We start from the raw sequence: 57,671 nt of genomic DNA on the forward strand, positions 1-57,671 counted from the left end.
CCGTCAGGTTGCTGTTCAGCGCCACGGCGTTGTTCAGCATCACCGACTGGGTGGCGCCCAGGCTGGATGCGCCGGACACGGTCAGCGCGCCGCCACCCAGTGACGCATTGTTGCCGACCAGCAGGGTACCGCCGCCGAGCGTGGTGCCGCCGCCGTAGGTGCTGGCGTTGGACAGCACCAGGGTGCCGGCGCCATCTTTGTTGAGCACGGAACTGGCGTTGCCCTGCAGCGCCCCACTCAGGGTCAGGTTGCCGGTGCCACCAAAATTCACGGTGCCGGTGAGGTTGATGATATTGCTCAGGGTCGCGGTGGCGCCGGAGTCGATCCGGGTGCCGGTTGCGGCGTTGACGGCGCCGGTGCCCAGGGCCTGGCTGCTGCCGATGACGAGCGAACCGGCGTTGAGGGCGGTGCCACCGCTGTAGGTATTGGTGCCGTCCAGGCGCAGGACACCCGTGCCGGTCTTGGTCAGGGGGGAGGTGCCGTCGCCCGAGATCACCCCGCTGAGGGTGATGTTATTGCTGCCGCTCACCGTCAGACCGTTGATGCCAGAGAGGGCGTTCACTTCCAGGTTGATGTCATTGGCCAGGATCAGCGTGGAGGCCGCGAAGGACGAGAGCGTCGCGCCGTTGGCGTTGACGATGCCGGTACCAAACACCCCGCTGTTGTTCACCCACAGCGCCCCTCCGCTCAGTCTGGTACTGGTGGTGGCGCCGGTCAGCAACGCGCCGCTCACGGTCCAGCTACCGCTTTGCACCAACAGGTTGCTGAAGTTGAGGAAGTTCGCCGCAAAGATGGTGCCGCTGCCCCCGCTTCCAGAGCCACCACCGATAGCGTTCTGCAGCGCCAGGGTGTTGGAGCCGCCGGCACCGCCATCGACGATTCCGGGGGCGAGGAACACCAGGTTCGGGTTAGAAGCGACGGTCACGCTACTGGCGCCGGACACACCCGATGCCTGCACTCCCGAGCCGGTGATCGCGTTGAAACGGTTGTTACCGCCCCCGGCCCCCATGGACAGGCTGCCCCCCAATGAGCCGCTGTTAGTGAAGGTGTTGCCCTCGGCCGAGGCCTGGAAAGCAATCCGGCCATAAGCCGTGTTGGTGTTGAACATCTCGACCTGGGCACCGCCGTAGACCGCCACGGTCGGCATGTTGGCCACTTCCAGCGTCCCCCCGACGATCACGTTGGTGAAAATGGTGCCGTGGTTGACGATGGTCACCCTGCCGCCAGCACCAGCCTCCACATCCAGGGCCATGCCCTTGAGGTCGACGATGGAGGCGCCAGGGTTGGCACCGGTGCCGGAAATCGAGCCGGTGGGGTTATTGGAGATGGTGATGTTCTGCGTGCTGCTGTTGCCGACTTTCAGACCGGTGGTCGGCAGGCTCTGTTGCCCGCTGTAGGACGGGTAGATCTGGCCGCTGTTGACGATGATGTTATTGCTGCCGGTGAGCTGGAGCACCGGGTCGCCGCTACCGTCGGAACTGACAATGGCGCTGCCGATGACGTTGACCGTCAGGTTGCTGGCAGAACTGGCGAAGTTCTGCTGGTCCGTCCCGGCACAGGTCAACGTGACGCCATCGGTGGGCACGCCCGGCGTGCAGGCGGCGAGCACGTCCGCACTGCTGAGGCTGGCCAGCAGCCCCAGAGCCGCCAGGCTGATGGATAACGACAAGGGACTACGGCGCACACGAATGGCTGGGGCTGATCGACTGTCCACACAAAACTCCTGATGTGGATCAGGCGATTCATCCTCGAGAACGCAGGCGTCGACGAAATAGGCGCGACTTACTGCGGCTATTCAATCGAATGGCCTGACCTTGGCAATGTAAAAATCCGGATGGGGGTGTTTTACAGCAAAAAGCCATCATTTAGGTAGGAAAAATCTTACCTAAATAACTTTGCGCACTTACCAGCACATTCGCCGCAGATAGCCATGCATTACCCCGTAATGCCCTTGGTTGCGGGCTCATTCACGCCGCGCTCGAACCCATGTCATAAGGCTGCAACGGCGGCAGGCCATAGGCGGCGCGAGCATCGTCGCAGCTCGGGTTGTGCTCGCCGTTTTCCCACGACGCCTCGAACTCCCGGCAGGTGCTGGAACGCTGCGCGTACATGCCGCAGCTCACCCCCTTGCCCACCTCCCCCGTCAGGGAAATGCAGCGCACCGGCCTGGCGTCGGTGCCGATCATCGCCACCCGGCTGGGGCTGATCTGCACCACCACATCATCTGGCACGCAACCACCCGCCGAGGCGCACTCACCCCAGAAAAAAGACACACGAAAATGCGCGCAGCAGGCGCCACAACTCATACAAGGACTGGTCTTGGACATGATAGGAGGGGGGGAAGAATTGTCGTTATTGGGGAGGATCCCGGCGACCATTCTATGCAACGGCAAGCGCTTGAGAAGGGGGGCAAAAAAAGAAAAACCGGCAGCCGACCGGCGGAAATGAAAACGCCCCGCCAACGCCTTGCGGCATCAGCGGGGCGTCGCTCGATCAACTAGCCGCGCACGGGTTTGCCGGCCTTCGGCGGCTCGATGCCATCAGCACGGAACATCTGGCGGATACCGCGAACCGCCTGGCGGATGCGGTCCTGGTTCTCGATCAGGGCGAACCGCACATGGTCGTCACCGTAATCACCAAAGCCGATGCCCGGCGATACGCAGACCTTGGCCTCGGCCAGCAGCTTCTTGGAGAACTCCAGCGAACCCAGGTGGGCGTATTGCTCCGGGATCTTCGCCCAGACGTACATCGACGCCTTGGGGTTCTCGACCATCCAGCCCATCTCGTGCAAGCCCTTGACCAGTACGTTGCGGCGCTGGCGGTATTGCTCGGCGATGTCGAGCACCGGCTGCTGGTCACCTTCCAGTGCCGCGATGGCCGCGACCTGCAGCGGCGTGAAGGTGCCGTAGTCGTGGTAGCTCTTGATCCGCGCCAGGGCGCTGACCAGTTCCGGGTTACCGACCATGAAGCCGATCCGCCAGCCAGCCATGTTGTAGCTCTTGGACAGGGTGAAGAACTCCACCGCGATGTCCTTGGCGCCCGGCACCTGCATGATCGACGGGGCTTTCCAGCCGTCGTAGACGATGTCGGCGTAGGCCAGGTCGTGGATCACCAGCACGTCGTACTGTTTGGCCAGGGCCACGACGCGCTCGAAGAAGTCCAGCTCGACGCACTGCGCGGTCGGGTTCGACGGGAAGCCGAGGATCATCATCTTCGGCTTTGGGATCGACTCGCGAATGGCACGTTCCAGCTCATTGAAGAAGTCCACGCCCGGCACCAGCGGCACCGAACGCACCTGGGCGCCGGCGATTACTGCGCCATAGATGTGGATCGGATAGCTGGGGTTGGGCACCAGGACGGTGTCGCCATGATCCAGGGTTGCCAGCATCAGGTGTGCCAGGCCTTCCTTGGAACCGATGGTGACGATGGCTTCGCTTTCCGGGTCGATCTCGACCTCGTAACGGTCCTTGTACCAGCGCGAAATGGCGCGGCGCAGGCGCGGAATGCCGCGAGAGGTGGAGTAGCCGTGGGTGTCTTCGCGCTGGGCGACCTGCACCAGTTTCTCGACGATGTGCGGCGGCGTAGCCCCGTCGGGGTTGCCCATGCTCAGGTCGATGATGTCCTCGCCACGACGGCGCGCAGCCATCTTGAGTTCGGCGGTGATGTTGAAGACGTAGGGGGGGAGACGATCAATGCGCGCAAAGCGGCGCGGCGAACCTTGGTCGGCCATGACTTCCTCGAAGACGTAAGCGCCCGGAACCGTCCGAGCGACGTTGGCCACTGCGGTGGCCGATCTGGAAGATAGTGGCTGACGGGGAAGGCTGTAAAGATTTATTTCTGTGGCCAGGCTCCAAGGCCACAAACAAAAACGCCCCGAACCTTTCGGTCCGGGGCGTTCTCGTCAAACCTCTCGCACTCAGTGCGCGTAGGTCAGCAACAGCTCGGCGGGCACCTTGGTGTCCAGCGACATCATCACGCTCAGGGCGGTGATGGTGAAGATGGAGAACACGAACAACTTGCGTGCCCACAGACGATCATCCTTGGCCTTGTAACCGGTCCAGGCCATGTACAACCAGTACATGCCCATGGCCGCGGCCACCGCCAGATAGCTCATGCCGGCGTAGCCACCAAAGGTCAGCATCAGGGTCGCCGCAAGGAAGGCCACGATGTACCAGAGGATGTGCTTCTTGGCCACCAGGATGCCGCGCTTGACCGGCAGAACCGGAATCGAAGCAGCCAGGTAGTCGTTGAAGCGGAAGATCGCGATCGCGTAGGAGTGCGGCATCTGCCACAGGCTGAACATCACCAGCAGGGTCAATGCAGCCAGGTCGAAGGTACCGCTCACGGCGCAATAGCCGATCACCGGAGGCATGGCACCGGACAGGCTGCCAACCAGGGTGCCGTGCACCGATTTACGCTTCAGGTACAGGCTGTAGAAACCCACGTAGATGATGAAGCCAATCAGGCCGAACAGCGCCGCCAGCGCATTGGCCTGCACATACAGCAGGCCGAGGCCGGCCACCCCGAGCAGGGTGGCGTAGACCAATGCAACTTTCGACGAAATCAGCCCCTGAACCATCGCACGGTTCTTGGTGCGCTCCATCTTGATATCGATGTCGCGGTCGATCCAGTTGTTGAAAACACAACCGGATGCGACGACCAGCGAAGTGCCAATCACCGTGGCGAGGAACAGCATGAAGTCGACATGCCCTTGTGCAGCGAGGAAGAATCCGCCCGCTACCGACAACACGTTACCGAAAATGATTCCCGGTTTGGTGATCTGGATAAAGTGCTTGAGGGACATGCCGCCTTACCTCACTTCGCCATCATGCTTGAGTGGATGCTGAACATGATCCACAGCGACAGGCCGACCAACAGCGCGATGACCAGCGCCGTGAACAGGAACGACGTGACGCTGGAGCGTGCTGCTTGCGAGCCATCCAGGTGCAGGAAGTAGTACAGGTGCACCACGATCTGGATCACTGCGAACGCAACGATGATCAGCAGGGTCATGTCTTTCGGCAGGGTTGGGTACATCACCAGGCCGAATGGAATGACCGTCAGGATCACCGACAGGATGAAGCCGATGGCGTAGGACTTGACGCTGCCGTGGTTGGCTTCGTCGTGGCCGTGGCTGCTGTTGTGTGCGTTAGCCATTTACAGAACTCCCATCAGGTACACGACGGTGAACACGCAGATCCAGACCACGTCCAGGAAGTGCCAGAACAGGCTCAGGCAGCTCATGCGGGTCTTGCTGGTGTTGGTGATGCCGTGCTTGTTGATCTGGTACATCAGGATTGCCATCCAGATCAGACCGGCGGTCACGTGCAGACCGTGGGTACCGACCAGGGCGAAGAAGCCCGACAGGAAGCCGCTGCGCGATGGGCCGAAGCCTTCGCTGATCAGCAGATGGAACTCGTTGATTTCCATGCCGATGAAGCCGGCGCCCAGCAGCCAGGTAACGGCCAGCCAGCCCAGTACGCCGCTCTTGTTGCCTTTGTACATCTGCAGCATCGCGAAGCCGAAGGTGATACTGGAGAACAGCAGCAGCGCCGTCTCACCCAGTACGTAGTTCAGTTCGAAGATGTCATGACCCGACGGGCCGCCGGCAAAGTTGCCGGACAGCACCGCGTAGGTAGCGAAGATCGACGCAAACAGGATGCAGTCGGTCATCAGGTACAGCCAGAAACCGAATACGGTCATCTGGCCTGAGTCATGGTGGTGATCGTCGTGCCCATGGTCGTGACCATGAGCACCTGCGTTGATTACTTGACTGGACATTGATTAAACCCGCTCGAACGATTCAACACGTGCGCCAGCAGGCGCGCCGGTGGCCAGACCCAGGGTCTTCATGCGCTCACCTTCGATGCGCGCCACTTCCTCGGCAGGAACCATGTAGCCCTGGTCGTCACGCGCTGCGTGGCGAACGAAGACTGCGACGGTGGCGAACAGGCTCACACCCACCAGCCACCAGATGTGCCAGATGAAGGCGAAACCGAAGATGGTCAGGAACAGGCCCATGAACACACCGGTAGAGGTGTTGTTCGGCATGTGGATCGCTTCGTACTTGGCCGGGACCTTGTACGCAACACCGGCTTCCTTGGCTTCGTGCCAGGCGTCCAGGCCCACTTTCTCAGGCATGGTGGCGAAGTTGTAGAACGGTGGTGGCGACGAAGTCGACCATTCCAGGGTACGGCCGCCCCATGGGTCGCCGGTCACGTCCAGGTTTTCGTTGCGATCGCGGATCGACACGTACAGCTGGATCAGCTGGCAAGCGATACCGAACAGGATCAGCACGGCGCCGACCACGGCAACGTACAGGTACGGTTCCCAGGCAGGGTTGTCCGAGCTGTTCAGACGACGGGTCATACCCATGAAGCCCAGTGCGTACAGCGGCATGAAGGCCACGTAGAAACCGGAGATCCAGAACCAGAAGGCAGCTTTGCCCCACTTCTCGTTCAGGGTGAAACCGAAGGCTTTCGGGAACCAGAAGGCGAAGCCGGCGATGTAGCCGAACACCGCACCACCGATGATCACGTTGTGGAAGTGAGCGATCACGAACAGGCTGTTGTGCAGCACGAAGTCAGCGCCCGGTACCGCCAGCAGAACGCCGGTCATGCCACCGATGGAGAAGGTGACCATGAAGCCGAGGGTCCACAGAACCGGCGCGGTGAAGCGCAGACGGCCCTGGTAGATCGTGAACAGCCAGTTGAACAGTTTTACCCCGGTCGGGATCGAAATCAGCATCGTTGCCAGACCGAAGAAGGTGTTGACGCTCGCGCCAGAACCCATGGTGAAGAAGTGGTGCAGCCATACCGCAAAGCCGAGTACCGCGATCGCGCCCGATGCATAGATCATCGAGTGGTGACCAAACAGGCGTTTGCCGGTGAAGGTCGAGGTGACTTCCGAGAACACACCGAAGGCCGGCAGGATCAGGATGTAAACCTCAGGGTGACCCCAGGCCCAGAACAGGTTGACGTACATCATCGGATTCCCACCAAGCTCGTTGGTGAAAATGTGGAAGTCCAGATAACGGTCAACCGTCAGCAGAGCCAGTGCAGCAGTCAGGATCGGGAACGAAGCGACGATCAGAACGTTGGCCCAGGTGCAGGTCCAGGTGAAGATCGGCATGTCCATCAGCTTCATGCCAGGCGCGCGCATTTTCAGCACGGTTGCCAGGAAGTTCACGCCGGTAAGCGTTGTACCCAGACCCGATAGCTGTAGCGCCCAGATGTAGTAGTCAACCCCGACACCAGGGCTGTACTGGATTCCCGCAAGCGGCGGATAGGCTACCCAACCGGTCTTGGCGAACTCGCCGACGCCCAGGGAGATGTTGACCAGCGCAACGCCGGACACCAGCAGCCAGAAGCTCAGGGAGTTGAGGAACGGGAAGGCAACGTCACGTGCACCGATCTGCAGAGGAACCGCGAGGTTCATCAGGCCGGTGAAGAATGGCATCGCCATGAAGATGATCATGATCACACCGTGAGCGGTGAAGATCTGGTCATAGTGCTCTGGAGGCAGGTAGCCCTCAGCGCCGCCGGTAGCCGCAGCAAGCTGGGTACGCATCATGATGGCGTCGGCGAAGCCGCGGATCAGCATGAGCATCGCGACGATGATGTACATCACGCCGATCTTCTTGTGGTCGACCGAGGTCAGCCACTCGGTCCACAAGTAGGTCCACTTCTTGTAGTAGGTGATTAGCGCGAACAACGCGATACCGCCGAGCGCAATCATGGCGAGCGTCACCATGACTATCGGCTCGTGGTACGGGACCGCGTCCAGACTTAATTTACCGAACATCTCTTACTCCTCTGCCCCAGCAGCTGAATGCATACTCACGTCCATACCCTCGGTAGCGGCCGCTGCCTGCTTGTGCTCGGCCTTCTCGTGTACTACCGGCTTGCCGCGGTTCATGCCTTCGTACTTGTCGACGATGGTCTGGAACTGCTCGGCCGGTGCCACGCTGTACAGCGCTACCGGGTTGTTTTCGCTAGCTTTGGCCAAGGACTCGTATTCAGCCTTGTCCAGCTGTTTTGGCGATTGCTTGACTTCGTTCACCCATGCCTCGAAATCGGCCTGGGAGGTGGCGACTGCCTTGAATTTCATACCGGTGAAGCCGGCACCGCTGTAGTTCGCCGAGATACCGTCGAACACACCGTTTTCGTTGGCGATCAAGTGCAGCTTGGTGGTCATGCCGGCCATCGCGTAGATCTGGCCGCCCAGGCCCGGGATGAAGAACGAGTTCATCACCGAATCAGAGGTCACGCGGAAGTTGACCGGGGTGTTGGCCGGGAAGACGATCTTGTTGACCGTGGCAATGCCTTGTTCCGGGTAGATGAACAGCCATTTCCAGTCCAGGGCGACCACATCGATCTGCACCGGCTTCACGTCGGAAACCAGCGGACGATACGGGTCCAGCTCATGGGTGGTCTTGTAGGTCACGACGCCCAGGGCGACGATGATCAGTACCGGGATGGTCCAGATAGCGACTTCGATCTTGGTCGAGTGCGACCAGTCCGGAGTGTATTTGGCAGCCTTGTTCGAGGCGCGATACTTCCAGGCGAAGGCCAGGGTCATGAAAATGACCGGGACCACCACCAGCAGCATCAGGCCGAAGGCGATGAGGATAAGGTTCTTTTGCTCAATGCCAACCTGACCCTTCGGGTCGAGCAGGGTCCAGTTGCACCCACTGAGTAAAAGCATGCCTAAAAAGGGCAGAATGCCAAACAGTCTGGGGTAACGCTTTTTACTCATCTCACGACCTCTAGATCAGCTTGCTTCAATGCAATTTGTGTTTTGGTCGCCAACACTTCGTCCTGCCTAGTGTCAGCATTTACGGGCGAATAGGGACATACCTTGAGAAGCGGCGCTGCTCGGCATGAACCTGGGTGGTGCGTGGTTATTATTCTGACTTCGTGGGCAACAGGCCTGTATCTCAGACCAAGTCCATTTGGTGCGGAAAATCACGGAGAGGAGTCAGCCCTGCATCACCGCGGGCGGCGCTCGTCGAAGTCAGCGAAAAAGCCCTGGGAGCCTTTGTTAATGCGACTTGCAAGCAGTGCCGAACGGAAATTGGGGGCGATTGTAGATAGGTAACCAACCATTGACTATGACTTATTGAGCAACAGTCTTTTACAAGAAGTGTAATAATCCGGCCCGATAAATCAGTTTCGCGACAGTTTGTCGCACCCTGCTCAATAGTCCTGAAACGCCCGTACCACAAGGGTTTGACATTGACGCAGATCAACCAGGGTGCGCAGCCTGAGGGAAACTTCCTTCAACAAGAGGCTTGCGTCAAAACATGACTTTTGTCTAACGCTGACGACGGTTGCGGATGATGCCCAACGGCACCAGAACCACGGTCAGGATGAACGCCATAAGCGCCCACTGCGCAAGGGAAAGTCCCAATACAGGTGGGTATGGCGTAGAGCAGAAGCCGTCCACCTGGAACACCAGCGGCAATACCGAGGCCAGCGGCAGTCCGTCGACGATCGGTTGCAGGGTATCGATGCCGCAACTGACCGCCGGGTTGGCGAGGATATAGACATGGTTGCCGGCGGCGGCGACACCGCCCAGCGCACTGAGCACCACCAGCCCCTCGAAGACGGTCAGGCTGCGCTTGCCGGGCATGGCCGCGCCGATGAAGGCGAACAGGGCGATCAGCAACAGCGCGTAGCGCTGCAGGATGCACAACGGGCAAGGCGCCTCGCCAAGAACGATCTGCATGTACAAGGCACCGCCGATCAGCGCCAGACAGATCACACCCAACAGCACCAGGAAGCGCCTCTCGCGATTGAGACGCTGCGTTTGCTCGTTCATTGCCATTCCCTTCACTAGGTGGTTCGACTCGGCCTCGCTGAAAGCCGCGGGGCGCACAAGATGACGGCGCGCCGGCCGAAAGTCTACATGCAGACCGCGGATCAAAGGTGAAGTCCGTGTGAAAAGGCAGGCGCAGGAAGGAGTGAAGAGGAGGCTGATTAAAGGAGGATTAATGAAAAAGCACCGCGACGACTCAGCATTGCGCCGAGCCGTCGCGATTGGGCTTATTCCAGCGCCGCAGCCGGCCCGAAGAACTCATACCGGCTCTGCCCTTCCGGCACGCCCGCAGCCTTCAACTGGCGCTTCACCGCTGCCATGAACGGCTTGGGCCCGAGGAAGTAGGCATCCACATCCCGCTCCAGCGGCAACCAGCCGGCCAGTTGCTCCTGGCTCAGGTAACCCAGGGCATCCCCCGGCAGGCTCACGCCGTCATCCTCGTCATAGCAATAGAAACGCTTGAGCTGCGGATGCCGCGCCGCCAGCGCATCAACGTGTTCACGGAAGGCATGCACCGCGCCGTTGCGGGCGCAATGGATGAAATGCACCAGCCGACCGCTGTCCAGCGCCGCGTCCAGCATCGCCAGGGTCGGGGTGATGCCGACGCCGCCGCTTATCAGCACCAGCGGCTTGTCGCTGGCAGCCAGGACGAAATCGCCCGCCGGCGGGAACAGGTTGATGCTGTCACCCACTTTCAGTTGGTCATGCAGGTAATTGGACACCTTGCCGCCCGCCTCGCGCTTGACGCTGATGCGGTACAGACGGCCGTCACCGAGGCTCGACAGGGAATAGTTGCGGCGCTGCTCCGCACCGTCGATGAACAGTTGCAGGCCGATGTATTGCCCCGGCTCGGCCACCAGCACCGGCTTGCCGTCGACCGGCGCGAAGTAGAAGGAGACGATCTCGGCGCTCTCCTCGACCCGCTCGACCAGCGTGAACGCCCGCGCACCGCGCCAGCCACCTTCGGCCGCTTCCTTCTGCTGATACATGCCTTCTTCGGCGCCGATCAGGATGTCCGCCAGTTGCTGGTACGCCGCGCCCCAGGCCGCCAGCACTTCGGGGGTGGCGATCTCGCTGCCCAGCACTTCCTCGATGGCGCGCAACAGGCAGCGACCGACGATCGGGTAGTGCTCAGGCAGGATCTGCAAGGCCACATGCTTGTTGATGATCTGGCCGACCAGCCCGCCCAACTGCTCCAGTTGGTCGATATGTCGCGCGTACATCAGCACGCCGTTGGCCAGCGCCCGTGGCTGGTCGCCGCTGGACTGGTGGGCCTGGTTGAACAGCGGACGTACTTCGGGGTACTCGCTGAGCATCATTTTGTAGAAGTGAGTGGTCAGAGCTTCGCCACCGCTTTCCAGCAGCGGGACTGTGGCTTTGACGATTGCACGGTCTTGGGCATTAAGCATGAAACGACTCCTGAGCCTTAGGCTTCTGGTTTAAACACTGCCCTTGTCATTTCAGAATTCGTGCCAACCTTAAAACCCAGCAAAATCAGGCACCTGAAAGCCAAAGAGTCAAAATGACACAAAGCCTGCTAGAGTCATTAAGACCAACAGGAGTCATTATGACCGCAAAATCCCTGCTCACCGCCCTGCTCCCCCTGGTCAGCGACCTGTCCCGCGAACTGCCGGAAGGCGAGCGCTATCGCCGCCTGCTGGAAGCCATGCGCGCGCTGCTGCCCTGCGATGCCGCCGCGCTGCTGCGCCTGGACGGCGAGTGGCTGGTGCCGCTGGCGGTGGACGGATTGAGCGCTGACACCCTCGGGCGCCGCTTCCGGGTCAGCGAGCACCCGCGTTTCGCCGCCCTGCTCAGCCGCAGCGGGCCGACCCGCTTCGCCAGCGACAGCGAACTGCCCGACCCTTACGACGGGCTGGTCGAAGGCCTTCACCAGCAGCTTGAAGTCCACGATTGCATGGGCTGCCCGCTGTTCGTCGATGAACAGCCGTGGGGCCTGATCACCCTTGACGCGCTGTCGCCGGAAAGCTTCCAGCAGGTCGAGCTGGATTCCCTGCAAGCCTTCGCCAGCCTCGCCGCGGCCACCGTCAACGTGGCCCAGCGCATCGAACGCCTGGCCCTGCGCGCCGAGGACGAACACCAGCGCGCCGAGGTCTACCGCCAGGCCAGCGGCCAGCAGGACAAGGAACTGATCGGCCAGAGCAAGGCGCACAAGCGCCTGCTGGAAGAAATCCGCCTGGTAGGCGGCAGCGACCTGACCGTGCTGGTCACCGGGGAAACCGGGGTCGGCAAGGAACTGGTGGCCCAGGCCATTCACCAGGCCTCGCCGCGTGCCGACAAACCGCTGATCAGCCTCAACTGCGCCGCTTTGCCCGACACCCTGGTGGAAAGCGAACTGTTCGGCCATGTCCGTGGCGCCTTCACCGGCGCGGTCGGCGAGCGCCGTGGCAAGTTCGAATTGGCCAACGGCGGCACGCTGTTTCTCGATGAAGTCGGCGAGCTGCCGCTGCTGGTCCAGGCCAAACTGCTGCGGGTGCTGCAGAGCGGCCAGTTACAGCGCCTGGGCTCGGACCAGGAGCACCGCGTGGACGTACGCCTGATCGCCGCAACCAACCGCGACCTCGCCGAGGAAGTGCGCGCCGGCCGCTACCGCGCCGACTTCTACCACCGCCTGAGCGTTTACCCGCTGCCCGTGCCGGCGCTGCGCGAGCGCGGTCGCGATGTGCTGCTGCTCAGCGGTTACTTCCTTGAGCAGAATCGCTCGCGCATGGGCCTCAACAGCCTGCGCCTGAGCCCCGAAGCCCAGGCCGCGCTGCTGGCCTACGACTGGCCGGGCAATGTCCGTGAACTGGAACACCTGATCGGCCGCTCGGCGCTCAAGGCCCTTGGCCAACACCGCGACCGCCCGCGTATTCTCAGCCTCGACGCCGCCGACCTCGACCTGCCAGGTGTCACCAACGCGCCGGCCGAGCCCGCACCGTTTCACGCCTCCCCTGACGCCGCCGTCAGCGGCGATCTGCGCCAGGCGCTGGACCTGTACCAGCGCCACCTGATAGAAGCGTGCCTGGAACGGCATCAACACAACTGGGCCAGCGCCGCACGCGAACTGGGCCTGGACCGTGCCAACCTCGCCCGCCTCGCCCGTCGCCTCGGTCTACGCGGATAGCGAGATGCGTTAAAGCCATGGCCGCTCGGGTCGATAACCCGGCACAAGCCTCTGAATCCCATTTTTCACGAAGGTCACTATGTTCTCGCAAAAAGCTCGCGCGGACTCGCTGTCGCTGCTGCTGTTCACCCTGCGCAGCGGCAAGCTGATGGCGATCAACCTGCTCAAGGTCAGCGAGATCATTCCCTGTCCGCCGCTGACCCGCCTGCCCGAAGCGCATCCCCACGTCAAAGGCGTGGCGACCCTGCGCGGCAACCCGCTGCCGGTGATCGACCTGTCCCGCGCCATCGGCGAGCGACCGCTGGCCGACCCCAACGGTGGCTGCCTGATCGTCACGGACATCAGCCGTTCCAAGCAGGGCCTGCATGTCCAGGCGGTGAGCCGCATCGTGCACTGCCTGAGCACCGACATCCGGCCGCCGCCCTATGCGTCCGGGGAAAAATCGTTCATTACCGGCGTGACACGCATCGACGACGCGCTGGTGCAGGTGCTGGATATCGAGAAGGTCATCCACGGCATCACCCCGAGCCGCCACGACAACGCCCCGGCGCAGTTGAACAGCGAAGACGCGGCGGTGCTGGCGGCGACCAACATACTGGTGGTCGATGACAGCCAGGTTGCGCTGCAACAGTCGATCTACACCCTGCGCAGCCTCGGCCTGGAATGCCATACCGCGCGTAGCGCCAAGGATGCGATCGCGATGCTGCTGGAACTGCAAGGCACCGACCAGGAGATCAACGTGGTGGTGTCGGACATCGAGATGTCCGAGATGGACGGCTTCGCCTTCACCCGCACCCTGCGCGAGACGCCGGACTTCCAGCACCTCTATGTGCTGCTGCACACCTCGCTCGACAGCGCGATGAACAGCGAAAAGGCCAAGGCGGCCGGGGCCAACGCGGTCCTGACCAAGTTCTCGTCGCCGGAACTGACCGACTGCCTGATCGTGGCGGCGCGGACAGTGGCGTTCGCTGAGCGCTAACCAAAGGTAACTGATTGACCCTGGGGGAGCTGGCTTGCCAGCTCCCACAGGGTACGCACCACGCTTGTCGCGCTATGGCAGTCATGCATAATCCAGCCTTCATGCCCCAGCGGAGCCTTTTCCCGATGAAAGCGCAGACCCTCACCCTTCTCAGCGCCCTCCTGCTGGCCGGCACCGCGCAAGCCTCCAGCGACCAGGCCTGGGCCGAACACGACAAGCAACTGCTGCGCGCCTGCACCCAGGCCAGCCAGCTCAAGGACGTCCGCGCCCTCGGCAAGAGCGCCGAATTCGACGACCGCACCGGCTACTCCGCCCTGCTCCTGCAAGGCCGCTTCCCGCAAAAACACATGAACAACCGCAAGGGCACCGAGCTGTGCCTCTATGACCGGCGCCACAAGACCGCCACCGTTACCGAATGGACCCCTGGCAAACCGTGAGCAACGCTGAAGCGAACACCCTGCATTTCAACTGCACCGGCTGCGGTAAGTGCTGCACCGGCCATCACGTCCCGCTGACCCTGAGCGAAGCCCGTCAGTGGGTCGATGACGGCGGCCAGGTCATCGTGCTGGTCGAGGCCTTCCTCGACAACGGCCTGGGCCTGCCGGTCGAGCAGCAGGAGCACGCCCGCCGTCGTTCCTGCGCGGTGCCCTGCGGCGCGACCGACGCTTTCGTCGCCATCACCTTCGCCGCCTTCAACCCCGGGCCATGCCGCAACCTCGACGCCGACCTGCGCTGCCTGATCTACGAGCGCCGGCCGCTGGTCTGCCGTATCTATCCCATGGAGATCAATCCGCATATCCCGTTGCGCCCCGAAGCCAAGGACTGTCCGCCAGAAGCCTGGGAAAGCGGCGACGCGCTGATCCACCGCGAGCGCGTCGTCGACCCGCAACTGCTGGAACTGATCGAGCGTTCGCGCCAGGCCGACCGCCAGGACATCCGCAGCAAGGCCCTGGTCTGCCAACGCCTGGGCATCGACACCAGTGCGCTGAAAGGCAACGGCTTCACGGCTTATCTTCCGGACACGACGGCACTGCGCCAGGCCATGATCGAGACGGCCAGCGATGCGGACGCGGCTCTCGCCGCCTGGACATTACATGTGGAGGATGGCGACCTTGCCGGAAAGCTGAGCTCGGCAGGGGCCAGGGTCACCGGCGTGAGCGCCGGGCACTACAGTTTCATCGGGTTCTGATCCGGCGTCTTATTGACGCCGGCACCAGAACTCTTCGGCCAGGCGACGCAGGTCTTCGGCAAGACCGGCCACGTCACTGGCGGTGGAATGTCCACGCTGGCCGGCAGTGACACTCTGCTCGCTGGCCTGGCGGATGCTGATGATGTTGCGGTTGATGTCTTCGCTGACCAGGCTCTGCTGCTCCACCGCCGACGCGATCTGCATGCTCATCTCGCTGATCTGGTTGACCCGCTGGCTGATGCCGTGCAGCGCCTGGGTCGCGTGTTGGGCCTGCTCGACGCTCTGCCCGGCGTGATCGCTGCTCTGCTGCATTGCCACCACCGCGTCACGGGCGCCGCTCTGCAGCACGCTGATCATCCGCTGGATTTCCCCGGTCGATTGCGCGGTGCGCTGGGCCAGGCCACGGACTTCATCGGCGACCACCGCAAACCCGCGACCATGGTCGCCGGCCCGGGCGGCTTCGATCGCCGCGTTGAGCGCCAGCAGGTTGGTCTGCTCGGCGATGCTGTGAATAACTTCCAGCACGCCGGAGATTTCCTCGCTGTGGTTCTCCAGGGTGTGCACCACTTCAGTGGCTTCGGCCAGGGCGTTGGCCAGTTGCAGGATGGTCGTGCGGCTCTGATCCACCAGGTTATGGCCCACCTGGGTTTCATCTTCGGCCTGGTCCGCCGCGCGGGAGGCCTGCTGCGCGCTGCTGGCCACTTCCGCCACCCGCGCCGCCATGCGGTTGATCGCATCCGCCACCTGGTCCGCGTCGCCCTGCTGGCCGACCGTGGTGGTGTGGCTGTGTTGCAGATGACTGGCGAGGTCGGCGGTGTGCCCGGCCAGGCGCTTGGAGGTGTCACCGATGCGCCCGACCACGGCGCCCATCTGCGCTTCGAGCATCTGCAGGGCGAACTCGATCTGCCCCACTTCATCGCGGCGGCCGGTGTACAACTGCTGGCTCAGCGGGTTGTCCGCCACTTCGTTGGCCCGGACGCGCAAGCGTTCCAGCGGACGCAGGGTCCGCGAGATCAGCACCGCGCCGAGCGCCACGAAGACCAGCCACTCCACCGCGCCCTGCAAGGCAAATTCCGGCAACACCAGGCGGCTGCCGCCCAGCACCAGCGCCAGCAGCCCGGCCAGGTTCAGCGCCAGGCGCTTGCCCAGGCCCAGCACCGGCAGACGATCACGCCAGGTCAGCGTGCCGTTGCGCAGTTTGGCGTAATGCAGCTCGGCGGCGGCTACCTGGGCGCGGGTCGGCTTGGTGCGCACCGATTGATATTCCACCGTTTCACCATGGCTGGTGATCGGCGAGACGAACGCGCTGACCCAATAGTGATCGCCGTTCTTGCAGCGATTCTTCACCAGGCCCATCCACGAGCGGCCCTTTTTCAGGGTGGCCCACATGTGTTCGAACGCCGCAGAAGGCATGTCCGGGTGGCGAACGATATGATGCGCGCTCCCGATCAGTTCTTCCCGGGAGAACCCGCTGATCTTGATGAACTCGTCGTTGGCGTAAGTTATGGCACTGGTGAGATCAGTGGTGGAAAGGATGTTAGCGTCACCACGGTAATCCACATTGCGACCGGTCACAGGCAGATTGCTCTTCATCGAGAGGCGCTCGTCGTTCGGATGAGGGGGTTATAAAGCAGGGCGGAAATACTACGGGCGACCCCTTGCGCGGACGTTGATCCAGAGCAGCATTACGGCCCTTTGCCATCACCGTCTGTCCGCCGCGACCCGACTAACTGACAGCCGTGACAGCTAGCCGTCACGCTGCCGACCCGGTCTGATCTATATAAACGTAATAGCCCTCTCTCCCACCTGTCCCGGCACCTTTGACGCATGCGAATTACCCGCCCCCGAACGCTGCTTGTCCTGCTTGCCATCGTCCTCCTGGCCGTCGCGGCCTGGTTCGTCAGCGAGCGCCCGCGCGCCGTCAAGGCCACCCAGCCCACGGCCATTCCGGTCAGCGTGATCGCGGTCAAGCGCGAGGATGTGCCGCGCTACCTGAGCGCCATCGGCACCGTGCAGTCGCTGCACAGCGTGGTGATTCGTCCGCAAGTGGAAGGCGTACTGACCCGCATCGCCGTGCAGGAAGGCCAGACCGTTCGCGAAGGCGACCTGCTGGCAACCCTCGACGACCGTGCCATTCGCGCCAGCCTCGATCAGGCCCGGGCCCAGCTCAAGCAGAGCCAGGCGCAGTTGCAGGTGGCCCAGGTGGACCTCAAGCGCTACCGCCTGCTCAGCGAAGACAACGGCATCTCGCGGCAGACCCTCGACCAGCAACAGGCGCTGGTCAACCAGCTCGACGCCAGCATCCTCGGCAACCAGGCGAGCATCGCCGCCGCCGAAGTGCAGTTGTCCTATACCCGGGTGCTGTCGCCGGTCAGTGGCCGGGTCGGCATCCGCAATGTCGACGAGGGCAATCTGGTGCGCAGCAGCGACACCCAGGGCCTGTTCAGCGTGACCCGCATGGACCCGATCGCCGTGGAGTTCTCGGTCCCGCAACAATGGCTGCCGACCTTGCAACAACTGGTCGCCAGCAGCGAACCCGCGCCGATCAAGGCGTACCTGGAAGGCGATGGCGACAGCAGCGGCACCCTGCTCGGCGAAGGCCGGCTGAGCCTGATCGACAATCAGATCGCCGCTGGCACCGGCACCCTGCGGGCCAAGGCCACGTTCAGCAATGCCGACGCCCGCCTCTGGCCCGGCCAACTGGTCAGCCTGCGGGTGCAGACCGGCGTCGAGCGCGACGCGCTGGTGGTGCCGCCGGGCGTAGTGCGCCAGGGCGTGGACCAGCATTTCGTCTACCGCATCAGCGGCGACAAGGCCGAGGCCGTGCCGGTCAAGGTGCTCTACCAGGACAGCCGGCTTAACGTCATCAGCGGCGTGGACGTCAATGACCGACTCGTCGCCGACGGCCAGTCGCGGCTCAAGCCCGGCGCCAGGGTGGAAGTGCTCGACGCCGCGCCGGCCGCAGAAAACGTCGCCCGCAGCGATGCGAGCGTGCAGCCATGAACGCCGCGCTGCCCAATGGCCGCCGCGGCCTGTTCGGCTGGTGCATCGACCGCCCCATCGCGACCCTGTTGTTGACCTTCGCGTTGGTCCTGCTCGGCGTGGTGGCTTTCCCGCGGTTGCCGGTGGCGCCGTTGCCGGAAGCCGACTTCCCGACCATCCAGGTCAGCGCCCAGCTCCCCGGCGCCAGCCCGGAAACCATGGCCTCGTCGGTGGCGACGCCGCTGGAAGTGCAGTTCAGCGCCATACCCGGCATGACCCAGATGACCTCCAGCAGCGCACTGGGCTCCACCAGCCTGATCCTGCAATTCACCCTCGACAAAAACATCGACACCGCCGCCCAGGAAGTCCAGGCGGCGATCAATACCGCCGCCGCCAAACTGCCCCAGGACATGCCCAGCCCGCCGACCTGGCGCAAGGTCAACCCGGCCGACAGCCCGGTGCTGATCCTCACCATGTCCTCGGAACACATGCCGGCCAACGAGCTGAGCGACTACGCCGAAACCCTGCTGGCCCGGCAACTGAGCCAGATCGACGGCGTCGGCCTGGTCAACATCACCGGCCAGCAGCGCCCGGCGATCCGCGTGCAGGCGCAGCCGGAGAAACTCGCGGCCCTCGGCCTGACCCTCGCCGACCTGCGCCTGGCCATCCAGCAGACCAGCCTGAACCTGGCCAAGGGCGCGTTGTATGGCGCAGACAGCGTGTCGACGCTCGCCACCAACGACCAGTTGTTCCACCCCGAGCAGTACGCGCAACTGATCGTTTCCTACCGCAACGGCGCGCCGGTCCAGCTCAAGGACGTGGCGCGGGTCATCAACGGCTCGGAGAACGCCTACGTCAAGGCCTGGTCCGGCGACCAGCAGGGCCTGAACCTGGTGGTGTTCCGCCAGCCCGGAGCGAACATCGTCGACACCGTGGACCGGGTCAACGAAGCGCTGCCGCGACTGGAAGAAATGCTGCCCGGCACGGTGCAGGTCTCGGTCCTGCAAGACCGTACCCAGACCATTCGCGCCTCGCTGCATGAAGTGGAAATGACCCTCGGCATCGCCGTGCTGCTGGTGATCGCGGTGATGGCGCTGTTCCTGCGCCAATGGTCAGCGACCTTGATCGTCTCGGCGGTGCTGGTTGTCTCGCTGATCGCCAGTTTCGCGTTGATGTACCTGTTCGGCTTCAGCCTGAACAACCTGACCCTGGTGGCGATCGTCATTGCCGTGGGTTTCGTGGTGGACGACGCCATCGTCGTGGTGGAGAACATCCACCGTCATCTCGAAGCCGGCGACAGCCGCGTCGAAGCGGCGCTCAAGGGCGCGCGGGAAATCGGCTTCACCGTGGTGTCCATCAGCTTCTCGCTGGTGGCGGCGTTCATTCCGCTGCTGTTCATGGGCGGCGTGGTCGGCCGGCTGTTCAAGGAGTTCGCCCTGACCGCCACCAGCACCATCCTGATTTCCGTGCTGGTGTCGTTGACCCTGGCGCCCACCCTGTGCGCGCTGTTCATGAACGCGCCCACGCATGACACACCGCAGAAACCCGGCTTCGGCGAGCGCCTGCTGGCCGGCTACGAACGCTTGCTGGACAAGGCCCTGGCCCACCAGAAAACCATGCTCGGCATCTTCGGCCTCAGCCTGGCACTGGCGGTGGCGGGTTACATCGCCATCCCCAAAGGTTTCTTCCCGGTGCAGGACACCGGTTTCGTGCTCGGCACCAGCGAGGCCGCCGCTGACATCTCCTACCCGGACATGGTCGCCAAGCACCTGGCGCTGGCCAAAATCGTCGAGGCCGATCCGGCGGTGCGCGCGTTCTCCCATTCCGTCGGCGTCACCGGCAGCAACCAGACCATCGCCAACGGCCGCTTCTGGATTTCCCTCAAGGACCCCGGCGACCGCGATGTCTCGGCCAGCGAATTCATCGACCGCCTGCGCCCGAAACTGGCCAAGGTGCCGGGGGTGGTGCTTTACCTGCGCGCCGGCCAGGACATCAACCTCAGTTCCGGCCCGAGCCGCAGCCAGTACCAGTACGTGCTCAAGAGCAACGACGGCCCGGCGCTGAACCTCTGGACCGAGCGCCTGACCGAGCGGCTGAAAGCCAACCCGGCGTTCCGCGACCTGTCCAACGACCTGCAACTGGGCGCCAGCGTCACCCGCATCGAAATCGACCGGCAGGCCGCGGCGCGCTTCGGCCTGACCACCACTGACATTGACCAGGCGCTCTACGACGCCTTCGGCCAGCGGCAAATCAGCGAGTTCCAGACCGAAACCAACCAGTACAAGGTCATCCTCGAATTGGACGCCCGCCAACGTGGCCGCGCCGAAAGCCTGAATTCCTTCTACCTGCGCTCGCCGCTGACCAGCGAAATGGTCCCGCTGGCCGCCGTGGCGAAAGTCGCCGCACCGAGCACCGGGCCGCTGTCCATCAGTCATGACGGGCTGTTCCCGGCCGCCAACCTGTCGTTCAACCTGGCGCCCGGCGTCGCCCTCGGCGATGCGGTGGCGATCCTCGAACGGACCCAGCGCGAACTGGGCATGCCGGCCTCCATCAGCGGGTCGTTCCAGGGCGCGGCGCAGGCGTTCCAAAGTTCGCTGTCGAGCCAGCCCTGGCTGATCCTCGCCGCGCTGGTGGCGGTGTACATCATCCTCGGCGTGCTCTACGAGAGCTTCGTCCACCCGCTGACGATCATTTCCACCCTGCCCCCGGCCGGCCTCGGCGCCCTGGCGCTGCTGTGGCTGTGGGGCCAGGACTTCACCATCATGGGCCTGATCGGCGTGGTGCTGCTGATCGGTATCGTCAAGAAGAACGGCATCCTGCTGATCGACTTCGCCCTCGACGCCCAGCGCAACCAGGGCATGAGTCCCGAGGAGGCGATCCACACCGCCTGCCTGACGCGCTTCCGGCCCATCATGATGACCACCATCGCCGCCTTGCTCGGCGCCGTGCCGCTGATGCTCGGCGCCGGTGCCGGCGCCGAACTGCGCCAGCCGCTGGGCATCGCCGTGGTCGGCGGGCTGCTGGTCAGCCAGGCCCTGACACTGTTCACCACCCCGGTCATATACTTGGCCCTGGAGCGCCTGTTCCACCGGCGCCAGCGCGCTGCCGAAGCGCCCCGGCCAATTGCCCATTGAGAGCCGACCATGCGCGTGCTGATTATCGAAGACGAAGAAAAAACCGCCGACTACCTGCACCGCGGCCTGACCGAGCAGGGCTTCACCGTGGACCTGGCGCGGGACGGCATCGAGGGCCTGCACCTGGCGCTGGAGGGTGATTACTCGGTGATCGTCCTCGACGTCATGCTCCCCGGCCTCGACGGCTATGGCGTGTTGCGTGCGCTGCGAGCGCGCAAGCAGACCCCGGTGATCATGCTGACCGCCCGCGAACGCGTCGAAGACCGCATCCACGGCCTGCGCGAAGGCGCCGACGACTACCTCGGCAAGCCGTTCTCCTTCCTCGAACTGGTGGCGCGTCTGCAAGCCCTGACCCGGCGCAGCGGCGGCCACGAACCGGTGCAGATCCAGGTCGCCGACCTCTGGGTCGACCTGATCAGCCGCAAGGCCAGCCGCGCCGGCCAACGCCTCGACCTGACCGCCAAGGAATTCTCGCTGCTCAGCGTGCTCGCCCGGCGCCAGGGCGAGATCCTGTCGAAGACGGCGATTGCCGAGCTGGTCTGGGACATCAATTTCGACAGCGACGCCAACGTCGTCGAAGTGGCGATCAAGCGCCTACGCGCCAAGCTCGACGGGCCGTTCGAAACCAAACTGCTGCACACCATCCGAGGCATGGGCTATGTCCTGGAAAACCGCGCGAACTAACTCCCTGGCGCTGCGCCTGAGCGCGCTGTTCACGCTGGTGGCGCTGCTGGTGTTCCTGCTGATCGGCTGGGCGCTGTACAAACAGGTGGACCGCAGCCTCGACCTGCTGCCATCGGCCGAGCTGGAGGCGCGCTTCAGCGTGCTGGAGTCGAGCCTGATGCGCTTCGGCAACCCGGACCACTGGAGCAAGATGGTCCGCAAGCTCGACCAGCTCAGCGAGGAAGACCGGCGCATCCGCTTCTGGGCGGTCAGCAGCGACAGCCACTACGAATACGGCAACCCCGACGCGGTCATCCGCCGCGTCGCCGAAGGCAAACCGGGGATGCGCGACCTGTACCTGGCCGACAACCCCTTCCCGTACAAAGTGATGCTCAGCGAGCTGCCGGCGCTGGAGCAGCGCCCACCGCTGCGCTTTCTCATCGGTATCGACACCGAGACGTTCTGGCACACCCAGCACACCCTGCTGATTGCCCTGGTCAGCCTGGCGGTGGTGGGTGTCCTGCTGGCCTCGGTGCTGGGTTACTGGGTGGCGCGGATCGGCCTGCGACCGCTGCGCGAATTGTCCGCCGAAGCCCAGCAACTGGCGCCGCCGCGCCTTAGCGGTCGGCTGCGGGTTTCGGCGTTGCCGCCGGAGCTGGAGCAGTTCGCCCAGACCTTCAACGCCGCGCTGGAGCGGGTCGACCAGGCCTACTCGCGGCTGGAAGCCTTCAACGCCGACGTCGCCCACGAACTGCGCTCGCCGCTGACCAACCTCATCGGCCAGACCCAGGTCGCCCTGACCCGCGGACGCAGCGCCGAGCACTACTTCGAAGTGCTGCAATCGAATCTGGAAGAACTGGAGCGGCTGCGCAGCATCATCAACGACATGCTGTTTCTCGCCAGCGCCGACCAGGGCAGCAAGGCCACCGGACTGATCAGCACCTCGCTGGCCGAGGAAGTGGCGACCACCCTCGACTACCTCGACTACATCCTCGAAGACGCCCAGGTCCGGGTGGACGTGAACGGCGACGCCCAGGCACGCATCGAAAAGGCCCACCTGCGCCGCGCACTGATCAACCTGCTGAACAACGCGGTGCAGCACACCGAACCGGGCCAGGTGATCCATGTGGTTATCCACAGCGAAAACGACCAGGTACGCATCGCTGTCAGCAACCCCGGCCCGGCGATTGCCGACGAGCACCTGCCACGCTTGTTCGAACGCTTCTACCGGGTCGATGCCGCCCGCAGCAACAGCGGCAGCGGCAATCACGGCCTGGGTCTGGCCATCGTCAAGGCCATCGCCGTCATGCACGGCGGCAGCGTCTTTGTCCGCAGCCAGGCGGGCGCCAACACCTTCGGCATTCTTCTCCCGGCCTGAGCTGACACGCTCTGGGCCGCGGCCTTTCAGGACTGTTACTTTTTCCGCAACAGTCCATCTCTGAAATACGGCTTTTTCGTTCGCTTCCTAACGATTAATTTAGCCGCACCAAATAGAGACTTGCTCTGCAAGAAGGTTGTTTGAAATGTCCAACAGCATGGGTATTGCCAGCGTTTTCGTCCTGTCTTCCGTGTTGCTTTCCCCTCTGGCCATGGCTGAAGAATCCCAGGCCTTCGTCGCCCAGACCGCACGCCACCAGGCGACCCTGGAGCAGGCCCGCGAAGCGTTCGCCAAGCAACAGAACGACGCCGCGAAAGGCTCGGAACAGACCGCATCAAAGGTTGATTCGAGTGCCAGCAAAGAAAGCTGAGTCGCTGCTCGACGCTCCTGTTTCTCCCTCGACGTTCGCGCAGGCAGCGCATCTGCCCGCGCGCCTGTCGTTTAAAGCCGCTGCTTGTCAGCGGCTTTTTTTCGCCTGGTGAAAAGTACCGGAATACGGCCCGTTTCCAACAAGAAAAATACCGCTTCGCAGAATAAAAACTGCCGCCATCAGCACCTCAAGGAGTTCATCAAGGTGACCATTACCACGCGTTTGACCCCACTATTCGTTGCGTTAGCTGCAACGATGCCGTTCCACGCCCAGGCTGACGACGACAAGCCCGAAGGCTTCGTCGAAGGCGCCAGCCTCGATGTCCTCGCCCGCAACTACTACATGAGCCGCAACCAACTGCTGCCCGGCGTGCGCGACAACCGCGAATGGGGCCAGGGCTTCATCGGCACATTCGAATCCGGCTTCACCCAGGGCACCGTCGGCTTCGGCCTCGACGCCTACGCCATGCTCGGCCTGAAACTCGACGGCGGTGGCGGCACTGCCGGGTCGAGCATCCTGCCGATCAACAGCCCGAGCAAAGACGGCTACGACTACGGCAAGGCGCCGGACGAGTTCTCCAGCGCCGGCGCCTCGGTGAAAGTCCGCGCGTTCGACACCGTGCTGCGGGCCGGCGACCTGTTCCTCACCAACCCGGTGATCGCCGGCGGTGAGACCCGCATGCTGCCGCAGACCTTCCGCGGCGTCAGCCTGACCAACACCAGCATCGACAACCTGATGCTCGAAGGCGGCCAGGCCAGCTTCACCAAGCCGTACAACCAGAGCGGCCACCGCCGCATCGACACCTTCTACGGCTCGCTGCCAGACCACCGCGACAGCCGCCACCTGAACTGGGCCGGCGCGGTCTGGACCCCGGTCGAAGGCCTCAGCACCAGCGTCTACGCCGCCGAACTGAAGGACATCTGGAACCAGTACTACGTCAACCTCGACTACACCTGGCAGCTCAACGAGCTGGTCAGCCTCAATCCGGGCGTGAACTACTACCACACTCAGGACACCGGCAATGCCTTGCTGGGTGATATCGACAACAACACCTACAGTCTGCATTTCACGGTGAACGTCGGCTATCACGCGGTAACCGCGGTGTACCAGCGGGTCAACGGCAACACGCCGTTCGACTACATCAACCAGGGCGACAGCGTGTACCTCGACAACTCGCAGATCTACTCGGACTTCAACGGCCCCAACGAGCGTTCGTGGAAGCTCAAGTACGCCTACGACTTCGCCGGCGTCGGCATTCCCGGCCTGACCACCGCCGTGTCTTACTCCAAGGGCGAGCTGGACCTGAGCAAAGCCGATGCCGACAGCAGCGGCTATGGCCGCTGGTACAGCGAAGACGGCAAGAATGCCCAGCACTGGGAACGCGATGTCGACCTGGCCTACGCCTTCCAGGAAGGCCAGCTCAAAGACCTCAGCGTGCGCCTGCGCTGGGCCAGCCATCGCGGCAGCCAGGGTTACTCGCATGTGGATAACGACATCGACGAGTACCGGGTGATCGTCGACTATCCGGTGAATATCTTCTGACCTGATGGCTGACGTTGGGTCTGTGTCGCGACCATCGCGAGCAAGCTCGCTCCTACAGAGAGGCAGTGAACCCCTGTAGGAGCGAGCTTGCTCGCGATGGCCGCAACGCAGGTCCAAAGACTCACCCACGACCGCACATCTGCCTTGCGCACTAAATTCTTGTCCTACAATTCGCCCCCACCTAGAATACCCGCCGCCGCGCAGCCCCCCTGTGCGCGGTTGTGATCGATTTCCATCGCCAGAACCCGTCCTCGGAACAGTCCAGACTGCTTCCGACGCCAGGTTCTACCCGTTTCCCGGCCCAACCTGACGGTCAGAACACCTTCGCGACCATGAACGCGCACACCACGCCCCCGCGTGCCGGCCTGTACCGGACGCATCCGGAGTTGATCCTGAACCTGGGCAGTTGTCTGGCCGTGCTGGCTATCGTCGCCATCGTGACCTTCCTGTTGCTGCGCGAACGGATGAATGTCGAGCAGACCGCCACTCGCTCGGCGCGCAATATCGTCAAGTTGATGGAGACCGACATCATTCGTAATGTCGAGCTCTACGACCTGTCCCTGCAAAGCCTGATCTGGGCCGTGCAACACCCGGAACTGCTCGGCATTCCGCCAGACATGCGTCAGCAGGTGCTGTTCAACCAGGCTTTCAGCAGCCCGGTGCGCGGCGACATCCTCTGGCTCGACCGCGACGGTAACGTAGCCGCGGACTCCACCAGCAGCACACCGCGCAGCGCCAACTTCGCCGACACGCCGATCTTCCAGGAACACAAGCGCAACCCCGACCTAGGCATGGTTATCAGCCCGCCGTTCAAGGCGCGCCTCGGTGATCTGGACTGGTGCATCAGTTTCAGCCGGCGGATCGAGGATGCAGATGGCGATTTCGCCGGCGTCGCCGGCGGTGCCCTGCGCCTGTCGCATTTCAACGATGTGTTCCTGCGCCTGGACGTCGGCTACGACAGCAGCATCAACCTGATGAACACCGACGGCCTGTTGCTGGCGCGCCACGCCACCGGGCCGAGCGCCAGTTCCAGCGACCCGATCGGCAGCAATTTCGCCGCGCGACCGAACTTCCAGCGCCTGCTGGCCGAGGGCAGCGGCAGTTTCAGCGCGCCGTCCGGGCATGACGGCCGGCCGCGCCTGTACACCTTCGCCCGGGTCGCCGAGTTGCCATTGGTGCTGGTCGTCACGCAATCGGAGGATGAGGTCTACAGCGCCTGGAAACGCACCGCGATTCTGGTCAGCGCCGCCACCGGGGTGCTGTGCATCGGCATTCTGTGGCTGAGCCTGATGCTCGGCCGCGAATTGCGCCGCCGGCACAGCGCTGAACGCAACCTGTCCGAACTCGCGGCCACCGACAGCCTGACCGGCCTGCCCAATCGCCGCCAACTCGACCAGGTGCTACGCCGCGAATGGGCCCGGGCGCAGCGCAATCAACGGCCGATCGCGGTGCTGATGATCGACGTCGATCACTTCCGCGGCTTCAACGAACGCCACGGCCATCACGGCGGCGACGAAGCGCTGCGGCGCGTGGCCCACGCCATCGGTTGCAGCCTGCTGCGCCCCACCGACCTGGCGGCGCGCTACGGCGGCGAAGAGTTCGTCGCGGTGCTGCCGGACACCGACCTGCACGGCGCGATGATTCTCGCCGAGCGCATCCGCCTCAGCGTGCAGGCCCTGGCGCCTTATGGCGGTGACGAGAAACCGGTGAGCATCAGCGTCGGCGTGGGCGTCCACGTTCCCGGCAGCGCGCTGAGCCTGGGCGAGTTGATGGCCGGCGCCGACGAGGCGCTGTACCGGGCCAAGCGCAACGGCCGCAACCGCGTCGAAGCGCCGAAGCTGGCCAGCGCCTGACACGAAAATGCCCCGCCGGCCAATGGCCGACGGGGCATGGAGAGCGCGCTGGTGTCGCGACTCAGGAGCGGGCGCGAGCGCTGTTGCGCAGCACTTTTACCTGGTCATGGTTACGCTGCACGCCGTGGTATTGACGCTCGACCAAGGAGTAGGCAGCCGACGCCGGAGCGATCTTGGCGAGTTTTTCCAGCGCTTCCTTGTAGGCCTTGAGCGCATGGTCTTCACCACGCTCGACTTCGTTCAGCACCGCCTCCTCGTCCTTGCCGGTGACCATGGATTTCAGGTTCACCCAGCCACGGTGCATGTCACCGCTGAGGCTGGTGGAGGTTTCCGGGTCACCGCCCAGGCTGCGCACATGTTGCTGCAGTTCGGCGGCGGCATCGGCGCAGCCGGTGCCACGTTGCACGAAGAATGCCTTCAGCTCGGGGTTCTTGACGTCTTCGGCACTGGTTTTGAAGCCTTTCTCGCCATCCTTGCTGAATTCGATCAGGTCATTGAGGACAGAAATGACTTCTTTGTTGGTATCGGTCATGACACGGCTCCTTTTGCATGAGGGATGTTCCCCATGGATAACGCAGCCTTCGTGCCAGACCTGACGATCTGCAAATTTCCTTTGTTATCAATAGTTTGAGCGAATAGCAAAAAACTGTACCCGCGCTTTCTGCATGAACTGTCCTTTGGCCTTCATGCAGATTGCCTGTATCGTCCGGCCATTCATCAGTCTTTGCCGTGCGCCATGAATCCCGAAACCCTCGAACTGCTGGTCACCCGCGAAATGCCCTATGGCAAGTACAAGGGCCGGCTGATCGCCGACCTGCCCGGCCCCTACCTGAACTGGTTCGCCCGCCAGGGTTTTCCCCACGGCGAGTTGGGCGGCCTGCTGGCGCTGATGCACGAGGTCGACCACAACGGCCTGTCCGACCTGCTCGAACCCCTGCGTAAAAAGCACCCCCGCCCCCGCCCCTGAACAGCGAGAACGCGCATGCACGACCTGCCTTCATCCACGCCCTCCCTTCTGGCCCGTGATGAGGGCTACTGGCAACGCATCGCCGCGAAATACGACGTCGAGCCCGGCCCCGTGAACCTGGAATACGGTTACTTCGGGCGCATGACCCGCACCGTCGCGCAGACTTATCAACAGCACATCGACGCCATCAACCGCTGCAACTCGCTGCCGGTGCGCCAACACTTCGAGCAGATCGGCAGCGTGCAGATCCGCGACGCCGTCGCCGAACTGCTCGGCGTACCGGACCAGACCGTCGCCATCGCCCAGAGCGCCTCCGCCGCGCTGCAATCGCTGATCCGCAACTACAACCGCCTGCAGCCTGGCGACCAATTGCTGGTCAGCGACCAGGAATACGACAGCGTGCAGAACGCCATGCGCTGGCTAGCCCGCCAGCGCGGCCTGGAACTGATCGAGATCCGCCACCCGCATCCGGCCACGTTCGAGAACCTCGTGCAGAGCTACCGCCACGCCTTCGAACGGCATCCGCGCATTCGCCTGATGCCGCTGACCTACGTCACCCACCGCACCGGGCTGGTGATGCCGGTCCAGGCCATCGCGGCCTGCGCCCGCGAATTCGGCGTCGAGGTGATCCTCGACGGCGCACACGCCCTGGGCCAGATCGACTTCGACCTGGAGCAACTGGGTATCGAACTGGCGGGCTTCAATTTGCAGAAATGGATCGGCGCGCCGCTGAGCCTCGGCGTGGTCTACATCGCCCCCGACAAGATCGACGCCATCGACCCGGACATGGGCGAGCTGCGTTATCCACAGGCCGACATCCGCTCACGGGCGCCGTACGGCACGCCGAACATCCCCGCCTGGCTGACCCTGCCGACGGTGTTCGACGAACACCGGGCGGCCGGCGGCGCCGCGGTGAAAGGCGCGCGGCTGAATTACCTGCGGGATCTCTGGGTGGCGCCGGCGCGGGAGATGGCCGGCATTGAAGTGATGACCCCGGATGACCCGCGGTTGTATTGCGGCATCACCTCGTTCCGCTTCACCCGGCACAGCGATCAGGCCGTCATGGCGGAGCGACTGCTGAAGGAATTCAACCTGTTCACCGTGGCCCGCGACGGCTCGGCGTGCGGGCCGTGCATTCGGGTGACGCCGGGGTTCAGCACGACGCCGGCGGAAGTTGGGTTGTTGGTGAACGCCCTGGAACAACTGGCCTGAAACCCTTCCCCCGTCCGTAGGAGCGAGCTTGCTCGCGAAGGCGCCCTTTCGCGAGCAAGCTCGCTCCTACGGACGGGGAAGGCGTCAGCCCTTCACCGGCGCCACCGCCAACTCAACCCCCTCGCCCCGCTTCAACACCGCGTACACCACCGCCGTCAGCACACTCCCCGCGACAATCGCCAGCAGGTACAACAGCGCGTGGTTGATCGCGTTCGGGATCAGCATCACGAACAGCCCGCCATGGGGCGCCATCAGCTTGCAGCCGAAGTACATCGACAGCGCCCCGGTCAGCGCGCCGCCGGCGATGCTCGCCGGGATCACCCGCAGCGGGTCTTTCGCGGCAAACGGAATCGCGCCTTCGGAGATGAAGCACAAGCCCAGCACCAGCGCCGCCTTGCCCGCTTCGCGCTCGCTCTGGGCGAACTTGCGGCGGGCGAGGAAGGTGGCGATGCCCAGGCCGATCGGCGGCACCATGCCGGCGGCCATGGTCGCGGCCATCGGTGCATAACTCTGCGACGCCAGCAGCCCGACCGAGAACGCGTAGGCCGCCTTGTTCACCGGCCCGCCCAGGTCGACGCACATCATCGCGCCGAGCACGATGCCGAGCAGGATCGCGTTGGTGGTGCCCATGCTGTCGAGGAATTCAGTCAGCCCGGCGAGCAACCCGGCCACCGGCTTGCCGACCACATAGATCATCACCAGCCCGGTGAACAGGCTGGAGAACAGCGGGATCAACAGGATCGGCTTGAGCGCTTCGAGGCTGGTCGGCAGCTTCAGCCAGCGGCTGATGGCCTTGGCGCTGTAGCCGGCGAGAAAGCCGGCGATGATCCCGCCAATGAAGCCCGCGCCCAGCGTGCTGGCCAGCAGGCCGCCGATCATCCCCGGCGCCAGGCCCGGCCGATCGGCGATGGAATAGGCGATGTAGCCGGCGAGCAGCGGCACCATCAGCTTGAACGCCGCCTCGCCGCCGATCTGCATCAGCGCCGCCGGCAAGGTGCCCGGCTCCTTGAAGGCTTCGATACCGAAGACGAACGACAGGGCGATCAACAGACCACCGGCCACCACCATCGGCAGCATGAATGACACGCCGGTGAGCAGGTGCTTGTAGACGCCGGTCTTCTCGTTGCTCGCCTGCGCCGCCTGGGCGGTGGCGGTGTTTTCTTCGCGGGCCTCGGCGAGGGCTTTTTCCAGCGTGGCCTTGGCCTGTTTCAACGCCACGCCAGTGCCGCAGCGGAAAATCCGTTTGCCGGCGAAGCGCCCGGTGGGCACGTCGATGTCGGCGGCCAGCAGGACCACATCGGCCTCGGCGATCGCCGCGGCGCTCAGCGGATTGCGCGCACCGACCGAGCCCTGGGTTTCCACGCTCAACTGCAGGCCCATCTGTTGCGCGGCCTGTTGCAGCGCCTCGGCGGCCATGAAGGTGTGGGCCACGCCCGTCGGGCAGGCGGTGACGGCGACCACCTTGGCGGTCTTGGCCTGGGTTGGCGGGGCGACGTCATCGGTCGGGTGATAGACCGCCGCGTTGTCGGCCGCCTCGCGCAAGAAGTTATCCACATCCCGCAACGCCCGCGCCGGGGTGCTCTGGAACAGGCGCTTGCCGGCGAAACGCTGCAACGCCAGCGGCCCGGTGGTGACCACCAGCACCCAGTCGGCATCGGCGATCACCGCCGCCGACAACTGCCGCTCGGGATGGGCCGGGTCATGCACTTCGACGCTGGTGCTCCAGCCCAGGCGCTGGGCGGCGGCGTCCAGCAGGCGGGCGCTCAATACACTGGACACCTGGCCGTTGGGGCAGGCGGTGACGATTGCGAGTTTCATTGTTCACCCTCTTGTTCTGCGCTCGGGGTCTGAATGCGGACTTCTGTTTCGAAGCGCGCCAGTTGCGCGCGGTCGTTGATGCCGAAGCCGATCTGGCTCACCGCCTGGGCGGCGATGGCGGTGGCGCGGCGCAGGGTCTGCTCCGGCGCTTCGCCCGCCAGCAGGCCGTGGACCATGCCGGCCAGCAGCGAATCGCCAGCGCCCACGGTGCTGGCGACCGTCACCCGTGGCGGCAGCCCTTGCAGCACCGCGCCGCGGCTGAACCAGTTGACGCCCTGTTCGCCCTGGGACACCACCACATGCTCGATGCCCTGTTCGATCAGCCGTTGCGCCGCCGCCCGCTGCTCGGCAAAGCCGTGCACCGGCGTGCCCAACACTTCGCCCAGCTCCTCGGTGTTCGGTTTGACCAGCCACGGCACGGCGCGCAGGCCGGCTTCAAGGGCGGCGCCGCTGCTGTCGAAAGCGACTTTCAGGCCCATGGCCTTGAGCCGGGTCAGCAGCGCTTCGAGCCACTGCGGGCTGATGCCGCGTGGCAGGCTGCCGGCGACCACCACGGCGTCGTGTCCGGGGGCGAGTTGGTCGAGCCGGTCGAGTAGCGCCTGACGTGCCGCTTCGTCCACCTCCGGGCCCGGGCCGTTGATGTCGGTGACCTCTCCGCCGTTCTCCACCAGCTTGATATTGCTGCGGGTTTCGCCCGGTACGCGGATAAAGCCGTCGACGAAGCCGCGACGCTGCATCAGCGCCTCGAACGGCGACAGGTTGTCCAGGCCGAGAAAACCACTGACGCTCAGCCCGTGACCGAGATCGGCGAGCACCTGGGCCACGTTCAGCCCCTTGCCGGCGGCATGGCTGTGCTGGGCCGAGGCGCGGTTGACCGCGCCGGTGCGCAACGCCTCCAGGCTCACGGTCACGTCCAGCGCCGGGTTCAGGGTCAGGGTCAGAATCTTGGCCATCACTGCGTCTCCACCAGTGCCCGCACATCGCCGGCACTGCCCAGGCTCAGCGCTTTTCGCGCGAGCATCCGGGCGTGTTCAATACTCAGGGCGCGCACCTGGGCCTTCACTTCGGCAATGCCACGCGGCGCCACGCTCAATTCATCCACATCCAGCCCGACCAGCAGCGGCACCGCCTGCGGATCGCCCGCCAGTTCGCCGCACACGCCTACCCACTTGCCATGGGCGTGGGCCGCGCGCACGGTCATGTCGATCAGGTTGAGCACCGCCGGGTGCAGGCCGTCGGCCTGGGCCGAAAGGCTCGGATGACCACGGTCGATGGCCAGGGTGTACTGGGTCAGGTCGTTGGTGCCGACACTGAAAAAATCCACTTCCGCCGCGAGGACCGGCGCCAGCAGCGCCGCCGACGGCACTTCGATCATGATCCCGACCTGCAGGTCAGCGACCGGGATCTCGCCGCGCAAGCGCTCGACCATCTGCCGCGCCTGACGCCATTCCTCCACCTGCCCGACCATCGGGAACATGATCCGCAACGGCCGCTCGCCCGCCGCACGCAGCAGGGCGCGAAGCTGGCTTTCCATCACCTGCGGGCGTTGCAGGGTCAGGCGGATGCCGCGCACGCCGAGGAACGGGTTTTCTTCCTTGTCGATCGGCCAGTACGGCAGCGGCTTGTCGCCACCGACGTCGAGGGTGCGCACCACCAGCGGGCGCCCGCCGAGGCCGTCGAGCACGCGGCGGTACTCGGCTTCCTGGGTGGCCTCGTCCGGCAATTGCGGATGGGCCATGAAAATCAGTTCGGTGCGCAGCAGCCCGACGCCTTCGGCGCCTTGCTCGACCACCTTGTCGATGCCGCTGCTTTCACCGATGTTGGCGAAGACCTCCACCCCGTGGCCGTCGCGGGTGATCGCCGGCTCGTGGCGGGAGGCGTGGGCGGCGCGCAGGCGTTCTTCGCGTTGCTCGCGCTCGGCCAGGGCCTTTTCCAGTCGATCCGCGGCCGGCGCCACGGTGACCCGCCCGCGCTGACCGTCCAGCAGCAACGCGGTGCCGGGGGCGATCAACAACACCGCATCGCCAGCGCCGACCACGGCGGGAATGCCCAGCGCCCGCGCCACAATGGCGCTGTGCGCCGTGGCACCGCCACGGGCGGTGAGGATGCCGGCGACCCGCGCCGGGTCCAGGCGCGCCACATCGGACGGGCCGACCTCGGCCATCACCAACACGTAAGGCTGCTCCGGCTCGGGCGTTTCGCTCACGCCGCAAAGTTGCGCCAGCACCCGGCGCCCCACATCGCGCAGGTCCGCCGCACGCTCGGCGAGCAACGCGTCCTGCAAGGCTTCCTGCTGCCGCGCCGCCGCGTCGATCACCGCCAGCCAGGCGGCCGGAGCGCTTTCGCCCTGGCGCAGGCGCAATTCCACTTCGTCGCCGAGTCCGGGGTCGGCGAGCATTTCCAGGTGGGTGATGAAAATCTCGCGGATCGCCGTGGCCTGGCTGCGCTGGACCAGCCCGTCGATCTCGGCGCGCACCCGGGCCAGGGCGTCTTGCAGACGCTGGCGTTCCAGCGCGGGAGACTCACCGCGCAATGGGTATTCGAAGGTCTGCAACAGGTGAACATGCGCCGGACCGCTGGCGATGCCAGGCGCGGCGGCGATGCCCTGGAGGGTCGAGCCGTCCACCGGCTTCACCTGCGCGGCCAGCGGCGCGGGCGCGTCGATCGCCACTTGGGTGACGGCGGGCAGCGCTTCGACCTCTTCGCCGAGGCCACTTTCGACGGCCGCCAGCAAGGCCGGCAGGGCGGCGGCGATGCTCGGCTCGACACTGAATTCCAGCACCTGGCCCCGCCGCGCACCGAGGCTCAGCAGCTTGCTCAAGCTCTTCACCGAAACGGCGGGGGCGTTGCCATCGACCACCAGCACCCGCACCTCGCCGTCGAATTCCTTGGCCAGTTGCGCGAGGATCTTCGCCGGACGCGCATGCAGGCCGTGGGGGTTGGCCAGGGCGATGCGGGCGCTCGGCCAGTCGGTCGGTACAGCGCCGCCCAGCATGCCAAGCACGGTGCGAACGTTGCCGGCACGCAACAATTCCTGCCCCCGGCCCTCGACCAACAGACCGCACAGGCGCTCAAGCACGGTTTGATGCGCCTCGCCCTGGCTGGCCAGACAGAACAGGCCATTGAACGGCTGACCCTGATGGCGCAGCGGTTGTTGCGGCGTGACGAAGGCCAGTCCCGGCTGGCGCACCGCCTGCGCGCTGTGCAGCCACCACAGGCCGTCACCCAGCGGCAGCGGATCGACCTGCTGCAAGCGGCCGGCAAAATCACCGTCGACGCACTCCACACGGCGCAACAGCCGGGCGCCTTGCCAGAGCAGGTCGTCGAAATCGTCAGCGGGTACGCCGAGGCCAAGAGTGCGTTCGTCCAGCAGCAGCTCGCGCGGCGCGCCCTGCAACAGGTGCAGCACCGCTTCGGCGCTGTCGGCGCGGCTCAGGGCCTCGGCCATATCGGCGTCGCCGAGGGCGCGGGTAAGTTGTTGCAGCAGGAGCAGGTGTTCGTCGGAGCGCGCGGCAATGGCGATGGCCAGGTAGACGCGCTGGCCGTCGCCCCAGTCCACGCCCTCGGGGAATTGCATCAGGCGCACGCCGGTGACGTGTACCAGATCGCGGGTCTGCGGCGTGCCGTGGGGAATCGCGATGCCTTGGCCGAGAAAGGTCGAGCCCTGCGCTTCGCGGGCCTGCAGACCGGCCAGGTAACCGTCGGCAACCAGCCCGTCGCGCACCAGGTGTCCGGCCAGAAGCTGCAAGGCCGCGGACTTGTCCACAGCCGTCTGGCCCATGGATATCTGCGCCGTGGTGAACTCGAGCATGACCGTCTCCTTTGCAACGCCGGGACGGCGTCGAGGTTATTGTTGTTGAGGTAAAAGCATAGGGCCAGCAATCATCTGATCCTATGGCAAGCGCTTGGTGCGGCAGTAAAATCGCTTGCTGAAACGTTTAATCCATAAATGGAGTGCACGTTACTCGATAACCTGCGAACAATGAAGTCCCTTCGTGCCGGACAATTGCGACAATGGTCGTCTGCGCCAAAGGCTCAGGATCGGCGACAATGCGCGGTCAGGCTTCGCAGCCAGTCCCGGTATATAACAAGGAAAATTCGGTGAAACTCAGCGATATAGCCCGTCTGGCCGGTGTCTCCGTGACCACCGCCAGCTACGTGATCAATGGCAAGGCCGAACAGCAACGCATCAGCAATGCGACCGTGGAACGTGTCCGCGCGGTGGTCGAGGCCCATGGCTTCACCCCCAACCCGCAAGCAGCGGGTCTGCGCAGCCGGCATACGCGGACACTCGGCTTCATCCTCCCCGACCTGGAAAACCCCAGCTACGCCCGCATCGCCAAGCAGCTTGAACAGGGTGCGCGGGCTCGCGGCTACCAGTTGCTGATCGCCAGCAGCGACGACCAGCCCGACAGCGAGCGGCAATTGCAGCAACTGTTCCGCGCCCGCCGCTGCGACGCGCTGTTCGTCGCCAGTTGCCTGCCGCCCAGCGACGACAGCTACCGCGAATTGCAGGACAAAGGCATGCCGATCATCGCCATCGACCGCAGCATGGAGCCGAAGGCGTTCTGCTCGGTGGTCAGCGACGACCAGCCGGCCAGCCTGCAACTCACCGGCAGCCTGCTGGAACTGGCGCCGTCGAACATCGCCCTGATCGGCGCACGCCCGGAACTCAGCGTCAGCCAGGCCCGCGCCAGCGGTTTTGACCAGGCACTGCACGCGTTCACCGGCAAGGTCAGCCAGTACCAGGGCGAGGCGTTCAGCCGCGAATGCGGGCGTCAGTTGATGAGCCAGTTGCTCGCCGACCTGGGCCGCCTGCCGGATGCGCTGGTGACCACCTCCTACGTGCTGCTGCAAGGGGTGTTCGACGTGCTGTCGACCCGCCCGGCCGATTCCCGCACCTTGCACCTGGGCACCTTCGGCGACACCCAGTTGCTCGACTTCCTGCCGCTGCCGGTCAACGCCATGGCCCAGCAACACGGCCTGATCGCCGAAACCGCGCTGGAACTGGCCCTCGCCGCCATCGAACAGAAGCAGTACCAGCCGGGCATTCACGCGGTAGCGCGGACCTTCAAGCAGCGGATCTTCAAAGACTGAGCATGCGCCTGATCGACACCCACACCCACCTGGACTTCCCCGACTTCGACGCCGACCGCCGCGAGCTGCTGGCGGCGGCCGAAGCGGCCGGGGTCGAGCGGATGGTGGTGCTGGGGGTCTTCGAGGCCAACTGGCAACGGGTGTGGGATCTGGTCAAGGCCGAGCCATCGCTGTACGCGGCGTTCGGCCTGCACCCGGTGTACCTCGACGCGCACACGCCGCAGCACCTGACCGCGCTGGGCGACTGGCTGAGCCGCCTGCGCGGCGATCCGCAACTCTGCGCCGTGGGCGAATTCGGCCTGGATTACTACCTGGCGGAGCTGGACCGCGAGCGCCAGCAGGCGCTGTTCGAGGCGCAACTGCAATTGGCGGTGGATTTCGATCTGCCGGCGTTGCTGCATGTGCGCCGCAGCCATGCAGCGGTGATCGCCACGCTCAAACGCTTCAAGCTGCCGCGGGGCGGGATCATCCATGCCTTTGCCGGCAGCTACGAAGAAGCGCGGGAATACATCCGCCTTGGCTTCAAGCTCGGCCTCGGCGGCGCCGCCACCTGGCCGCAGGCGCTGCGGCTGCACAAGGTGCTGCCGCGTTTGCCGCTGGACAGTGTGGTGCTGGAAACCGATGCGCCGGACATGGCGCCAGCGATGTTTCCGGGGATCAGGAACAGTCCGGTGCATTTGCCGGAGATTGCGGCGGCGCTGGCGGGGATCATGGGGATTGGGGTGGAGGTACTGGCGGAGGCTAGTAGCCGCAATGCCTGTGAGATGTTTGGCTGGGATTAAGGGCCCTATCGCTGCGGTTCGGCGTCCCGACAAGCCAGCGATGAGCCTTTCGAACTAAACCCTGAACGCCCCGATCAACTGCTTCAACTCCATCACCTGCGCACTCAACTGCCGGCTTGCATCCTCGGTCTGATGCGCGCCCTGGGTGGTGTGCTCCGCCGCGCGGTTGATCTGCACGATGTTCTGGTCGATGTCATGGGCCACCGCGGTCTGCTGCTCCACCGCCGCGGCGATCTGCTGGTTCTGGTCGACGATCATGCCGATCGCGCCGAGAATATTTTCCAGCGCCTGTTGCACCTGCTGCGACTGACTCACCGTCCCCGCCGCCATCTGGTGGCTGCTGTCCATCGCCCGCACCGCCGCACCAACGCCGTTTTGCAGGCGCGAGATCATTTCGTCGATTTCACCGGTGGACTGTTGGGTGCGCTTGGCCAGCGTGCGCACTTCGTCCGCCACCACTGCGAAGCCCCGGCCCTGCTCGCCAGCCCGCGCCGCTTCGATAGCCGCGTTGAGCGCCAGCAGGTTGGTTTGCTCGGCGATGCTCTTGATCACTTCCAGCACCCGGCTGATGGCCTGGCTGTCGCTGACCAACTGGTTGATCACCGCCACCGACTGATCGATCTCCGCCGCGAGCCCGGCAATGCTGCCCTGCTGCGACTCGACCAGGCCACGGCCAGTGACCGTCTCCTGGTTGACGCTGTGGGCGCTGCTCACCGCCGCCGCCGCGCTGCGCGCAACTTCCTGGGCGGTGGCGGACATCTGGTTCATCGCCGTGGCGACCTGCTCGATCTGCCCGCGCTGGCCACTCACCGCCTGGTTGCTGCGTGACGACACCACATGCACCTGCTCGGCCTGGCGCTCGACTTCGCTGACGGTCTGGCCGACGCGCTCGATCAGGTCATGGATGCGCCGCACCGTGCCGTTGAACACCTGGCCCAGTTCCCCCAGTTCGTCACGGCTCTGGGCCTGGAAGCTGACCGTCATGTCGCCGGCCGCGACTTTGTCCATCACCGCGCCGAGGCTGCTCAGGGTGTTGCGGGTCGAGGCATAGAAACCGCTGTAGAGGTAGACAATCAGCAGGAACACCGTGGCCAGCGCCGCCACCAGCAGAATCATGTGGCTGCGGTATTCGCCCAGGCGCTGCTGCAACTGCTGGTCGAGAAAGGCCACGGTGGCGTCGTTCAGTTCGTAGGTGCGAGCCATCAGGTCGCTGGTCTGCTGATAAAAGCTCGTCCACGGCGCATCGAGGGTTTCGGCCACCACCACCTGGCTTTCGAACAGCTCGCTGGCCTGTTTCAGCGAGGCCTGGCTGCTGGCGGCCAGAGCACCCAAGCGGGCCTGCGCCTGCGAGTCGCCGGCCAGTGCGTCCTGAATCTTGAGGGCGTAGTCGGCGGCGAGTTTTTCGAGTTGCTGCAGCAGGTCTTCGAAGCGGGTGCTGGCGGTGGAGTTGATAAAGCCCTGGCCCAGCGAATAAGAGCCCATGGCCCGGCCTTCACCGAGCATCTGGGTGACTTGCGGGGTCACCGTGGTGACCAGTTCGCTCAGTTGGCGCATGGCGCTGTCGTCGTCCTGACTCAGGCCCGACTGGCTGGCGACTACACGTGGCAGGGTCTGGGCCTGGGATTGCAGCTTGTCGAACAGGGCGACCTGCGCCTGCAGCGAGCTTTCGGCCTGGGCGGCCGTCAGGGCGCTGGCCAGTTCGTCGCGTTTGCTGGTGAATGCCTTGGCCAGCGCTTCGTCGGTGCTCACCGGCTGCAGCGCGGCGAGCCGCGCCTGGGCTTGCTGGCCCAGCGTGGCGATGCGTGCCTCGATGTCCTCGGCCTTGCCCGCCTGACCAAGCACGGCGTTGATCTGCACGAGGTTGCCGAGGGTTTCCAGATCGGCGCGCAGGGCGAGGCTGCCGCGCAGCAGATCAAGGCTCTGCAGTTCAACGCGGGTCGCATGGAATTTGGCGTAGGAATCGCTGACCAGATAGAAGTTGGTCACGAGCATGGGCAGGAAGAACATGACGCTTATCAGACTGAACTTCATCCCGAAGCTCAGGCGATTCATCAACGCAACGGCCGGACGGAGCAGGCTCTTCACTGGGCGTCTCCTTCGATTTCTTATTGTTGTCTGGCGCTATGGCAGATAGCCATTTACCGCGCTTATGCAACTGTATAGCGCATATCGAAGAAGAGGTTTGTAACTTAAGGTAAAGCGACTAGCGGGTCATTATTGGGACCAGGAGCCGCATTAGAGACCATCGCGAGCAAGCTCGCTCCTACAGCGTGTTCGTAATCTCTGTAGGAGCGAGCTTGCTCGCGATTGGCCGAAAATCGCCCCCCGAAAAGCCTCACCCCAACACTGTCCACAAGGCAAAAAACGCATACCACAGCACCGCCGAACGCAGCAGCAACTCCCACAGATGATCCAGCCCCGCCAACCCTTCCGCGCCCACCGGCGCAGTGGCGGGCAGTTCTGCGGCAGCATGGCCAGCCATGTTGATCAGCCGTGGCGCGGCGATATGCCAGTTGAGCAGTTCGGGCAACATCACCCGGCTGACCGCGACAAAATTGCCCACCAGCGCAAAGCTCGCCGCCAACACCCGCACCGGCGCCCAGTCGAATGCGTGGCGCAGTTGCCGGGCGCGCTCCTGCAAGGCCGGGTTTTTCGCGTTGTCAGTAGCCAGCGCCAGTAACCGGTAGGCCAGCGCGGCAGCCGGCCCCAGCAGCACATACCAGAAGATCACCGCGAAAAAGCTCTGGCAGGCGTCCCAGAGCAGGTGGCCCTGAACCTTGTGCAGCAAGCTGTTTTCGTCGTCGGCGATCACCTTCAGGTCGCGCTCGGCCACATGCACCGCGGCCTGTTCGTCACCACGGCGCCAGGCATCGCGGAACGGACCGAGCGACCCTTTCACATCACCCCGGCCCAGGCTGTAGATCAGCACCAGCACATGCACCGGCAAGGCCAGCAGTCCGTAAGCCACCGGTTCCAGCACATGCAGCAGCAGCGCCAGCAGCGCCACCGGCAACAGCACGAGAATCGCCAGGATCCACCAGGGATGGGTCTTGCCGGTGCGCTCCAGACGCGCCAGTTCAGTCAGGAAAAAGCCGTCACGTTGCAGGCGTGCGCGCAGGGCGGAGAACTTCTCCACCCACAGCACCAGCAACAACACCAGGAAATTCATGCTCAGTCCTCCTTGTCACACAGGGCAGCGCGGTAGCGCGCCCAGTCGAACGCCGGGCCGGGATCGGTCTTGCGTCCGGGGGCGATATCGCTATGGCCCTGGATACCCTCGCCATCGAGGGCCGGCCAGGCCGCGCGCAATTGCCGGGTCACCTGCTCCAGCGCGCGGTATTGGGCATCGGTGAACGGCAGCTCGTCGGTGCCCTCCAGTTCGATGCCGATGGAAAAGTCGTTGCAGCCTTCACGCTCGCCGAAACGCGAGATGCCGGCATGCCAGGCACGGTCGAGACACGACACGAACTGGGTGACATGGCCGTCGCGCTCGATCAGAAAATGCGCCGACACGCGCAGGTCCTTGATGGTCTCGAAAAACGGATGCTCGCAAGGATCGAGGCAGTTCTGGAAGAACGCCTGGACCTTGCCGGTGGCGAACTGCGCGGGCGGCAGGCTGATGTTGTGGATCACCAGCAGGGCGATCGCCTCGCCGTCGGGGCGCGCATTGAAATTGGGGGAAGGGCAATGGGTGACACCAGCAAACCAGCCTGTAGTGCGATCCAACTGCATAAAAAGTCCTGAAACACGAGGGCACCGCGCAAGTATGCCCCTAGCGGCAGCGTCTGTATCGTTAAAAAGTGGGTGATGGCTCAGTGCCGACGGCCCTGTAACTGGCTGACCACCGAGTCCAGCGCACGGTCGAACAGCAGGCTGTCGTCCAGCAGCGTCACTTCGCCGCGCTGCAGCGCCACCGCCAAGCCAACGGCGGTCCACTCGCGGACTTTCAGGCCAGTACGGTTGACGAAGACATAGCGGTCGCTGTCGTCAAACAGGGCGATCAGCTTGCAGCGCAGCGGCTCGCCTTCGTCGTCGAGTTCGATCCAGGTGCCCGCTTGCAGTTGGCCGACCCGCAGCAGCGCCGGGTCGTCCTCGGCGAGGTGCGCGTCGCTGTCGCCCGACGACCAGTCTTCAGGCCCGCGCAGATTGAGTTCATCGCGCACCAGCACCCGCGCGGTGGCCTCTGTTGCGTCGCCCTGCCCGCCCGACGGGTCGAAGGCGCTGAGGTGGAGAACCTCCAGGCAGGCGAAGAATTCGCTGGTGGCGAACGGATCGAACGCCGCTCCACCCAGCCCCTCGCGCAGCGCCTTGAGCAAGCCGGGCACCCGCTCCAGCAAGCGCGCGCGGTCGTCGGCGTGCGCCAGCGGGCCAACGCTCCACAGCAGTTCATCCATGGTCATCAGGGCCTCGCGCCACGGCATCGAGTCCTCGCCGTGCTTGAGCCAGGCCAGCAACAGCACCTGGCTCCAGGCATCTTCCAGCACCTGCACCACAATCCGCGGCAGGTACTGGCCCTGCAGGCGCGTGTTCAGTTCCTGCTGCACCCGACGCCGGGCCTGCTCGGTGCGAGTCCGGCCTTCCTCGGCATCGCGGGTGCGCTGCTCCAGCAACTCGCTGCGCCGGCGCTCGTCGGTGTTGAAGGCGAGGAAGTCGTTGAGCAACTCCGTGAAGATCGCCGGGTCATCGTTGAAGTCGTCCAGCAGCCGCTGCACCAGCATTTCCACGCGCTGATAGAGGCTATCGCGCTGGTAGTCGTCGCGTTTGTCCCAGCCCATCGCGGCGTCGGCCACTTCATTGAGCAGCCGCCGCGCCGGGTGCGTGGCGCGGCTGAAGAAGCGCTTGTCCAGCAGCGCCACCTTGAGCAGGGGGATTTGCAGGCGAGCGATCAGCACCCGCAGCGAGCGCGGCAGGTTGCGGTCGGTGAGGATGAAGTCGAAGAGCATGGCGATCAGGTTGATCACGTCTTCGTCGCCCGCCTCGATCTGCCGTCCCTGCCCGCTCTGCACGCTGAGCCGGGTCAGCAGTTGTTCGAGGTGATGGCGCAGGTCGAAGTCTTCCGCCTCCAGCTCGGCGGGCACGTACTGTTGCAGATGGGTCAACAGCCGCAGCAGGTCGCGGCTGTTGATCGGCCGCGGCGGCAGTCCGGCCGCGCGACGCGGCGCCAGACGCCCGCGCTCGGGCGACAGCAGGGTCTGCAAGGACGAGAACACGGCCTGGGTGTTGGCATCGACCTCACCGGCCGGATTGTCCGTCTCATTGGCCGGGGCCCGCGTCTCCAGCACCGCGTGGTCCTGGGCGCGGCGCCGTGGTAGGGCCTTGAGTTCAGGGAGGATGCCGGTGGCGATCAATAACTGGTTGGCCTCGCCGTACAACTGGTCGGCCTCGCGCAGCACATAGCGCTCGAACAGCTTGAGCAGGATCAGCTTGACCTTGATCCCCACGCCAAGGCTGCGCCCGGCACGCAGAAAGTATTCACACAGCAGGGTCGGGCCCAGCGGGTTGTTGCGGTCGTTGAGCGGCTGCTCCAGCAGGCTGTTCAAGCGCAGGGTCAACTGGCCCAGGGCAACACCGTCCCGGGCCAGCACCCGGGCGACCATGGCGTCCACCGCCACCGTCCGCTCAAGCTCGTCGCGGGCGACCAGGCTCAGGGTGTCGTGGGCCGAGGTGCGCGCCGGCAGCGCGGCCAGCGGATCGCCGTGGCCAACTTCCATGAAGGCGGCATAGAAGCTGTCGAGAAAACCGCGCTCGATGCTGTTGCGCTTGTGGCGCAGGTCGCGCATGGCTTCGAAAAGCAGGTTCTGATCCTTGCTGCTGGCGGCCTTGTCGGCCATCTCGAACAGGGTGTCGTCGGCGTTGTCGAACAACGCCTGCAGCGCCAGGCGCAATTGCAGCGCGGCCTTGTCACGCACATGCAGGAGGGCGACCGGCAGACGAGCGAGTGGCGCAGGCGACGCCTGGCTGGCGGCGCTTCGGAACAGCAGCACCTTCCCGTCTTTAGGCATCCCGGACTCCTTGCAAGGTGGATTTGGATAATCGTCAAAGCCATGACGCCAAATATTAGGCGCGCATTATCTTGAAAAGTTTCCCCGTCCGCCAGTGATTGACAGGCGCGACATCAGCCATCTGTAGACCCGGTCACGGCGTGAAAGGCTCAACCCTCCCGACCAAAGGCGCGCCACGCCGCCGCCGTCGCCGTTTGCTGCACGCGCCACCCGGCCTGCCCTATAATCCCGCCACTTAGCTTGTGGAGCCTGTCATGCCGAACCTACGCCTCGCCGATCTGACTGCCGAAATCGAAGCCAACGTGCGCCGCGCGTTGCTGGAAGACGTCGGCAACGGCGATATCACCGCCCAGTTGATCCCCGCTGAACGTCTGGCCAAGGCCACCATCATTACCCGCGAAGACTGCGTCATCGCCGGTACGGCGTGGGTCGATGCGGTCTTTCGCCAACTCGATCCGCGGGTCGCGGTGCATTGGCAGGTCCAGGACGGCGAGCGTGCCCTCGCCAACCAGGCACTGTTCCATCTGGAAGGCCCGGCCCGCTCGCTGCTGACCGGCGAGCGCAGCGCGCTGAACTTCCTGCAACTGCTGTCCGGCGTGGCGACCCATGCCCAGTCGCTGGCCGACAAAGTCGCCGATACCCAAGTGCGTCTGCTCGACACCCGCAAGACCCTGCCCGGCCTGCGCCTGGCGCAGAAATACGCCGTCACCTGCGGTGGCTGCCACAACCACCGCATCGGCCTGTTCGATGCCTTCCTGATCAAGGAAAACCACATCGCCGCCAGCGGCGGCATCGCCGAAGCGATCACCGCGGCGCGGCGCATCGCCCCGGGCAAGCCGGTGGAAGTCGAAGTGGAAAGCCTGGACGAACTGCAACAAGCGCTGGCGGCGGGTGCCGACATCATCATGCTCGACGAACTGAGCCTCGATGAAATGCGCGAGGCCGTGCGCCTGACCGCCGGCCGCGCCAAGCTGGAAGCCAGCGGCGGCGTCAACGAAAGCACCCTGCGGGTGATCGCCGAAACCGGCGTGGACTACATCTCCATTGGCGCCATGACCAAGGATGTGAAGGCGGTGGATCTGTCGATGCGGTTGAGCCTGTAATCCATCCCGGAATTCCCCCCTGTGGGAAGCTGGCTTGCCAGCTCCCATAGGGTTCTCCATGCCTGCCCTCCCCCATGTCGTAATCCGACAGCCCCGGGACGCAACCGGGTCAATTCCCCCGCAACCGCTCAAGGAAAGGTATTCCCGCCGGAACGCCTGACCCGGCCCACGACAACACGCGTAGAGGCACGTCCCTTGAAGCGGCTTCATCAGATTCCCTAACGCTTCGCGGCGTCGCTTCGTCTCTGCCTCCAATAATCCCTTCAAAAGAGCAGAGTATGTCGAGCCTGAACGACTCCAGCGGCGGACAACTGTCCAACGGTTTCAAACCTCGTCACGTCACCATGCTGTCCATCGCCGGCATCATCGGCGCCGGGCTTTTCGTCGGCTCCGGGCACGCAATTGCCGCGGCCGGCCCCGCGGTCATACTGGCCTACCTGGCGGCCGGCACGCTGGTGGTGCTGGTGATGCGGATGCTCGGGGAAATGGCCGTGGCCAACCCGGACACGGGCTCCTTTTCCACCTACGCCGAAAAAGCCATTGGCCCCTGGGCCGGCTTCACCATCGGCTGGCTGTATTGGTGGTTCTGGGTGCTGGTGGTGCCGATCGAGGCGTTGGCGGCCGGCTATATCCTCAACCAGTGGTTCCCCGGGGTGGACACCTGGATCTATGCACTGGCCTCGGTGGTCTTGCTGAGCATCACCAACCTGTTCGGCGTGGCGAAGTACGGCGAGTTCGAATTCTGGTTCGCCTTGCTCAAGGTCACCGCGATCGTCCTGTTCATCGGCTTCGGCGCCATGGCACTCAGCGGCTGGGTGCCCGCCCATGAAGGCGCGGGGCTCATCAACCTGATGCGGGAACATGGCGGCTTCGCGCCGAACGGCATGGCGGCGGTGGTCGGCGCGTTCATCACTATCATGTTCAGCTTTATCGGCACCGAGTCGGTGACCATCGCCGCGGCCGAGTCGGGCGAGCCTTCGCGCAACATCGCCAAGGCCACCCGCTCGGTGATCTGGCGCATCGGCGTGTTCTACCTGCTGTCGATCATGGTGGTGATTTCCGTGGTGCCGTGGAGTGATCCGCAACTGGCAACCGTCGGTTCCTACCAGCGGGCACTGGAACTGCTGGACGTTCCCCATGCCAAGCTGATCGTCGACCTGGTGGTGCTGGTGGCCGTGACCAGTTGCATGAATTCCTCGATCTACATCGCCTCGCGCATGCTGTATTCCCTCGCCCGTCGCGGCGATGCGCCCGCGATGGCGGCGCGAACCTCCGACAACGGCGTGCCGCGCACGGCGGTGCTGATCACGGCGTCGGTCGGAGCCTTCATTGCGGCGTTGAATCACTTCGCACCGGCCAGCCTGTTCGACTTCCTGCTGTCCAGTTCGGGCGCGATCGCGTTGCTGGTGTACCTGGCGATCGCCATTTCCCAACTGCGCATGCGGCGCCTGCACGGCAATGCCCTCACCTTGAAGATGTGGCTGTTTCCGTGGCTGACCTATGGCGTGATTGTGTTTATCTCGGCGGCGCTGGCCGTGCTGGTGGTAACGCCGGAGCATCGTGCCGAAGCGACCAGCACGCTGGTGCTGGCAATGGCGGTGTCGCTGGTGGGGATTTTCGTCTGCCGCAAGCGCGGCAAGGAGTCTGCAGCGGGGCTTGAGCGGGTCTACTGACAAACTGCGGGCAAACAAAAACCGCGAAGCGCCATCAGGCCCTTCGCGGTTTTTTTTTCGATCAGAACGAAGCGTTCTGCAAGCCATCCAGGTAGCGCTCGACATCCAGCGCGGCCATGCAGCCGGCACCGGCCGAGGTGATCGCCTGACGGTAGACGTGGTCGGCCACGTCGCCAGCGGCGAACACGCCTTCGATGTTGGTGGCGGTGGCGTTGCCTTCACGGCCGCCGGCCACAACCATGTAGCCGTCTTTCAGTTCAAGCTGGCCTTCGAACAGCGAGGTGTTCGGGGTATGACCGATGGCGATGAACACGCCGTCGACCTTGATCTCGTCGAAGCTGCCGTCGTTGTTCTTCAGGCGGGCACCGGTGACACCCATGTTGTCGCCCAGCACTTCGTCCAGGGTGGCGTTGAGCTTGAGCTCGATCTTGCCTTCGGCAACCCGGGCGTGAAGCTTGTCGATCAGGATCTTCTCGGCGCGGAAGGTTTCGCGACGGTGGATCAGGGTCACTTTGCTGGCGATGTTGGCCAGGTACAGCGCTTCTTCAACAGCGGTGTTGCCGCCGCCGACCACGGCGACCGGCTTGTTGCGGTAGAAGAAACCGTCGCAGGTCGCGCAGGCGGAAACGCCTTTGCCCATGAACGTTTCTTCCGACGGCAGGCCCAGGTAACGCGCGCTGGCGCCGGTGGCGATGATCAGTGCGTCGCAGGTGTAGGTGCCGCTGTCGCCCTTGAGGGTGAACGGCTTCTGCTGCAGCGCGACTTCATTGATGTGGTCGAAGACGATTTCGGTCTCGAAACGCTCGGCGTGTTCCTGCATGCGTTGCATCAGCGCCGGGCCGGTCAGGCCATGGGGGTCGCCCGGCCAGTTGTCGACTTCGGTGGTGGTGGTCAGTTGGCCGCCAGCCTGCATGCCGGTGATCAGCAGCGGCTTCAGGTTGGCACGGGCGGCATAGACAGCAGCGCTGTAACCGGCAGGGCCGGAACCGAGGATGATGACTCGCGAATGACGTACTTCAGACATGACACGCTCCTGTCGGGCCGGCGATGCATTGCCGGCCCCGTAACGCCGGGATCACCGGCGGGAATAAAAAAGAACCTGCAAAGCACTTGGGGAAGGCTTATGGCTGCAGGTCCTGAAAACCGTTGAAGCGAAGCCTTACAGGCTCTTGGCGTTTTCCGCCAGGTAGTCGGCGACGCCCTTGGCGTCAGCCTTCATGCCTTTCTGGCCCGGACGCCAGCCGGCGGGGCAGACTTCGCCATGCTGCTCGGTAAATTGCAAGGCTTCGACCAGGCGGATCATCTCGTCGACTTCGCGACCCAGCGGCAGGTTGTTCACCACTTGGTGCTGGACCACGCCTTGCTGGTCGATCAGGAACGAAGCGCGCAGCGCCACGCCGTCATCGTGCTCGACACCGTAGGCACGGGTGATTTCGTGCTTGACGTCGGCGACCATGGTGAACTCGACTTCGCCGATGCCACCCTTCTCCACCGGCGTGCTGCGCCAGGCGTGGTGGGTGAACTGCGAGTCGATGGACACGCCAACCACTTCAACGCCCAGTTCGCGGAAGCGGCCGATGCGGTTGTTGTGGGCGATGATTTCCGACGGGCAGACAAAAGTGAAGTCCAGCGGCCAGAAGAACAGCACGACGTATTTGCCGCGCAGGGAAGAGAGCTTGAAGCTGTCGACGATCGAACCGTCACCCAACACCGCCGCCGCATCGAAATCAGGGGCTTGCTTGTTGACCAGAATACTCATGGGAACTCCTTGAAAAGCAGGGATTCGAAGGCGTTGAAAAAGAATGTGCGCACTGTAGCGAGGGGGCAAAGATTAAGGAAATATCCTTAAACAATCCACCTTATAGACTTGCTCTATATAGCCCTTCATCGCGTGGTTCTTTTCCTATGGGCGACTTTTCCGAGGATTTGTTACAGCCCGTTGCGCCGCTTCCAGGCGGCTTTCGTCGCGTCGGCAAACTCGGTAAGGTCGGCGCGTTTTCCATCGCTCGGAGCCTTATATGCAAGCCCCTGTCCTTTCCGGTCCACAGTACCTGCGCGAGGGCCTGAAACTGGTCCTGAGCCCCGGATTGCGGTTGTTCGTGCTGCTGCCGCTGGCGATCAACCTGCTGTTGTTCGTCGGCCTGATCTATCTCGCCGGCCATCAGTTCAGCCTGTGGGTCGATGCACTGATGCCCACCCTGCCGAGCTGGCTGAGCTTTCTCAGCTATGTGCTCTGGCCGCTGTTCGTGGTTCTGGTGGTGCTGATGGTGTTCTTCACCTTCACCTTGCTGGCGAACATCATCGCCGCCCCCTTCAACGGTTTTCTCGCGGAAAAGGTCGAAGTGGTACTGCGTGGCAAGGATGAATTCCCGCCCTTCAGTTGGGGCGAACTGACCGCCATGGTGCCGCGCACCCTGGGCCGCGAAATGCGCAAGCTCGGCTACTTCGTGCCGCGCGCGCTGGCGCTGTTCATTCTGTCGCTGATTCCGGTGGTGAACATCGTTGCCGCGCCGCTGTGGCTGCTGTTCGGTATCTGGATGATGGCGATCCAGTACATCGACTACCCCGCGGACAACAACAAAATGAGCTGGCAGGACATGCTCGCCTGGCTGCGGCAGAAGCGCTGGCAATCGCTGGGGTTTGGCGGGATTACCTACCTGGCGCTGATGATTCCGTTCGTGAATATCCTGATGATGCCGGCCGCCGTGGCTGGCGCCACGCTGTTCTGGGTGCGCGAGCGCACCTGATCCCCGTCATGGCCGGTGCCTTGCGCACCGGCCATCGTTTTCCCGCCCTTACTTGAGCTGGTTGGAGAACTGTCCTACCGCATTCACCACTTTCTGCGCGCCGTCCTGAATCTCGACGATCACCGTGCCGGTCTGCCCGGCCAGGGCCAGGCCCTGTTCAGCCTGACGCTTGCTGCTGTCGATGATGTCCACCGCAGCCTTGGCCAGTTGCTCGTTCTGCTGCACCACGCGGGCGATTTCCTCGGTGGCGCTGCTGGTACGCGAGGCCAGTTGGCGGACTTCGTCGGCAACCACGGCAAAGCCGCGGCCCTGCTCGCCGGCGCGGGCCGCTTCGATGGCGGCGTTGAGCGCCAGCAGGTTGGTCTGGCCAGCGATGTCGCTGATGGTCTTGATGATCGAACCGATGATCTGCGACTGCTTGTCCAGCGCTTCGATGCCGCTGGCGGCGTCCTGCATGTAGGTTTCCAGCCCGCGCATCACTTCCACGGTCTGGGTCACGACTTCAGTGGCACGACGTGCACTCTCGTCGGTGGCGACCGAGTTGCTGTAGGCGATATCGGCCGCCTGCGCGACCGCGTTTTCCTGGTTGACCTGCTCGGTGATCACGGTGGCGAACTTGACCACTTTGTAGAGCACGTCATGGGCGTCGATGATCGGGTTGTACGAGGCCTCCAGCCACACGGTACGGCCATGGGCATCGATGCGCTTGAAGCGCTCGGCGACGAATTCACCGCGACGCAGCTTCTCCCAGAACGCCTGGTAGGTGGCGGAGTTGTACTCTTCCGGCTCGCAGAACATACGGTGGTGTTTGCCGCGCACCTGCTCAAGGGTGTAGCCCATGGTCCGCAGGAAACGGTCGTTGGCGCTGAGCACCTCGCCATTGAGGTTGAATTCGATCACCGCGGTGGAACGCATCAACGCCTTGATCAGGCTTTCGTGCTCGCGGGAGCTTTCGATGGTGCGGGTCAGGTCGCTGGAGTGCAGGGTGAAATACTTGACGCGGCCATCGCTGTTTTTCACCGGCTGCAGGATCGAACGCAACCAGGCTTCCTCGCCATTGCCCCGCAGCAGGCGGAAAGCACCGTTGAGGTGTTCAGCACGGTTGATCGCATGGCGCATGCGCTGATAGAAATCCAGCGGTTTGACGTGATCGGGGACGATCTCCTCGATATGCCGGCCTAGCAGTTGCGAACTGTTGTACAGCATCTCTCTTTCGAAGTTGCCATTCACCGACTCGATGCGCCCGTTGGGGTCTAGTTGAAGCACCAGCATTTCACTGTCGAGGCTGCCTTTTACCTGTTCCAGGGACATCAGTTCTTCGCGTAATTCGAGAACTTCTTTTTTCAATTTGCTGTTGAACATCAACGCTCTCCTGGAGCGAAATCGTCATTCGGAATGTCGCTTTTATCGGCTGACAGGTGGCCATTCTTGAGCAGTAAAACCGGGAATATTTCGCGGTCCGAAAACGCTAGGGATCGGGCGTCACGGATACGTCACCAGAATGTCATACCGGCGCAATTTGGTCGCCGGAGACTGGCCATCATGACAACACTCCCGCTGCATATCACCCTAATCAGTGAAACCTTCCCACCGGAAATCAATGGCGTGGCCAATACCCTTGGTCGCCTCAGCGAAGGCCTGCGCCAGCGCGGCCACCGGGTCGAGCTGGTGCGCCCGCGGCAAAGCGATGACCCGCCGGGGCAGGCCGACAGTGACCAACTGCTCTGCCGCGGCTGGCCGCTGCCTGGTTATCCGGGGTTGCAGTGGGGACAAGTGTCGATGCACAAGCTGCTGCGACGCTGGCGGCGGGACCGGCCGGACGTGCTCTACATCGCCACCGAAGGCCCGCTGGGCCTGAGCGCCCTGCGCGCCGCGCGGCGCCTGGGAATTGCCGTGGTCAGCGGCTTCCACACCAATTTCCAGCAGTATTCCAGCCAGTACGGCCTGGGCTTGCTGGCCCGCGCCCTGACGCACTACCTGCGCTGGTTCCATCACCGCACCCACAGCACCCTGGTGCCCAGCCCGAGCCAGCGCCTGAACCTGGAACGCCGCGGCTTCGAACGCCTGACGCTGCTGTCTCGCGGCGTCGACGGCTGTCTGTTCAACCCGGCACGACGCAATCCGGCCCTACGCGAACAGTGGGGCCTGGGCGAAAACGATATCGCCCTGCTCTATGTCGGCCGCCTGGCCGCGGAGAAAAACCTGGGCATGCTCGGGCGCAGCCTGGAAGTGTTGCAGCAGAAATATCCACAGCGGCGCATGCGCCTGGTGATCGTCGGTGACGGCCCGCAATGGGCGGCGTTGCAGGAGCAATTGCCGGATGCGGTGTTCTGCGGCCCGCAACGCGGCGAACACCTGGCCGAGCACTATGCCTCTGGGGATATCTTTCTGTTTCCGAGCCTGACCGAAACATTCGGCAATGTGGTGCTGGAGGCCCTGGCGTCAGGGTTGGGCGTGGTTGCCTATGACGAAGCCGCGGCGGGCCAGCATATCCGCCACGGCCATAACGGCGCGCTGGCGATGCCCGGCGACGCGGCCGCCTTCATCGACGCCGCCTGCTGGCTGCTGGAGGACCGCGAGACCCTTCGTCGGGTCCGCCTCAATGCCCGCCAGCACGCCAGCCGTCAGGGTTGGCCGACGATCATCGAACAGTTCGAAGAACACCTGCGCGATGCCTGCGAGCCGCTGCATCCCGAGCAGACGGCCCACAGCGACCGGAGCGTGTTGGTCAAACCAGGCTCGTCAGCGCCTCACGGCTGAACGGCAGGATCTCGGCTTCGCGGCCATCGCGTACCTTGGCGGCCCAATCCGGGTCCACCAGCAGGGCACGGCCAACCGCCACCAGGTCGAACTCCTCGTTGTTCAGGCGCTGCAGCAGGTTTTCCAGGCTGGCCGGCTGCGCCACTTTGTCGGTGTCCACCATGAACTGCAGGAACTCGCCATCGAGCCCGACGCTGCCGACCGTGATGGTCGGCTTGCCGGTAAGCTGGCGGGTCCAGCCGGCCAGGTTGAGCGGCGAGCCGTCGAACTCCGGCTCCCAGAAGCGCCGGGTCGAGCAATGGAAAATGTCCACGCCGGCGTCGGACAGCGGCTTGAGGAAAGCCTCCAGCGCCTCGGGCGTGGTCACCAGGCGCGCGGTGTAGTCCTGCTGCTTCCACTGCGAGAAGCGGAAGATGATCGGGAAATCCGGACCGACGGCGGCACGGACGGCCTGGATCAGTTCGATGGCGAAGCGCGAACGGCCGGCCAGGTCGCCGCCGTATTCGTCGTCGCGGCGGTTGCTGGTTTCCCAGAAGAACTGGTCGACCAGGTAACCGTGGGCGCCGTGGATTTCCACGCCGTCCATGCCGATGGCCTTGGCGTCGCGGGCCGCCTGGGCGAAGGCGGCGATGACGTCCTGGATGTCCTCGTGGCTCATGCCGTGGACCACTTCCTGGCCATCCTTGAGTTTCTCGCTCGGGCCATAGCCCGGCACGCTGGCGTCCGGCTCGGTGCCGATGCGGCGCACGCTGCCCACGTGCCAGAGTTGCGGAACAATGCGCCCGCCCTCGGCGTGCACGGCCTCGACCACCTTCTTCCAGCCGGCCAGGGCGTCGTCACCATAGAAACGCGGCACGTTCGGGTAGCCATTGGCGGCCTTGTGGCCGACCGTGGTGCCTTCGGTGATGATCAGGCCGACACCGGCCGCAGCGCGGCGACGGTAGTAGTCCACCACCTTGGCGTGGGGCACGCCGCCGGGGCAGAAGGTGCGGGTCATCGGCGCCATGACCACGCGGGTCGGCAGCTCCAGGGCGCCCAGTTGGAAGGGGGTGAACAGTGGGTTGGCGGACATGTGGCGCTCCGTGGGGTGGCAAGAGCGCTTGAGGATAGGGTGGGGTTGAGGGAGGGCCCAGTACTATTGATTTGGGTGATTTTGCGGTAAAGGTCTGATGGTGGTCCTGGGGGCCTCATCGCTGCGGTTCGGCGCCCCAAGGCCAGCAAAGACTCAGGCCAGCGCCTTCTCGATCGCCTGCACCACCGTCGGATCATCCGGCGCAGTACGCGGCGAGAAGCGCGCCAGCACGCGCCCGTCCTTGCCCACCAGGAATTTCTCGAAGTTCCAGGTGATGTCCCCCGGAAACTCGGCGCCTTCGCCCGCCAGCAGCCGATACAGCGCATGCCGATGCGGCCCGTTGACCTCCAGCTTGCTGCCCAGCGGGAAGCTCACGCCGTAGTTGAGGCTGCAGAACTCGGCGATCTCCGCCTCGCTGCCCGGCTCTTGCCCGGCGAACTGGTTGCACGGCAGGCCCAGCACATTGAAGCCCTTGCCCTTGTACTGCTGATAGAGATTTTCCAGCGCGGCGTATTGCGGTGTCAGACCACACTTGGAGGCGACATTGACTACCAGCACCACCTGCCCCTTGAACGGCGCCAAGGACAGTTCCTTGCCGTCCAATGCCTGCAACTTCAGGTCGTGAAATGCACTCATGACGTACTCCCCTCTACAGATCCCTGCCGGTCACCGCACGGATGCGGCCCACTAAAAAGGCGCCCGGCCTGCCGCATGCCCCCTTGCGGGTTGCACGACGGAAGGGCCAAGGCGCCTTCGCGACTTTTTGAGCTTAGCGCAGAAAATCAGTGGTGATGGCCACCTTCGCCATGGACGTGGCCATGAGCGATTTCTTCTTCGCTGGCATCACGGATGCTGACGACCTTGACCTTGAAGTTCAGGCGCTGGCCAGCCAGTGGGTGGTTGCCGTCAACGGTAACGTCGTCGCCGTCCAGGTCGCGAATGGTGACGATCTGCATCTGGCCATCCGGCGCCGAAGCGTGGAACTGCATGCCAACTTCCAGTTGGTCGACACCTTCGAACATGCTGCGGTTCAGGGTGCTGACCAGCTCGGCCAGGTATTCGCCGTAAGCGTCTTCCGGCTCGATGGTGACGTCCAGCTCTTCATCGGCGCCTTTGCCTTCCAGGGCTTTTTCCAGGCCCGGAATGATGTTGCCGGCACCGTGCAGGTACACCAGCGGGGCGCCGCCGGCGGAGCTGTCGATGACCTCACCAGCGTCGTTGGTCAGGGTATAGTCGATGGAGACAGCCTTATTGGCGGCAATCAGCATGGGGCGAGACCTTTTGCATAAGAATGTTGAGCGAGCAAGTGTAACCAACGCCTCGCCTGAAAGCGAACGCAACCCGGACAGACGGGTCAGCCGGATTACCGGGTTTCATCAGGACGAAGACGGCCACTGGGTGGCCGAATTGTCCTGCGCTCACACCCAACACCTGCGCCACCAGCCGCCGTGGCAATCGCGGGCCTGGGTGCTCGACGCCGCCGAGCGTCAACGCCGCATCGGCCAGCCTTTTGCCTGCGGCTGGTGCGCTCAGGGGGTCGATAGCGATACCCTTGTCAATTGACTCTTTTGCACAGCTCATTTCGAGAAGCTCGCATGCAGACTTTTTTCATCGCGCCGACCGACTTCGGCGTCGGCCTGACTTCCATCAGCCTCGGCCTGGTCCGCACGCTGGAGCGGGCCGGCCTGAAGGTCGGCTTCTTCAAGCCGATCGCCCAGCCGCACCCCGGCGACACCGGCCCTGAACGCTCCACCGAACTGGTTTCGCGCACCCACGGCCTGAGGCCGCCCAAGCCACTGAGCCTGGGCCATGTCGAGCGCATGCTCGGCGACGGCCAACTGGATGAATTGCTCGAAGAAATCATCACCCTTTATCAACAGGCCTGCGTCGACAAGGACGTGCTGGTGGTCGAAGGCATGGTCCCGACCCGGCACGCCAGCTATGCTGCGAGGGTCAACCAGCACTTGGCCAAGAGCCTCGACGCCGAGGTGATCCTGGTCTCCGCGCCGGAAAACGACGTGCTCGCCGAGCTGTCCGGCCGGGTCGAGTTGCAGGCGCAACTGTTCGGCGGCCCCAAGGACCCGAAAGTCCTCGGCGTGATCCTCAACAAGGTGCGCAGCGACGACAGCATCACCGAGTTCGCCCGCCGCCTGCGCGAGCACTCGCCGTTGCTGCGCAGCGGCGACTTCCGCCTGCTCGGCTGCATTCCGTTCCAGGAAGGGCTCAACGACCCGCGCACCCGTGACGTCGCCGACCTGCTCGGCGCCCAGGTGCTCAACGCCGGCGACTACGAAACCCGGCGCATGAACAAGATCATCATCTGCGCCCGCACCGTGGCCAATACCGTGCCGTTGCTCAAGCCCGGCACCCTGGTGGTGACCCCCGGCGACCGCGACGACATCATCCTCGCCGTGAGCCTCGCGGCGATCAACGGCGTGCCGCTGGCCGGCCTGCTGCTGACCAGCGACAGCAAGCCCGACCCGCGCATCCTTGAACTCTGCCAGGGCGCCCTGCTTGCCGGCCTGCCGATCCTCTCTGTGAGCACCGGCTCCTACGACACCGCCAACCAGCTCAACGGTCTGAACAAGGAAATCCCGGTGGATGACCGCGAGCGCGCGGAAATCATCACCGACTTCGTCGCCAGCCACCTCGAAGCCGACTGGCTGCACCAGCGCTGCGGCACGCCGCGGGAGATGCGCCTGTCGCCGGCGGTGTTCCGCTACCGGTTGATCCAGCAGGCCCAGGCCGCCGACAAACGCATTGTCCTGCCCGAAGGCGCCGAGCCGATGACCGTGCAGGCCGCCGCTATCTGCCAGGCCCGCGGCATCGCCCGTTGCGTGCTGCTGGCCAAGCCGGATGACGTCCAGGCCGTGGCCCGTGCGCAAGGCATCACCCTGCCGGAGGGGCTGGAGATTCTCGACCCTGACCTGATCCGCGAACGCTACGTCGAACCGATGGTCAGCCTGCGCAAGAGCAAGAGCCTGAACGCGCCGATGGCCGAACAGCAACTGGAAGACCCGGTCGTGATCGGCACCATGATGCTGGCGCTGGACGAAGTGGATGGCCTGGTTTCCGGGCTGGTCCACTCCACCGCCAACACCATCCGCCCCGCCCTGCAACTGATCAAGACCGCGCCGGGCTGCAGCCTGGTGTCGTCGGTGTTCTTCATGCTCTTCCCGGAGCAGGTGCTGGTGTACGGCGACTGCGTGATGAACCCGCACCCGAGCGCCGCGGAACTGGCGGAAATCGCCCTGCAGAGCGCCGACTCCGCAGAAGCCTTCGGCATCGCGCCGCGCGTGGCGATGATCAGCTATTCCAGCGGTGATTCGGCCAGCGGCGAAGAAGTGGAAAAGGTCCGCGAAGCGACCCTGCTCGCCCAGGAAACCCAGCGCGGCCTGCTGATCGACGGCCCGTTGCAGTACGACGCCGCCGCCAACCAGGACATCGCCCGGCAACTGGCGCCCAACAGCCAGGTGGCCGGTCGCGCCACGGTGTTCGTGTTCCCCGACCTGAACACCGGCAACACCACCCACAAGGCGGTGCAGCGCAGCGCCGATTGCGTCAGCCTCGGGCCGATGCTGCAGGGCCTGCGCAAACCCGTGAACGACCTGCCGCGGGGCGCCCAGGTGGACGACATCGTCTACACCATCGCCCTGACCGCAATCCAGGCCAACCGCTCGATGGACGACTGACCCATGCTCGCTTCCCTGCCCGCGCCAGTGCGCGGAGTCATCGCCTCACTGCTGCTGGGGCTCAACACCATTGTCTGCTGCACGCCGTTGTTCATCGTCAGCCTGTTCAAGCTGTGCCTGCCGTTCGCGGCGGCGCAGCGGGTTACCGACGAACTGATGCGGCGTATCCACGAAACCTGGATCAGCAACAACAACGCCTGGATCAATCTGATCGGCAACACCCAATGGCAGGTCGAGGGCCTGGCCGGGCTGGACTACCAGCACAGCTACCTGGTTACCAGCAATCACCAGAGCTGGGTCGATATCCTGGTGCTGCAATACGTGCTCAACCGGCGCATCCGGCCGCTGAAATTCTTTCTCAAGCAGGTGCTGATCTGGGTGCCGGTGATTGGCCTGGCCTGGTGGGCACTGGGCTTTCCGTTCATGAAGCGCTACAGCAAGGCGTACCTGGACAAGCACCCGGAAAAACGCGGCAAGGACCTGCAAACCACCCGCAAGACCTGCGCGAAATTCCGCGGCAAACCCACGGCGATCTTCAACTTCGCCGAGGGCACCCGCTTCACCGCGGCCAAGCATCGCCAGCAGCAGTCACCGTTCAAGCACCTGCTCAAGCCCAAGGCCGGCGGCATCGCCTTCGTGCTGGATGCGATGGGTGACCAACTGGAGTCGATCATCGACGTGACCATCCACTACCCCGAAGGCGCGCCGGGGTTCTGGGATCTGTTATGCGGACGAGTGCGGCGGATCGAGGTGCAGTTCGAGGAACTGGCGATTCCAGAGGATTTCCTCGGTCGCAGCTATGACCAGGATGAGGTGTACCGGGCGGAGTTCCAGCGCTGGATCAACCGGTTGTGGGAAGTGAAGGATGGGCGGTTGGAAAAGTTGAAATCGCGTTGAGAGCATCGCGACGGTTCGGCGCCCCGACAAGCTCGCTCCTACAGGTGTTGCATGTCCCTGTAGGAGCGAGCTTGTCGGGGCGCCGAACCGTCGCGAAAATCACTGATAATTCTGCCCGGGAATCGGCTTCAGATTCACCTCGACCCGACGGTTCTGCGCCCGCCCGTTGGCATCGGCATTGCTCGCGATCGGCTGGTCAGGGCCCATGCCGCGCACGCTCACCCGCGACGAATCAACACCCTGCGAAGTCAGGTAAGTACTGACCGCCTGCGCGCGGCGCTGCGACAGGTCCATGTTGTGCTGGCGGCTGCCGGTGCTGTCGGTGAAACCGACGACTTCGATGGTGTTCTGGTTGAACTGCTTGAACGAGTTCGCCAGGTTGTTCAGCGGCGAATAGAAGCTCGGGGCGATGTTCGCCGAGTCGGTGGCGAAGGTGATGTTGCCCGGCATGATCAGCTTGATCTGGTCACCCTCGCGCTGAACTTCAACGCCGGTGTTGGCCATGCTTTCACGCAGTGCGGCTTCCTGCTTGTCGGCGTAGTAGCCATAACCTGCGGCGGCTGCGCCCACTGCGGCGGCGCCGATCAGCGCGCCCTTGCCGCGGTTGTTGTGGTCGATGGCGGCACCGGCGATGGCGCCGGCCAGTGCGCCCAGGCCGCCGTACTTGGCGGTTTTGCTCATCCCTGTGGAGCCTTGTGCCTGACCCTGGTTGTCATAGGGATTCTGGCTGGCACAGCCGGACATCAGGGCGGCGGCGGTAGCGACGATAATCAAACGACGCATGGTTAACATGGACAAGCTCCTGCAGTAATTCGT

Annotated in this window: 47 protein-coding genes and 4 pseudogenes; 22 read left to right on the top strand and 29 right to left on the bottom strand. The window is 64.2% G+C overall.

What is annotated here, in order from left to right:
* The 10 genes from CKW37_RS23110 to hmpA form a co-directional block, all read right to left on the bottom strand.
* Positions 1-1,714: autotransporter-associated beta strand repeat-containing protein (locus CKW37_RS23110; RefSeq protein ID WP_177454473.1), on the bottom strand; the 1,714-nt coding region annotated here is incomplete at its 3' end.
* 253 nt (positions 1,715-1,967) lie between these two features.
* On the bottom strand, positions 1,968-2,327 hold the full coding sequence (locus tag CKW37_RS23115) for a YkgJ family cysteine cluster protein (RefSeq protein WP_095158542.1): 360 nt from the start codon (positions 2,325-2,327) through the stop codon (positions 1,968-1,970).
* Positions 2,328-2,497: 170 nt separating this feature from the next.
* A complete protein-coding gene (gene alaC / locus CKW37_RS23120; protein ID WP_095158543.1) occupies positions 2,498-3,730 on the bottom strand; it encodes an alanine transaminase in 1,233 nt (410 codons plus the stop codon).
* Positions 3,731-3,916: 186 nt separating this feature from the next.
* Positions 3,917-4,804 (bottom strand): heme o synthase, encoded by an 888-nt coding sequence (gene cyoE / locus CKW37_RS23125; protein ID WP_095158544.1) that lies wholly within the window; start codon positions 4,802-4,804, stop codon positions 3,917-3,919.
* Positions 4,805-4,815: 11 nt separating this feature from the next.
* Positions 4,816-5,157: a cytochrome o ubiquinol oxidase subunit IV gene (gene cyoD, locus CKW37_RS23130; RefSeq protein WP_095158545.1), complete on the bottom strand. Its 342-nt coding sequence runs from the start codon at positions 5,155-5,157 to the stop codon at positions 4,816-4,818.
* Positions 5,158-5,781, bottom strand: coding sequence for a cytochrome o ubiquinol oxidase subunit III (gene cyoC / locus CKW37_RS23135; RefSeq protein WP_095158546.1), 624 nt, complete (start codon positions 5,779-5,781; stop codon positions 5,158-5,160). It lies immediately after the preceding gene.
* 3 nt (positions 5,782-5,784) lie between these two features.
* Entirely contained in the window at positions 5,785-7,803 is a 2,019-nt protein-coding gene (gene cyoB, locus CKW37_RS23140) for a cytochrome o ubiquinol oxidase subunit I (RefSeq protein WP_095158547.1), read from the bottom strand.
* Positions 7,804-7,806: 3 nt separating this feature from the next.
* Positions 7,807-8,757, bottom strand: a complete 951-nt coding sequence (cyoA, locus tag CKW37_RS23145) for a ubiquinol oxidase subunit II (protein ID WP_095158548.1) — start codon at positions 8,755-8,757, stop codon at positions 7,807-7,809.
* 558 nt (positions 8,758-9,315) lie between these two features.
* On the bottom strand, positions 9,316-9,822 hold the full coding sequence (locus tag CKW37_RS23150) for a disulfide bond formation protein B (protein ID WP_095158549.1): 507 nt from the start codon (positions 9,820-9,822) through the stop codon (positions 9,316-9,318).
* 224 nt (positions 9,823-10,046) lie between these two features.
* Positions 10,047-11,228 carry an NO-inducible flavohemoprotein gene (hmpA, locus tag CKW37_RS23155; protein ID WP_095158550.1) on the bottom strand — a complete coding sequence of 394 codons (1,182 nt, stop codon included), beginning with the start codon at positions 11,226-11,228 and terminating at the stop codon, positions 10,047-10,049.
* Between the two features lie 158 nt (positions 11,229-11,386).
* Here hmpA and norR point away from each other — a divergent pair, with 158 nt between their 5' ends.
* From norR to CKW37_RS23175, 4 genes are all read left to right on the top strand, one after another.
* Positions 11,387-12,943 (top strand): nitric oxide reductase transcriptional regulator NorR, encoded by a 1,557-nt coding sequence (norR, locus tag CKW37_RS23160; protein ID WP_095158551.1) that lies wholly within the window; start codon positions 11,387-11,389, stop codon positions 12,941-12,943.
* Between the two features lie 79 nt (positions 12,944-13,022).
* Positions 13,023-13,922, top strand: a complete 900-nt coding sequence (locus CKW37_RS23165) for a chemotaxis protein (protein ID WP_095158552.1) — start codon at positions 13,023-13,025, stop codon at positions 13,920-13,922.
* A 125-nt stretch (positions 13,923-14,047) separates the two neighbouring features.
* Positions 14,048-14,359, top strand: a complete 312-nt coding sequence (locus CKW37_RS23170; protein WP_095158553.1) for a hypothetical protein — start codon at positions 14,048-14,050, stop codon at positions 14,357-14,359.
* A complete protein-coding gene (locus CKW37_RS23175) occupies positions 14,338-15,111 on the top strand; it encodes a YkgJ family cysteine cluster protein (protein WP_095158554.1) in 774 nt (257 codons plus the stop codon). Before CKW37_RS23170 ends, CKW37_RS23175 begins: the two co-directional genes overlap by 22 nt.
* 9 nt (positions 15,112-15,120) lie before the next feature.
* Here the strand turns inward: CKW37_RS23175 and CKW37_RS33760 are convergent.
* Positions 15,121-16,116: pseudogene (locus tag CKW37_RS33760) on the bottom strand (methyl-accepting chemotaxis protein); the annotation flags it as partial.
* 306 nt (positions 16,117-16,422) lie between these two features.
* A pseudogene (locus CKW37_RS33765) lies at positions 16,423-16,704 on the bottom strand (PAS domain-containing protein); the annotation flags it as partial.
* Between the two features lie 234 nt (positions 16,705-16,938).
* On the opposite strand from CKW37_RS33765, the gene CKW37_RS23185 reads away from it, so the two are divergent.
* From CKW37_RS23185 to CKW37_RS23215, 7 genes are all read left to right on the top strand, one after another.
* Positions 16,939-18,114 carry an efflux RND transporter periplasmic adaptor subunit gene (locus CKW37_RS23185; protein ID WP_095158556.1) on the top strand — a complete coding sequence of 392 codons (1,176 nt, stop codon included), beginning with the start codon at positions 16,939-16,941 and terminating at the stop codon, positions 18,112-18,114.
* Positions 18,111-21,227, top strand: a complete 3,117-nt coding sequence (locus CKW37_RS23190; protein WP_095158557.1) for a multidrug efflux RND transporter permease subunit — start codon at positions 18,111-18,113, stop codon at positions 21,225-21,227. Before CKW37_RS23185 ends, CKW37_RS23190 begins: the two co-directional genes overlap by 4 nt.
* 9 nt (positions 21,228-21,236) lie before the next feature.
* A complete protein-coding gene (locus CKW37_RS23195) occupies positions 21,237-21,911 on the top strand; it encodes a heavy metal response regulator transcription factor (RefSeq protein ID WP_095158558.1) in 675 nt (224 codons plus the stop codon).
* Positions 21,886-23,268, top strand: coding sequence for a heavy metal sensor histidine kinase (locus CKW37_RS23200; protein WP_095158559.1), 1,383 nt, complete (start codon positions 21,886-21,888; stop codon positions 23,266-23,268). The genes CKW37_RS23195 and CKW37_RS23200 overlap by 26 nt, the downstream gene beginning before the upstream one ends.
* A gap of 145 nt (positions 23,269-23,413) precedes the next feature.
* On the top strand, positions 23,414-23,638 hold the full coding sequence (locus tag CKW37_RS23205) for a hypothetical protein (RefSeq protein ID WP_095158560.1): 225 nt from the start codon (positions 23,414-23,416) through the stop codon (positions 23,636-23,638).
* Positions 23,639-23,893: 255 nt separating this feature from the next.
* On the top strand, positions 23,894-25,180 hold the full coding sequence (locus CKW37_RS23210; RefSeq protein ID WP_095158561.1) for an OprD family porin: 1,287 nt from the start codon (positions 23,894-23,896) through the stop codon (positions 25,178-25,180).
* Positions 25,181-25,512: 332 nt separating this feature from the next.
* Positions 25,513-27,033 (top strand): diguanylate cyclase, encoded by a 1,521-nt coding sequence (locus CKW37_RS23215; RefSeq protein WP_095158722.1) that lies wholly within the window; start codon positions 25,513-25,515, stop codon positions 27,031-27,033.
* A 61-nt stretch (positions 27,034-27,094) separates the two neighbouring features.
* Here CKW37_RS23215 and CKW37_RS23220 read toward each other — a convergent pair whose 3' ends face one another.
* Positions 27,095-27,565 carry a PA2169 family four-helix-bundle protein gene (locus CKW37_RS23220; RefSeq protein WP_095158562.1) on the bottom strand — a complete coding sequence of 157 codons (471 nt, stop codon included), beginning with the start codon at positions 27,563-27,565 and terminating at the stop codon, positions 27,095-27,097.
* 204 nt (positions 27,566-27,769) lie between these two features.
* Here CKW37_RS23220 and CKW37_RS23225 point away from each other — a divergent pair, with 204 nt between their 5' ends.
* Positions 27,770-28,000: a DUF3820 family protein gene (locus CKW37_RS23225; protein ID WP_095158563.1), complete on the top strand. Its 231-nt coding sequence runs from the start codon at positions 27,770-27,772 to the stop codon at positions 27,998-28,000.
* A gap of 24 nt (positions 28,001-28,024) precedes the next feature.
* Positions 28,025-29,212, top strand: a complete 1,188-nt coding sequence (locus CKW37_RS23230; RefSeq protein WP_371864330.1) for an aminotransferase class V-fold PLP-dependent enzyme — start codon at positions 28,025-28,027, stop codon at positions 29,210-29,212.
* A gap of 84 nt (positions 29,213-29,296) precedes the next feature.
* Here CKW37_RS23230 and CKW37_RS23235 read toward each other — a convergent pair whose 3' ends face one another.
* From CKW37_RS23235 to ptsP, 3 genes are read right to left on the bottom strand one after another with little or no spacing between them, the layout of a single operon-like run.
* Positions 29,297-31,030 (bottom strand): PTS fructose-like transporter subunit IIB, encoded by a 1,734-nt coding sequence (locus CKW37_RS23235; RefSeq protein WP_095158565.1) that lies wholly within the window; start codon positions 31,028-31,030, stop codon positions 29,297-29,299.
* The gene (gene pfkB / locus CKW37_RS23240; protein WP_095158566.1) at positions 31,027-31,983 is read right to left on the bottom strand and encodes a 1-phosphofructokinase; all 957 of its coding nucleotides are present in this window, start codon (positions 31,981-31,983) and stop codon (positions 31,027-31,029) included. Before pfkB ends, CKW37_RS23235 begins: the two co-directional genes overlap by 4 nt.
* Positions 31,983-34,841: a phosphoenolpyruvate--protein phosphotransferase gene (gene ptsP, locus CKW37_RS23245; RefSeq protein ID WP_095158567.1), complete on the bottom strand. Its 2,859-nt coding sequence runs from the start codon at positions 34,839-34,841 to the stop codon at positions 31,983-31,985. Before ptsP ends, pfkB begins: the two co-directional genes overlap by 1 nt.
* Positions 34,842-35,131: 290 nt before the next feature.
* Here ptsP and cra point away from each other — a divergent pair, with 290 nt between their 5' ends.
* Both cra and CKW37_RS23255 read left to right on the top strand, forming a co-directional pair.
* A complete protein-coding gene (gene cra / locus CKW37_RS23250) occupies positions 35,132-36,127 on the top strand; it encodes a catabolite repressor/activator (protein WP_095158723.1) in 996 nt (331 codons plus the stop codon).
* Positions 36,128-36,129: 2 nt separating this feature from the next.
* Positions 36,130-36,909 carry a TatD family hydrolase gene (locus tag CKW37_RS23255; protein ID WP_095158568.1) on the top strand — a complete coding sequence of 260 codons (780 nt, stop codon included), beginning with the start codon at positions 36,130-36,132 and terminating at the stop codon, positions 36,907-36,909.
* 54 nt (positions 36,910-36,963) lie between these two features.
* Here CKW37_RS23255 and CKW37_RS33770 read toward each other — a convergent pair whose 3' ends face one another.
* From CKW37_RS33770 to CKW37_RS23275, 5 genes and pseudogenes are all read right to left on the bottom strand, one after another.
* Positions 36,964-37,677, bottom strand: coding sequence for a methyl-accepting chemotaxis protein (locus tag CKW37_RS33770; protein ID WP_371864331.1), 714 nt, complete (start codon positions 37,675-37,677; stop codon positions 36,964-36,966).
* Positions 37,678-37,818: 141 nt separating this feature from the next.
* Positions 37,819-38,961: pseudogene (locus CKW37_RS33775) on the bottom strand (HAMP domain-containing protein); the annotation flags it as partial.
* Positions 38,962-39,244: 283 nt separating this feature from the next.
* Positions 39,245-40,078 (bottom strand): regulatory signaling modulator protein AmpE, encoded by an 834-nt coding sequence (gene ampE / locus CKW37_RS23265; RefSeq protein WP_095158570.1) that lies wholly within the window; start codon positions 40,076-40,078, stop codon positions 39,245-39,247.
* A gap of 2 nt (positions 40,079-40,080) precedes the next feature.
* Positions 40,081-40,641, bottom strand: coding sequence for a 1,6-anhydro-N-acetylmuramyl-L-alanine amidase AmpD (ampD, locus tag CKW37_RS23270; protein WP_095158571.1), 561 nt, complete (start codon positions 40,639-40,641; stop codon positions 40,081-40,083).
* Positions 40,642-40,721: 80 nt separating this feature from the next.
* Positions 40,722-42,911 carry a DUF1631 domain-containing protein gene (locus CKW37_RS23275; RefSeq protein WP_095158572.1) on the bottom strand — a complete coding sequence of 730 codons (2,190 nt, stop codon included), beginning with the start codon at positions 42,909-42,911 and terminating at the stop codon, positions 40,722-40,724.
* 254 nt (positions 42,912-43,165) lie between these two features.
* Between CKW37_RS23275 and nadC the strand changes: the two genes are divergently transcribed.
* Entirely contained in the window at positions 43,166-44,014 is an 849-nt protein-coding gene (nadC, locus tag CKW37_RS23280; RefSeq protein WP_095158573.1) for a carboxylating nicotinate-nucleotide diphosphorylase, read from the top strand.
* Positions 44,015-44,292: 278 nt separating this feature from the next.
* Positions 44,293-45,687: an amino acid permease gene (locus tag CKW37_RS23285; RefSeq protein WP_095158574.1), complete on the top strand. Its 1,395-nt coding sequence runs from the start codon at positions 44,293-44,295 to the stop codon at positions 45,685-45,687.
* A gap of 61 nt (positions 45,688-45,748) precedes the next feature.
* On the opposite strand, the gene trxB is transcribed toward CKW37_RS23285, so the two are convergent.
* Positions 45,749-46,711: a thioredoxin-disulfide reductase gene (gene trxB / locus CKW37_RS23290; protein WP_095158575.1), complete on the bottom strand. Its 963-nt coding sequence runs from the start codon at positions 46,709-46,711 to the stop codon at positions 45,749-45,751.
* Positions 46,712-46,846: 135 nt separating this feature from the next.
* A complete protein-coding gene (locus tag CKW37_RS23295; protein WP_095158576.1) occupies positions 46,847-47,446 on the bottom strand; it encodes a peroxiredoxin in 600 nt (199 codons plus the stop codon).
* Between the two features lie 259 nt (positions 47,447-47,705).
* On the opposite strand from CKW37_RS23295, the gene cysZ reads away from it, so the two are divergent.
* Positions 47,706-48,434, top strand: coding sequence for a sulfate transporter CysZ (gene cysZ, locus CKW37_RS23300; RefSeq protein ID WP_095158577.1), 729 nt, complete (start codon positions 47,706-47,708; stop codon positions 48,432-48,434).
* Between the two features lie 48 nt (positions 48,435-48,482).
* Here the strand turns inward: cysZ and CKW37_RS33780 are convergent, their stop codons facing one another.
* Both CKW37_RS33780 and CKW37_RS33785 read right to left on the bottom strand, forming a co-directional pair.
* Entirely contained in the window at positions 48,483-48,911 is a 429-nt protein-coding gene (locus CKW37_RS33780; RefSeq protein ID WP_371864332.1) for a methyl-accepting chemotaxis protein, read from the bottom strand.
* 108 nt (positions 48,912-49,019) lie between these two features.
* Positions 49,020-49,796: pseudogene (locus CKW37_RS33785) on the bottom strand (PAS domain-containing protein); the annotation flags it as partial.
* Positions 49,797-49,976: 180 nt separating this feature from the next.
* Between CKW37_RS33785 and CKW37_RS23310 the strand changes: the two are divergent.
* On the top strand, positions 49,977-51,194 hold the full coding sequence (locus tag CKW37_RS23310) for a glycosyltransferase family 1 protein (RefSeq protein ID WP_095158579.1): 1,218 nt from the start codon (positions 49,977-49,979) through the stop codon (positions 51,192-51,194).
* On the opposite strand, the gene CKW37_RS23315 is transcribed toward CKW37_RS23310, so the two are convergent.
* The 3 genes from CKW37_RS23315 to CKW37_RS23325 form a co-directional block, all read right to left on the bottom strand.
* Positions 51,163-52,266 carry an NADH:flavin oxidoreductase gene (locus tag CKW37_RS23315; protein WP_095158580.1) on the bottom strand — a complete coding sequence of 368 codons (1,104 nt, stop codon included), beginning with the start codon at positions 52,264-52,266 and terminating at the stop codon, positions 51,163-51,165. The genes CKW37_RS23310 and CKW37_RS23315 overlap by 32 nt on opposite strands.
* Before the next feature lie 153 nt (positions 52,267-52,419).
* The gene (locus CKW37_RS23320; RefSeq protein ID WP_095158581.1) at positions 52,420-52,902 is read right to left on the bottom strand and encodes a glutathione peroxidase; all 483 of its coding nucleotides are present in this window, start codon (positions 52,900-52,902) and stop codon (positions 52,420-52,422) included.
* A gap of 146 nt (positions 52,903-53,048) precedes the next feature.
* Positions 53,049-53,534, bottom strand: coding sequence for a peptidylprolyl isomerase (locus CKW37_RS23325; protein WP_095158582.1), 486 nt, complete (start codon positions 53,532-53,534; stop codon positions 53,049-53,051).
* Here CKW37_RS23325 and CKW37_RS23330 point away from each other — a divergent pair.
* The 3 genes from CKW37_RS23330 to CKW37_RS23340 are packed head-to-tail and all read left to right on the top strand — an operon-like array spanning position 53,503 to position 56,855.
* Positions 53,503-53,829, top strand: coding sequence for a DUF3565 domain-containing protein (locus tag CKW37_RS23330; RefSeq protein ID WP_095158724.1), 327 nt, complete (start codon positions 53,503-53,505; stop codon positions 53,827-53,829). The two genes, CKW37_RS23325 and CKW37_RS23330, sit on opposite strands and share 32 nt — an antisense overlap.
* Before the next feature lie 32 nt (positions 53,830-53,861).
* On the top strand, positions 53,862-55,958 hold the full coding sequence (pta, locus tag CKW37_RS23335; RefSeq protein WP_095158583.1) for a phosphate acetyltransferase: 2,097 nt from the start codon (positions 53,862-53,864) through the stop codon (positions 55,956-55,958).
* Positions 55,959-55,961: 3 nt separating this feature from the next.
* Positions 55,962-56,855, top strand: coding sequence for an acyltransferase (locus CKW37_RS23340; protein WP_095158584.1), 894 nt, complete (start codon positions 55,962-55,964; stop codon positions 56,853-56,855).
* A gap of 99 nt (positions 56,856-56,954) precedes the next feature.
* On the opposite strand, the gene CKW37_RS23345 is transcribed toward CKW37_RS23340, so the two are convergent.
* On the bottom strand, positions 56,955-57,647 hold the full coding sequence (locus CKW37_RS23345) for an OmpA family protein (RefSeq protein ID WP_095158585.1): 693 nt from the start codon (positions 57,645-57,647) through the stop codon (positions 56,955-56,957).
* Positions 57,648-57,671: the final 24 nt, after the last annotated feature.

This window comes from Pseudomonas sp. Irchel 3E13, assembly GCF_900187455.1.
Taxonomy (GTDB): Bacteria; Pseudomonadota; Gammaproteobacteria; order Pseudomonadales; family Pseudomonadaceae; genus Aquipseudomonas.

Coding starts and splice junctions, on each gene's coding strand:
- CKW37_RS23115 (WP_095158542.1), bottom strand. CDS start 2,327: ATGTCCAAGACCAGTCCTTGTATGAGTTGTGGCGCCTGCTGCGCGCAT.
- alaC (WP_095158543.1), bottom strand. CDS start 3,730: ATGGCCGACCAAGGTTCGCCGCGCCGCTTTGCGCGCATTGATCGTCTC.
- cyoE (WP_095158544.1), bottom strand. CDS start 4,804: ATGTCCCTCAAGCACTTTATCCAGATCACCAAACCGGGAATCATTTTC.
- cyoD (WP_095158545.1), bottom strand. CDS start 5,157: ATGGCTAACGCACACAACAGCAGCCACGGCCACGACGAAGCCAACCAC.
- cyoC (WP_095158546.1), bottom strand. CDS start 5,781: ATGTCCAGTCAAGTAATCAACGCAGGTGCTCATGGTCACGACCATGGG.
- cyoB (WP_095158547.1), bottom strand. CDS start 7,803: ATGTTCGGTAAATTAAGTCTGGACGCGGTCCCGTACCACGAGCCGATA.
- cyoA (WP_095158548.1), bottom strand. CDS start 8,757: ATGAGTAAAAAGCGTTACCCCAGACTGTTTGGCATTCTGCCCTTTTTA.
- CKW37_RS23150 (WP_095158549.1), bottom strand. CDS start 9,822: ATGAACGAGCAAACGCAGCGTCTCAATCGCGAGAGGCGCTTCCTGGTG.
- hmpA (WP_095158550.1), bottom strand. CDS start 11,228: ATGCTTAATGCCCAAGACCGTGCAATCGTCAAAGCCACAGTCCCGCTG.
- norR (WP_095158551.1), top strand. CDS start 11,387: ATGACCGCAAAATCCCTGCTCACCGCCCTGCTCCCCCTGGTCAGCGAC.
- CKW37_RS23165 (WP_095158552.1), top strand. CDS start 13,023: ATGTTCTCGCAAAAAGCTCGCGCGGACTCGCTGTCGCTGCTGCTGTTC.
- CKW37_RS23170 (WP_095158553.1), top strand. CDS start 14,048: ATGAAAGCGCAGACCCTCACCCTTCTCAGCGCCCTCCTGCTGGCCGGC.
- CKW37_RS23175 (WP_095158554.1), top strand. CDS start 14,338: ATGGACCCCTGGCAAACCGTGAGCAACGCTGAAGCGAACACCCTGCAT.
- CKW37_RS23185 (WP_095158556.1), top strand. CDS start 16,939: ATGCGAATTACCCGCCCCCGAACGCTGCTTGTCCTGCTTGCCATCGTC.
- CKW37_RS23190 (WP_095158557.1), top strand. CDS start 18,111: ATGAACGCCGCGCTGCCCAATGGCCGCCGCGGCCTGTTCGGCTGGTGC.
- CKW37_RS23195 (WP_095158558.1), top strand. CDS start 21,237: ATGCGCGTGCTGATTATCGAAGACGAAGAAAAAACCGCCGACTACCTG.
- CKW37_RS23200 (WP_095158559.1), top strand. CDS start 21,886: ATGTCCTGGAAAACCGCGCGAACTAACTCCCTGGCGCTGCGCCTGAGC.
- CKW37_RS23205 (WP_095158560.1), top strand. CDS start 23,414: ATGTCCAACAGCATGGGTATTGCCAGCGTTTTCGTCCTGTCTTCCGTG.
- CKW37_RS23210 (WP_095158561.1), top strand. CDS start 23,894: ATGCCGTTCCACGCCCAGGCTGACGACGACAAGCCCGAAGGCTTCGTC.
- CKW37_RS23215 (WP_095158722.1), top strand. CDS start 25,513: ATGAACGCGCACACCACGCCCCCGCGTGCCGGCCTGTACCGGACGCAT.
- CKW37_RS23220 (WP_095158562.1), bottom strand. CDS start 27,565: ATGACCGATACCAACAAAGAAGTCATTTCTGTCCTCAATGACCTGATC.
- CKW37_RS23225 (WP_095158563.1), top strand. CDS start 27,770: ATGAATCCCGAAACCCTCGAACTGCTGGTCACCCGCGAAATGCCCTAT.
- CKW37_RS23235 (WP_095158565.1), bottom strand. CDS start 31,030: ATGAAACTCGCAATCGTCACCGCCTGCCCCAACGGCCAGGTGTCCAGT.
- pfkB (WP_095158566.1), bottom strand. CDS start 31,983: ATGGCCAAGATTCTGACCCTGACCCTGAACCCGGCGCTGGACGTGACC.
- ptsP (WP_095158567.1), bottom strand. CDS start 34,841: ATGCTCGAGTTCACCACGGCGCAGATATCCATGGGCCAGACGGCTGTG.
- CKW37_RS23255 (WP_095158568.1), top strand. CDS start 36,130: ATGCGCCTGATCGACACCCACACCCACCTGGACTTCCCCGACTTCGAC.
- CKW37_RS33770 (WP_371864331.1), bottom strand. CDS start 37,677: ATGAACCAGATGTCCGCCACCGCCCAGGAAGTTGCGCGCAGCGCGGCG.
- ampE (WP_095158570.1), bottom strand. CDS start 40,078: ATGAATTTCCTGGTGTTGTTGCTGGTGCTGTGGGTGGAGAAGTTCTCC.
- ampD (WP_095158571.1), bottom strand. CDS start 40,641: ATGCAGTTGGATCGCACTACAGGCTGGTTTGCTGGTGTCACCCATTGC.
- CKW37_RS23275 (WP_095158572.1), bottom strand. CDS start 42,911: ATGCCTAAAGACGGGAAGGTGCTGCTGTTCCGAAGCGCCGCCAGCCAG.
- nadC (WP_095158573.1), top strand. CDS start 43,166: ATGCCGAACCTACGCCTCGCCGATCTGACTGCCGAAATCGAAGCCAAC.
- CKW37_RS23285 (WP_095158574.1), top strand. CDS start 44,293: ATGTCGAGCCTGAACGACTCCAGCGGCGGACAACTGTCCAACGGTTTC.
- trxB (WP_095158575.1), bottom strand. CDS start 46,711: ATGTCTGAAGTACGTCATTCGCGAGTCATCATCCTCGGTTCCGGCCCT.
- CKW37_RS23295 (WP_095158576.1), bottom strand. CDS start 47,446: ATGAGTATTCTGGTCAACAAGCAAGCCCCTGATTTCGATGCGGCGGCG.
- cysZ (WP_095158577.1), top strand. CDS start 47,706: ATGCAAGCCCCTGTCCTTTCCGGTCCACAGTACCTGCGCGAGGGCCTG.
- CKW37_RS33780 (WP_371864332.1), bottom strand. CDS start 48,911: ATGCGCGGGCTGGAAACCTACATGCAGGACGCCGCCAGCGGCATCGAA.
- CKW37_RS23310 (WP_095158579.1), top strand. CDS start 49,977: ATGACAACACTCCCGCTGCATATCACCCTAATCAGTGAAACCTTCCCA.
- CKW37_RS23315 (WP_095158580.1), bottom strand. CDS start 52,266: ATGTCCGCCAACCCACTGTTCACCCCCTTCCAACTGGGCGCCCTGGAG.
- CKW37_RS23320 (WP_095158581.1), bottom strand. CDS start 52,902: ATGAGTGCATTTCACGACCTGAAGTTGCAGGCATTGGACGGCAAGGAA.
- CKW37_RS23330 (WP_095158724.1), top strand. CDS start 53,503: ATGGAGACAGCCTTATTGGCGGCAATCAGCATGGGGCGAGACCTTTTG.
- CKW37_RS23325 (WP_095158582.1), bottom strand. CDS start 53,534: ATGCTGATTGCCGCCAATAAGGCTGTCTCCATCGACTATACCCTGACC.
- pta (WP_095158583.1), top strand. CDS start 53,862: ATGCAGACTTTTTTCATCGCGCCGACCGACTTCGGCGTCGGCCTGACT.
- CKW37_RS23340 (WP_095158584.1), top strand. CDS start 55,962: ATGCTCGCTTCCCTGCCCGCGCCAGTGCGCGGAGTCATCGCCTCACTG.
- CKW37_RS23345 (WP_095158585.1), bottom strand. CDS start 57,647: ATGTTAACCATGCGTCGTTTGATTATCGTCGCTACCGCCGCCGCCCTG.